The 54,658-nt window shown below is 69.7% G+C and carries 57 protein-coding genes (2 of these 57 only partly in view); 27 read left to right on the forward strand and 30 right to left on the reverse strand.

The features are described 5' to 3' along the window. On the reverse strand, nt 1-147 hold the 5' portion of the coding sequence (locus tag Q0916_RS02340; protein ID WP_299233832.1) for an inorganic phosphate transporter. It extends 1,023 nt beyond the left edge of the window; 147 of the gene's 1,170 nt are visible here — the first part of the coding sequence; its start codon is at nt 145-147; the stop codon falls past the left edge of the window. Between the two features lie 88 nt (nt 148-235). Between Q0916_RS02340 and Q0916_RS02345 the strand changes: the two genes are divergently transcribed. Next, a complete protein-coding gene (locus Q0916_RS02345; RefSeq protein WP_299233834.1) occupies nt 236-859 on the forward strand; it encodes an IMPACT family protein in 624 nt (207 codons plus the stop codon). A 136-nt stretch (nt 860-995) separates the two neighbouring features. Here Q0916_RS02345 and upp read toward each other — a convergent pair whose 3' ends face one another. Continuing rightward, complete coding sequence (upp, locus tag Q0916_RS02350) at nt 996-1,667, reverse strand: uracil phosphoribosyltransferase (RefSeq protein ID WP_299233836.1); 672 nt, start codon at nt 1,665-1,667, stop codon at nt 996-998. A gap of 127 nt (nt 1,668-1,794) precedes the next feature. On the opposite strand from upp, the gene Q0916_RS02355 reads away from it, so the two are divergent. Next, nucleotides 1,795-2,499: a DUF5828 family protein gene (locus Q0916_RS02355; RefSeq protein WP_349254494.1), complete on the forward strand. Its 705-nt coding sequence runs from the start codon at nt 1,795-1,797 to the stop codon at nt 2,497-2,499. A 31-nt stretch (nt 2,500-2,530) separates the two neighbouring features. Here the strand turns inward: Q0916_RS02355 and Q0916_RS02360 are convergent, their stop codons facing one another. After that, the gene (locus tag Q0916_RS02360; protein WP_299233838.1) at nt 2,531-3,034 is read right to left on the reverse strand and encodes an amino acid-binding protein; all 504 of its coding nucleotides are present in this window, start codon (nt 3,032-3,034) and stop codon (nt 2,531-2,533) included. Nucleotides 3,035-3,198: 164 nt separating this feature from the next. Here Q0916_RS02360 and Q0916_RS02365 point away from each other — a divergent pair, with 164 nt between their 5' ends. Beyond that, nucleotides 3,199-3,630: a PaaI family thioesterase gene (locus Q0916_RS02365; protein ID WP_299233840.1), complete on the forward strand. Its 432-nt coding sequence runs from the start codon at nt 3,199-3,201 to the stop codon at nt 3,628-3,630. Between the two features lie 13 nt (nt 3,631-3,643). Here the strand turns inward: Q0916_RS02365 and Q0916_RS02370 are convergent, their stop codons facing one another. The 5 genes from Q0916_RS02370 to Q0916_RS02390 form a co-directional block, all read right to left on the reverse strand. After that, nucleotides 3,644-5,842 carry a (Fe-S)-binding protein gene (locus Q0916_RS02370; protein ID WP_299233842.1) on the reverse strand — a complete coding sequence of 733 codons (2,199 nt, stop codon included), beginning with the start codon at nt 5,840-5,842 and terminating at the stop codon, nt 3,644-3,646. Nucleotides 5,843-5,909: 67 nt separating this feature from the next. After that, nucleotides 5,910-6,626, reverse strand: a complete 717-nt coding sequence (locus Q0916_RS02375; protein ID WP_299233843.1) for an energy-coupling factor transporter transmembrane component T family protein — start codon at nt 6,624-6,626, stop codon at nt 5,910-5,912. Further along, nucleotides 6,620-7,318 carry an energy-coupling factor ABC transporter ATP-binding protein gene (locus Q0916_RS02380; protein ID WP_299233845.1) on the reverse strand — a complete coding sequence of 233 codons (699 nt, stop codon included), beginning with the start codon at nt 7,316-7,318 and terminating at the stop codon, nt 6,620-6,622. Before Q0916_RS02380 ends, Q0916_RS02375 begins: the two co-directional genes overlap by 7 nt. Before the next feature lie 7 nt (nt 7,319-7,325). Next, entirely contained in the window at nt 7,326-7,910 is a 585-nt protein-coding gene (locus Q0916_RS02385) for a biotin transporter BioY (protein ID WP_299233848.1), read from the reverse strand. A gap of 171 nt (nt 7,911-8,081) precedes the next feature. Beyond that, nucleotides 8,082-8,714, reverse strand: coding sequence for a DUF7110 family protein (locus tag Q0916_RS02390; protein ID WP_299233851.1), 633 nt, complete (start codon nt 8,712-8,714; stop codon nt 8,082-8,084). Between the two features lie 216 nt (nt 8,715-8,930). Here Q0916_RS02390 and Q0916_RS02395 point away from each other — a divergent pair, with 216 nt between their 5' ends. The 3 genes from Q0916_RS02395 (at nt 8,931) to Q0916_RS02405 (ending at nt 12,227) form a co-directional block, all read left to right on the forward strand. Then, nucleotides 8,931-9,980, forward strand: coding sequence for an NAD(P)/FAD-dependent oxidoreductase (locus Q0916_RS02395; RefSeq protein ID WP_349254495.1), 1,050 nt, complete (start codon nt 8,931-8,933; stop codon nt 9,978-9,980). Between the two features lie 178 nt (nt 9,981-10,158). Next, a complete protein-coding gene (locus Q0916_RS02400; protein WP_299233857.1) occupies nt 10,159-11,193 on the forward strand; it encodes a phosphate signaling complex PhoU family protein in 1,035 nt (344 codons plus the stop codon). An 80-nt stretch (nt 11,194-11,273) separates the two neighbouring features. Then, the gene (locus Q0916_RS02405) at nt 11,274-12,227 is read left to right on the forward strand and encodes an ArsA family ATPase (RefSeq protein WP_299233860.1); all 954 of its coding nucleotides are present in this window, start codon (nt 11,274-11,276) and stop codon (nt 12,225-12,227) included. On the opposite strand, the gene Q0916_RS02410 is transcribed toward Q0916_RS02405, so the two are convergent. Then, nucleotides 12,224-13,555, reverse strand: a complete 1,332-nt coding sequence (locus tag Q0916_RS02410) for an MFS transporter (RefSeq protein ID WP_299233863.1) — start codon at nt 13,553-13,555, stop codon at nt 12,224-12,226. The two genes, Q0916_RS02405 and Q0916_RS02410, sit on opposite strands and share 4 nt — an antisense overlap. Nucleotides 13,556-13,644: 89 nt before the next feature. On the opposite strand from Q0916_RS02410, the gene Q0916_RS02415 reads away from it, so the two are divergent. Together Q0916_RS02415 and coaBC are read left to right on the forward strand one after the other, a co-directional pair. Next, on the forward strand, nt 13,645-14,178 hold the full coding sequence (locus Q0916_RS02415) for an SRPBCC family protein (protein ID WP_299233866.1): 534 nt from the start codon (nt 13,645-13,647) through the stop codon (nt 14,176-14,178). A 68-nt stretch (nt 14,179-14,246) separates the two neighbouring features. Then, nucleotides 14,247-15,398, forward strand: a complete 1,152-nt coding sequence (gene coaBC / locus Q0916_RS02420; RefSeq protein ID WP_299233869.1) for a bifunctional phosphopantothenoylcysteine decarboxylase/phosphopantothenate--cysteine ligase CoaBC — start codon at nt 14,247-14,249, stop codon at nt 15,396-15,398. A gap of 29 nt (nt 15,399-15,427) precedes the next feature. Here coaBC and Q0916_RS02425 read toward each other — a convergent pair whose 3' ends face one another. Both Q0916_RS02425 and Q0916_RS02430 read right to left on the reverse strand, forming a co-directional pair. After that, a complete protein-coding gene (locus tag Q0916_RS02425) occupies nt 15,428-15,877 on the reverse strand; it encodes a DUF5807 family protein (RefSeq protein WP_299233872.1) in 450 nt (149 codons plus the stop codon). An 8-nt stretch (nt 15,878-15,885) separates the two neighbouring features. Then, nucleotides 15,886-16,275, reverse strand: a complete 390-nt coding sequence (locus Q0916_RS02430; RefSeq protein WP_299233875.1) for a 30S ribosomal protein S6e — start codon at nt 16,273-16,275, stop codon at nt 15,886-15,888. A 142-nt stretch (nt 16,276-16,417) separates the two neighbouring features. Between Q0916_RS02430 and Q0916_RS02435 the strand changes: the two genes are divergently transcribed. Further along, nucleotides 16,418-17,587: a PQQ-binding-like beta-propeller repeat protein gene (locus Q0916_RS02435; protein ID WP_299233878.1), complete on the forward strand. Its 1,170-nt coding sequence runs from the start codon at nt 16,418-16,420 to the stop codon at nt 17,585-17,587. A gap of 43 nt (nt 17,588-17,630) precedes the next feature. On the opposite strand, the gene Q0916_RS02440 is transcribed toward Q0916_RS02435, so the two are convergent. From Q0916_RS02440 to Q0916_RS02455, 4 genes are all read right to left on the reverse strand, one after another. Beyond that, the gene (locus Q0916_RS02440; RefSeq protein ID WP_299233880.1) at nt 17,631-18,170 is read right to left on the reverse strand and encodes a hypothetical protein; all 540 of its coding nucleotides are present in this window, start codon (nt 18,168-18,170) and stop codon (nt 17,631-17,633) included. Nucleotides 18,171-18,396: 226 nt separating this feature from the next. Then, complete coding sequence (locus Q0916_RS02445) at nt 18,397-19,455, reverse strand: class I SAM-dependent methyltransferase (RefSeq protein WP_299233883.1); 1,059 nt, start codon at nt 19,453-19,455, stop codon at nt 18,397-18,399. Further along, a complete protein-coding gene (locus Q0916_RS02450) occupies nt 19,448-20,635 on the reverse strand; it encodes a 60S ribosomal export protein NMD3 (protein WP_299233886.1) in 1,188 nt (395 codons plus the stop codon). The genes Q0916_RS02445 and Q0916_RS02450 overlap by 8 nt, the downstream gene beginning before the upstream one ends. A 70-nt stretch (nt 20,636-20,705) precedes the next feature. Next, nucleotides 20,706-21,296, reverse strand: a complete 591-nt coding sequence (locus tag Q0916_RS02455; protein WP_299233889.1) for a riboflavin synthase — start codon at nt 21,294-21,296, stop codon at nt 20,706-20,708. A gap of 125 nt (nt 21,297-21,421) precedes the next feature. On the opposite strand from Q0916_RS02455, the gene Q0916_RS02460 reads away from it, so the two are divergent. Both Q0916_RS02460 and Q0916_RS02465 read left to right on the forward strand, forming a co-directional pair. After that, on the forward strand, nt 21,422-21,712 hold the full coding sequence (locus Q0916_RS02460; protein WP_299233892.1) for a DUF7533 family protein: 291 nt from the start codon (nt 21,422-21,424) through the stop codon (nt 21,710-21,712). Nucleotides 21,713-21,727: 15 nt separating this feature from the next. Then, on the forward strand, nt 21,728-21,958 hold the full coding sequence (locus tag Q0916_RS02465; RefSeq protein WP_299233895.1) for a DUF7533 family protein: 231 nt from the start codon (nt 21,728-21,730) through the stop codon (nt 21,956-21,958). Between the two features lie 39 nt (nt 21,959-21,997). Here Q0916_RS02465 and Q0916_RS02470 read toward each other — a convergent pair whose 3' ends face one another. Both Q0916_RS02470 and Q0916_RS02475 read right to left on the reverse strand, forming a co-directional pair. Then, nucleotides 21,998-23,842 carry a UvrD-helicase domain-containing protein gene (locus tag Q0916_RS02470; protein ID WP_299233898.1) on the reverse strand — a complete coding sequence of 615 codons (1,845 nt, stop codon included), beginning with the start codon at nt 23,840-23,842 and terminating at the stop codon, nt 21,998-22,000. A 109-nt stretch (nt 23,843-23,951) separates the two neighbouring features. Further along, nucleotides 23,952-24,119: an HVO_0416 family zinc finger protein gene (locus Q0916_RS02475; protein WP_299233900.1), complete on the reverse strand. Its 168-nt coding sequence runs from the start codon at nt 24,117-24,119 to the stop codon at nt 23,952-23,954. A gap of 117 nt (nt 24,120-24,236) precedes the next feature. Here Q0916_RS02475 and Q0916_RS02480 point away from each other — a divergent pair, with 117 nt between their 5' ends. Both Q0916_RS02480 and Q0916_RS02485 read left to right on the forward strand, forming a co-directional pair. After that, nucleotides 24,237-24,896, forward strand: coding sequence for an alpha/beta hydrolase (locus tag Q0916_RS02480; protein WP_299233901.1), 660 nt, complete (start codon nt 24,237-24,239; stop codon nt 24,894-24,896). A 112-nt stretch (nt 24,897-25,008) separates the two neighbouring features. Continuing rightward, the gene (locus tag Q0916_RS02485; protein ID WP_299233902.1) at nt 25,009-25,398 is read left to right on the forward strand and encodes a helix-turn-helix domain-containing protein; all 390 of its coding nucleotides are present in this window, start codon (nt 25,009-25,011) and stop codon (nt 25,396-25,398) included. Between the two features lie 12 nt (nt 25,399-25,410). Here the strand turns inward: Q0916_RS02485 and Q0916_RS02490 are convergent, their stop codons facing one another. Next, the gene (locus Q0916_RS02490) at nt 25,411-26,952 is read right to left on the reverse strand and encodes a PAS domain S-box protein (protein ID WP_299233905.1); all 1,542 of its coding nucleotides are present in this window, start codon (nt 26,950-26,952) and stop codon (nt 25,411-25,413) included. A gap of 160 nt (nt 26,953-27,112) precedes the next feature. Here Q0916_RS02490 and Q0916_RS02495 point away from each other — a divergent pair, with 160 nt between their 5' ends. Both Q0916_RS02495 and katG read left to right on the forward strand, forming a co-directional pair. Continuing rightward, nucleotides 27,113-27,991, forward strand: coding sequence for a homoserine kinase (locus Q0916_RS02495; RefSeq protein ID WP_299233908.1), 879 nt, complete (start codon nt 27,113-27,115; stop codon nt 27,989-27,991). A gap of 140 nt (nt 27,992-28,131) precedes the next feature. After that, nucleotides 28,132-30,303: a catalase/peroxidase HPI gene (katG, locus tag Q0916_RS02500; protein ID WP_299233910.1), complete on the forward strand. Its 2,172-nt coding sequence runs from the start codon at nt 28,132-28,134 to the stop codon at nt 30,301-30,303. Nucleotides 30,304-30,348: 45 nt separating this feature from the next. On the opposite strand, the gene Q0916_RS02505 is transcribed toward katG, so the two are convergent. The 3 genes from Q0916_RS02505 to Q0916_RS02515 all read right to left on the reverse strand — a co-directional run bounded on the left by Q0916_RS02505 (nt 30,349) and on the right by Q0916_RS02515 (nt 34,144). Then, the gene (locus tag Q0916_RS02505) at nt 30,349-31,530 is read right to left on the reverse strand and encodes an XdhC family protein (RefSeq protein WP_299233913.1); all 1,182 of its coding nucleotides are present in this window, start codon (nt 31,528-31,530) and stop codon (nt 30,349-30,351) included. A 184-nt stretch (nt 31,531-31,714) separates the two neighbouring features. After that, nucleotides 31,715-33,130: a VWA domain-containing protein gene (locus Q0916_RS02510; RefSeq protein WP_299233916.1), complete on the reverse strand. Its 1,416-nt coding sequence runs from the start codon at nt 33,128-33,130 to the stop codon at nt 31,715-31,717. 3 nt (nt 33,131-33,133) lie between these two features. Then, on the reverse strand, nt 33,134-34,144 hold the full coding sequence (locus Q0916_RS02515) for an AAA family ATPase (protein WP_299233919.1): 1,011 nt from the start codon (nt 34,142-34,144) through the stop codon (nt 33,134-33,136). 262 nt (nt 34,145-34,406) lie between these two features. Between Q0916_RS02515 and Q0916_RS02520 the strand changes: the two genes are divergently transcribed. Both Q0916_RS02520 and Q0916_RS02525 read left to right on the forward strand, forming a co-directional pair. After that, a complete protein-coding gene (locus tag Q0916_RS02520) occupies nt 34,407-35,603 on the forward strand; it encodes a molybdopterin molybdotransferase MoeA (RefSeq protein ID WP_349254496.1) in 1,197 nt (398 codons plus the stop codon). Continuing rightward, on the forward strand, nt 35,600-36,268 hold the full coding sequence (locus Q0916_RS02525) for a nucleotidyltransferase family protein (RefSeq protein WP_299233923.1): 669 nt from the start codon (nt 35,600-35,602) through the stop codon (nt 36,266-36,268). The genes Q0916_RS02520 and Q0916_RS02525 overlap by 4 nt, the downstream gene beginning before the upstream one ends. 53 nt (nt 36,269-36,321) lie before the next feature. Here the strand turns inward: Q0916_RS02525 and pdxS are convergent, their stop codons facing one another. Then, complete coding sequence (gene pdxS / locus Q0916_RS02530; protein ID WP_299233926.1) at nt 36,322-37,227, reverse strand: pyridoxal 5'-phosphate synthase lyase subunit PdxS; 906 nt, start codon at nt 37,225-37,227, stop codon at nt 36,322-36,324. A 142-nt stretch (nt 37,228-37,369) separates the two neighbouring features. Between pdxS and Q0916_RS02535 the strand changes: the two genes are divergently transcribed. Continuing rightward, entirely contained in the window at nt 37,370-38,071 is a 702-nt protein-coding gene (locus Q0916_RS02535) for a DUF1405 domain-containing protein (protein WP_299233929.1), read from the forward strand. Nucleotides 38,072-38,099: 28 nt separating this feature from the next. On the opposite strand, the gene Q0916_RS02540 is transcribed toward Q0916_RS02535, so the two are convergent. Continuing rightward, the gene (locus Q0916_RS02540; RefSeq protein WP_299233932.1) at nt 38,100-38,693 is read right to left on the reverse strand and encodes a DUF6149 family protein; all 594 of its coding nucleotides are present in this window, start codon (nt 38,691-38,693) and stop codon (nt 38,100-38,102) included. A gap of 233 nt (nt 38,694-38,926) precedes the next feature. On the opposite strand from Q0916_RS02540, the gene Q0916_RS02545 reads away from it, so the two are divergent. The 9 genes from Q0916_RS02545 to Q0916_RS02585 all read left to right on the forward strand — a co-directional run bounded on the left by Q0916_RS02545 (nt 38,927) and on the right by Q0916_RS02585 (nt 46,598). Then, nucleotides 38,927-40,171, forward strand: coding sequence for an NAD(P)/FAD-dependent oxidoreductase (locus tag Q0916_RS02545; protein WP_299233935.1), 1,245 nt, complete (start codon nt 38,927-38,929; stop codon nt 40,169-40,171). A gap of 86 nt (nt 40,172-40,257) precedes the next feature. Further along, nucleotides 40,258-40,746 carry a hypothetical protein gene (locus Q0916_RS02550; protein ID WP_299233938.1) on the forward strand — a complete coding sequence of 163 codons (489 nt, stop codon included), beginning with the start codon at nt 40,258-40,260 and terminating at the stop codon, nt 40,744-40,746. A gap of 67 nt (nt 40,747-40,813) precedes the next feature. After that, on the forward strand, nt 40,814-41,227 hold the full coding sequence (locus tag Q0916_RS02555) for a DUF7124 domain-containing protein (RefSeq protein ID WP_299233941.1): 414 nt from the start codon (nt 40,814-40,816) through the stop codon (nt 41,225-41,227). A gap of 106 nt (nt 41,228-41,333) precedes the next feature. Then, the gene (locus tag Q0916_RS02560; RefSeq protein WP_299233943.1) at nt 41,334-42,209 is read left to right on the forward strand and encodes a hypothetical protein; all 876 of its coding nucleotides are present in this window, start codon (nt 41,334-41,336) and stop codon (nt 42,207-42,209) included. 65 nt (nt 42,210-42,274) lie between these two features. After that, nucleotides 42,275-42,802: a DUF5815 family protein gene (locus Q0916_RS02565; protein WP_299233946.1), complete on the forward strand. Its 528-nt coding sequence runs from the start codon at nt 42,275-42,277 to the stop codon at nt 42,800-42,802. Between the two features lie 138 nt (nt 42,803-42,940). Further along, the gene (locus tag Q0916_RS02570) at nt 42,941-43,171 is read left to right on the forward strand and encodes a hypothetical protein (protein ID WP_299233949.1); all 231 of its coding nucleotides are present in this window, start codon (nt 42,941-42,943) and stop codon (nt 43,169-43,171) included. A gap of 84 nt (nt 43,172-43,255) precedes the next feature. Further along, nucleotides 43,256-44,488, forward strand: coding sequence for an iron-containing alcohol dehydrogenase (locus tag Q0916_RS02575; RefSeq protein ID WP_299233952.1), 1,233 nt, complete (start codon nt 43,256-43,258; stop codon nt 44,486-44,488). Between the two features lie 115 nt (nt 44,489-44,603). Further along, nucleotides 44,604-44,798, forward strand: a complete 195-nt coding sequence (locus Q0916_RS02580) for a cold-shock protein (protein ID WP_299233955.1) — start codon at nt 44,604-44,606, stop codon at nt 44,796-44,798. Nucleotides 44,799-44,966: 168 nt separating this feature from the next. Continuing rightward, entirely contained in the window at nt 44,967-46,598 is a 1,632-nt protein-coding gene (locus tag Q0916_RS02585) for a GTPBP1 family GTP-binding protein (RefSeq protein ID WP_299233958.1), read from the forward strand. Nucleotides 46,599-46,602: 4 nt separating this feature from the next. Here Q0916_RS02585 and Q0916_RS02590 read toward each other — a convergent pair whose 3' ends face one another. From Q0916_RS02590 to glp, 7 genes are all read right to left on the reverse strand, one after another. Continuing rightward, nucleotides 46,603-47,673: a pyridoxal phosphate-dependent aminotransferase gene (locus Q0916_RS02590; RefSeq protein WP_299233961.1), complete on the reverse strand. Its 1,071-nt coding sequence runs from the start codon at nt 47,671-47,673 to the stop codon at nt 46,603-46,605. Nucleotides 47,674-47,742: 69 nt separating this feature from the next. Then, a complete protein-coding gene (locus Q0916_RS02595; protein ID WP_299233963.1) occupies nt 47,743-49,398 on the reverse strand; it encodes an ABC1 kinase family protein in 1,656 nt (551 codons plus the stop codon). Nucleotides 49,399-49,560: 162 nt separating this feature from the next. Continuing rightward, nucleotides 49,561-49,908: an Hsp20/alpha crystallin family protein gene (locus tag Q0916_RS02600; protein ID WP_299233974.1), complete on the reverse strand. Its 348-nt coding sequence runs from the start codon at nt 49,906-49,908 to the stop codon at nt 49,561-49,563. 168 nt (nt 49,909-50,076) lie between these two features. Beyond that, entirely contained in the window at nt 50,077-51,294 is a 1,218-nt protein-coding gene (locus Q0916_RS02605; protein WP_299233977.1) for an acyl-CoA dehydrogenase family protein, read from the reverse strand. Nucleotides 51,295-51,416: 122 nt separating this feature from the next. Continuing rightward, nucleotides 51,417-52,145, reverse strand: coding sequence for a hypothetical protein (locus tag Q0916_RS02610; RefSeq protein ID WP_299233980.1), 729 nt, complete (start codon nt 52,143-52,145; stop codon nt 51,417-51,419). 79 nt (nt 52,146-52,224) lie between these two features. Next, entirely contained in the window at nt 52,225-54,102 is a 1,878-nt protein-coding gene (locus Q0916_RS02615; protein WP_299233983.1) for a molybdopterin biosynthesis protein, read from the reverse strand. Then, a protein-coding gene (gene glp / locus Q0916_RS02620) for a gephyrin-like molybdotransferase Glp (RefSeq protein ID WP_299233986.1) crosses the window boundary here: on the reverse strand, nt 54,095-54,658 show its 3' portion. It continues 651 nt past the right edge of the window; only the last 564 of its 1,215 coding nucleotides appear in the window; the start codon falls outside the window, past its right edge; the stop codon is at nt 54,095-54,097. Before glp ends, Q0916_RS02615 begins: the two co-directional genes overlap by 8 nt.

The raw sequence follows: 54,658 nt of genomic DNA on the forward strand, positions 1-54,658 counted from the left end.
AAATCCGGCCCGCATGACGGAGATGGTGTTCGCCCCGACGGCGGGCGCAAACGGCGTCGATCCGGACGATCCGGCGCCGATCGCCCACGCCATGAACAGACTCGCCACCCCGGCGGCGACAAACGTCCCGACCGTGGCTGGCTCCATTGACGGTGGGGACGTCCAGCCGACGGTATAAACACCCATCGGATAGCGGCTGCGAAACGGGTAAGACGAGCGATCACGAAGCAAGTCCGTGTCGGGGCCGAACGCCGAGCACGAACCTGAACCCGAACCGTACCTGACGGTTGCCGGGCGCGCGAGTGCGGCGTTCGAGGTCCGTGGCTCGGAGTTCATCGGCCACGCGGCGGCCGTCGGGTCGACCGAGGACGCCGAGGCGTTCATCGAATCGGTTGCGGCCGAACACGCCGACGCGACGCACAACGTTCCGGCCTACCGCGTCCGCGCCGATCCGTTCCGCGAGTACGCCTCGGACGACGGCGAGCCGTCCGGAAGCGCCGGAAAGCCGGTGCTGTCGGTGCTGTCGGGCCGAGGCCTCGAGAACGTCTGTGTCGTCGTGACGCGGTACTTCGGCGGCACGGAACTCGGGGTCGGCGGGCTGGTCCGGGCGTACTCACACGCGGCGAAGGCGGCCCTCGATTCCGCGGGGACACGCGAGCGGCGGCCGCAGGAACGGTTCCGCGCCGTCGTCGGATACGACGACTCGGGGACGGTCCGCGGGATCCTCGAGAGCGAGGGGGTCGCCTTCGACGCCGAGTACGGCGAGCGCGTCGCGTTCGACGTTTCGGTGCCGCTCGCCGAGGCCGAGGCGCTTTGCGATCGCCTCCGGAGCGCGACGAGCGACCGGATCGAGTTCTGAGCCCCGTCGGTCGCGCGTCTGACGCTTCGACAGGAGACGAACCCGAGGAAGGCGGCGGGATCCAGCCGAAACAGAGGGGTGCGCTCCCGGAGTCGGAGCCTCCTGTGTCCGCCCCGAGCGTCGCGGGCGGCCGCGGTCACGTCCCGAACGCGCGGTCGCCGGCGTCCCCGACGCCGGGGACGATGTAGCCGTCCTCGTCGAGGCGCTCGTCGACGCTGACGGTCAGGAGATCGACGCTCGGGAACTCCTCGTTGACGCGTAGGATCCCCGGCGGCGCGCTCACCGCCGAGAGCATGATGAGCCGCTCCGGGCGGCCCACGCCGAACACCTCCTCGAGGACCGCGATCATCGTACTCCCCGTCGCCAACATCGGGTCCGCGACAATGACCGTGTCGTCGTCGTCGATATCGGGGAGTTTGACGTAGTCGACGGTGATCGGGAACGTCCCGTCTTCGCCCATCCCGGCGGCCTCGTCGCGGCCGGCCGAGATGACGCCCTGTCTGGCCTTCGGGAACGCCTTGACGAGCCCCTCGACAAACGGCGTCGCCGCCCGGAGGACGTTCACGATGACGACGTCGTCGAGCCCCTTGACCACCTCGCCGGTCGTCCCCGACAGCGGCGTCGTGATCGAGACGTACTCGGTGTCCATCATCCCGTCGATGATCTCGAAGCCGCAGAGCCGGCCGAGATCGACGAGGCCGTTCCGGAACGCGACCTGGTCGGTGTCGGCGGATCGGATCTCCGAGAGGGTGTGTTTCGCCAGCGCGTGGGTGATGACGTGTGCGTCCCCGCGGTCCTCGATTGGCATACGGGACACCCCGGACGCGTCCGGCTTAAACCCCGCCGATCCCGGCGCTCGCCCGCGCCGATCGCACGTTTCGAGCCGCGAGGCGGTAACGGGCAATATAAGACGGCCGCTCGCATACAGGGGTCTGATGGACGTTGAGGAAAGCGTCTCCGGGTTCAAACTCCGAGGAAGCTGGGCCGAGATCGTCGAGCACGGCGAACGGATCACGCGGGGGTTGAAAGACCTCGCCGACGACGGCGAGCGCGTCGACACAGACGACCTCGAGGAGTGGGACGAGTGGCGGCCGAAGGCCGACGAGCGGCTCCAAGAGGACGTCAGTCAAAAGACCGCCGAGAAGGCGAGCGTCAACGAGGGGGAAGGCGAGAAGGCCGGAAAGACCCCGGACGAGGACCTCAGGACCGCTGGCAAGAAGCTGAGCGAGTCCTACGGCCGCCTGGAGGCGCCGAGCGAGGCGGTCAGCGAGTGGCGGGAGTCGGCGAACTACGTCGCGCGGGCGGCCGACTCGGCGACGAGAAAGGCGCTGCGGAAGGTCGAGGGGAGCGTGTACCAGAACGTGATGACGCAGATGTCGCCGTACTACTTCGACAACGACCTCATCAGCGCGAACCTCAACCGCGCCGACGCGGACGCTGGGGAGTACGTCTTCGAGATAAACGTCAACGACGACGACCTCAAGATCCGCGTTTCGAACAAGCTCGCCGACTACGAGAACGCACTCGAGCGGTGGCACGTCGATACGCCCAAGGACACCGACGTCGCGGAGGCCGTCGAGGGCCACTCCCTGCCGGAGTCCGAGGACACCGACGGGAACTCCGATCCGAAGCGGACCTGAACGGCGGCGTCGGGGCGGGCCCGCCAACGCGTCACTCGAGTTCTATCTTCCGGACGGACGAGAGCGTCCGGATGTCGTTGATGAGCGATCCGTCGAGTCGCTCGTCGGTGACGATGTAGAGTTTCGGCTCGTCGGTGAACTCCGGGTCCTCGCTTATCGTCTGGCGGATCGAGATCCCGGCCTCGGCGATACAGCCGGTGACCGACGCGACGATGCCGGGGCGGTCGGCGTCGATCGGGTGGACGGTCAGGACGGTCAGGTCCAACACCGGCGCGAGGTCCATGAGCGACGGGATCGCGGAGATGTTCTGGAAGATGCGTCGGAGCTCGTCGTCGGCCAGGATGGCGTCGGTCGTCGCGTCGACGACGCGCCGGTCGACGCCGATCTCGCGGGCGATCCCCGTGTCCGGGATCTCGATACCGCCGGAGACGACGCGGCCCTCGTCGTTGACCGAAAACCCCCGTTCGAGCAACAGCCGGATCACCGCCTGCTGGCTCGGGCTGTCCTCGAATTTCCGCATGATCTCGTCGAACATGATCGCACAGTCGGCGGCGCTCGTGTTGTCAGTTACGACCCCGGTGGCGTCGGTGCCGGGCGGTCCGCCCGGCGGGGGGCGACCGGGGAGACGGAGGCGGAGGTGGAGGGTCGGAAGCGGGCGGAAGCGATCAGGTTTTTATCTGGCGGTCGTTGAGCGTCCGTATGGACATCGCGGAGGCGTTCGACCGAATGCCGTTCAACGACCTGTTGGGCATCGAACTACTGAGCGCCGGCGACGGGCGGGCGGTCGGGGAACTCGAACTGTCGCCGGAGCACTCGTCGGCCCCGGATCGGCTGATCGCCCACGGCGGCGTGACGTACGCGCTCGCCGACACCGTTGGCGGGGCGGCGGCCATCTCGGTGAACGGCAACGTCACGCCGACGATCGATATGCGGATCGACTACCTGGCGCCGGCGACCGGCGGCGTGCTCCGGGCGGAGGCGAACGTCGTCCGGAACGGCAACAGCGTTGCGAGCGTCGTCGTCGAGATCACCGACGGCGACGGCGAGGAGATCGCGACCGCCCGCGGCGTGTACAAATCCGGTGGCCCCGACGGCGAGTCGGCCTGGACGGACGGCGGCGGCCCGGCGTAGCGAGCGGGCGGTCTCAGTCGTCGGCCGGCGCGGCGTCGGGGTCCGATCCCGCGGTCGGCGTCGCCCCGTTCGTCTCGACGGCCTCGACGAGCAACTCGGCGACGTCGACGATCTCGATGTCGTCCTCGAACCCGCCGGTCTTGCGGCCGTCCTCGTACATCGTCATGCACATCGGGCAGGCGACGACGAACTTCTCGATGCCGTCGCCCGCGTCGGTGTCCTCGAGGGCCTCCCGGAGTCGCTCCTCGCTCGGCTTTTCCTCCTCGTCGACCTCCATCCAGAGCCCGCCGCCGCCGCCGCCACAACAGAAGCTGTTGGCCCGGTTGCGCGGCATCTCGTGGAGCGAACAGCCGGTCGCGCGGACCAACTCGCGTGGCGCTTCGTACTCGTCGTTGTACCGGCCGAGGTGACAGGGGTCGTGGTACGTGACGGTGTACTCGAGTTCGGTGCCCTGAAGCCCTAAGGCGTCGTCCTCGACGAGTTCCTCGACGGCCTGCGTCCAGTGGTACACGTCGGCGCCGTCGCCGTCGTTCCAGAACCCGTCGATCTCGAACTCCATCATCGGGTCGTCGGCGAACTCCGCGAAGTCGACCTCGGGGTACTCGTTTTTGAACGTGTTGTACGAGTGGGGGTCCGTACAGACGATCTTCTCGAAGCTGCAGTCCTCGAAGGAGTCGATGAGCGTCCCGGCCTGCTCGACGTAGAGGAACTCCTCGCCGACGCGCCGGATGTCGTTTCCGTCGTAGACCTCGTCGTCGTAGAGGATCCCGACCTCGGCGTCGGCGTGCTCGAAAAGCGTCGCAAGCGAGCGGGCGACCTTCTTGTTGCGGTCGTCGTAGCTCGGGTAGTCGCCGACGTACCAGAGGTACTCGACGTCGGTTTCGCGGGCGTCGGCGACGTCGAACGCGAGATCCTCGGTCCAGTCGCCGCGGGCCTCGGGCGAGTCGCCGAACGTGTTGCCTTTCGTCATCACGTTCTGGAAGACGTCCTGCATGCTCGATTGGACGTCGCCCTGGTCGGTGAGTTGGCGGTTCAGCCGCGTGAAGCTCTTGAGGTGTTCGATCTCGACCGGACAGGCGTCCATGCAGGCCATACACGACATGCAGGACTCCATCGTCTTCGTGTCGATGACCCCGCCGTCGGCGACGATCGGCTTCGTCTCGCCGCCCTCGCGTTCCAGCGACTGGCGGTACTGTTTGAGATCGAGGATCACGTCGCGGGGGTCGAGCGGTCGTCCCGAGGCCTTGGCCGGACAGACCGACGAACAGCGGCCGCACTTCGTGCAGGCGTCCTGATCGAGGAGTTCCTTCCAGGTGAAATCGTCGATGGACTCGGCGTTCGTCGCGTCGAGATCCGACGGGACCCCGGGGAGTCGCACGCCGGCTTTGTCGTCTCTGGTGACGACGTTCGCGAACGAGGAGATCATGTGGAACGGCTTCGCGTACGGGATCGCCGCGATGAACAGGAAGGCGAGAACGGAGTGTGACCACCACGCGAGCGGGTAGACGGCCGCGGCCGTCGAGGCGTTCATGCCGATCCCGGCGAGTCCGAGCGCGGTCGCCGTGCCGACGAAGCTCACCGGCTCGACGGTGACGATGGCGTCGCCCGTCCCGAGGATGCGAAGCCCCTCGAGGAGGAATCCGCCGACACCGAGCAACAGAAGCGACCACACGAGGAAGGCGTCCTCCCAGTTGGTGTGTTTGCCCCAGAGGCGCTCGGCGCGGACGACGTAGCGCCGCCAGATCGCAACGGCGAGGCCGATCACGAACAGCAGCCCGAGGGCGTCCGTCACCAGCTGATAGGAGAGATAGAAATCGCCGACCCAAAACGACTGCCGGTCGCCGGCGGCGATGGTGAGGACGCGGTACCACTCGTCGATAAAGAGGATCGTCGTCGCGATGAGAAGCGTCAGGAACCCCCAGAGGATGAACGCGTGCATCAGGCCGGCGACGAGGTCGCGGTTGAACTGCTTCTCGTTCGAGGCGACGATCTTCGCCGCCGAGGAGACCCGCCCGGGGAGGTCATCGAGGCGGTCGAACCAGTCGGCTTTGCCGTCGCCGTAGCGCGCGAACCGATTGTAGGTCCCGTAGGCGAACACGAAGACGGTCACCGTCGCGAGGAAGTAAAACAGGATCTTCTCGTAGTTGGAGATGAGCCAGAACGTCTTCCGCGTAGCGTCCTCAGTCGCCTGCAGCGGGACCACCGAAACCATATTTTAATGGGCGGGCTCGTATCCGTTTAAGCTTTGTCACACCGCCGCCGGGCGCACCGGCGGGGCCTCAGACGACGGCGTAGGCCGCAACGGCGAACAAAAGCGCCCCGAGGGCGATCCCCGGGGCGTCGAGCCGCGAAAAGCCGAGATCCGGCAGCGTTGGGTTCCAGCAGAAACAGCGGGCCCGCAGCGCCAACGCGAACCGGTCGGCCCGGTCGAACGCCCGGTTGAACGACGCGACGGCGAGGGTCCTGATCCGCTCGGAGACGGGGCGTTCGGTCCCGAGTCGCGCCCGGTAACCGTCGCGGATCCGACCGACGTCGGCCCGGAGGACCGGCAGAAACCGGAAGACGAAGGCCACGCCCATGCCCAGAAACTGGCCGGTCCGGCCCGGAACGGCCCACTGGACGGCCGCACGGGAGTCCCGGACCGGCGTCGTCCGGACGTACGCCGCCGCGACCAACGCAACGAGGACGACGCGGTAGCTCGCGAGCGCGGCCGGGACGGCGTCCGCGGCGACGAACCACACCCCGCGGGTGAGCGCGAGCCCATCGAGAAGCGGGACGGCGAGCAAGAACGGAAAGACGAACCGGAACTCCCACAGCGCCCGGTGGGGGGCGGTCCGGGCGGCGGCGAGCAGACAGAGCGCGAGCCCGGTCAGCGCCGAGAGCCCCCGCGGCGTCGTGTAGGCGAACGCCGCGGCCGCAAAGCCGCACTGCACGAGGAGCTTGCTCCGCGGGTCGAGTCGGTGGGCGACGGAGCCGCCCGGCTCGTAGCTCAACACGGCCGAACGCCGAGAGCCTCGAGACGGGGACGGGCCCGTTCGGGCGCCGCGTCGAGTTCGATTCGACCCTCCGAGAGCGCCACGATCCGGTCGGCCCGATCGAACAGCCCCCGGAGGTCGTGCGTGACGATCACGATCCCGGTGCCCTCGGCCGACAGCGCGTCGAGGCGGCCGAGGACGGCCTGACGCGCCGGGTGGTCGAGACCGCCGAAGGGCTCGTCCAAGACGAGGTGTGCCGGCTCCATCGCCAGCGCGCCGGCGATCGCGACCCGGGCCTGCTGGCCGCCGGAGAGGCGGTCGATCCGGCGGTCGCGGTGGCCGTCCATGCCGACCGCCTCAAGCGCGGCCGTCACCCGGCGGTCGATCGCCTCGCGGTCGAGACCGAGGTTCTCGGGGCCGAACGCGACGTCGGCGCCGACCGTCGCGGCGACGAAGCCGTCGCGGGGGTTCTGAAACACCATGCCGACGGCGGTTCGGGCCGCGACGGGGTCCTCCGAGACGGGGGTGCCGTCGACGGACACCGACCCCTCGTCGGGGTCGAGCAGCCCGTTGAGATGCCGGACGAGCGTCGTTTTGCCGGAGCCGTTCGCGCCGGCGACGACGAGGAACTCGCCGTCGTCGATCCGCAGAGAGACCCCCTCGAGCGCGACCGTGTCACCGCGGCGGTGGACGAGGTCCCGGACGGTTATCATCCGGCGGTCACTCGGCGCGGATGGCGTCGCTGCGGACGATCCCGATCGCCGCGGCCATCTTCGCCGCCTCGGCGGGGACGAACACGAGGGCCCCGGTGACGATCGCCGTCCGAACCGTCGTGTCGGTGTTCCACCAAAGGAACCCGACGCCGATCGCGTATATCGCGACCGTCCCGAGGGCCATGCCGGCGACGAGCCGGACGACGGAGGCCTCCGAGAGCGAGCGGAGTTCGAACCCGCCGTGTGCGACCGCGCCGACGGCGAAGGCGGCGATCGGGTACGAGAGGAGGTACCCGCCGGTCGGGCCGAGCAGGACGCCAATTCCGGCGCTGCCGCCGGAGAAGACGGGCGCGCCGAGCGCGCCGGCGAGCAGGTACAGCACCATCGCCGCCGCCCCCCAGACGGGCCCGACGAAGAGCCCGGCCAAAAAGACGCCGAGGACCTGCAGCGTCACCGGAACGGGCGAGACCGGAAACGGGAACGAGACGTACGCGAACGCGCCCATGAGCGCCGCGAACAGCGCCGCGCGGGCGATGTTGAGTGTCGTTTCGTCGCCGACGAGGTCGACCTCGGACGTGGTCGTGTTGCTCATTGCAGGGTGGTCTCCGTCAACCGTATTTACTGTGTCGGTTGACGGATCGGACGGCCGGGCAGCGGGCTACAGGCGGGTGGAAGCGGTTGAAAACGGGCAACTGCGGCTGTCCGCCGGGTCGCGGGCGCAAGCGGGATCGCGGGGGATCGACAGTCGGTCGTCAGCCGTCGGTCAGTCGTTGATGAACTTGTTGTCGCGCCAGTTCACGGTGTTCTCGGCGTCGCGTTCGCGGGGGTCATCGATGACCTCGACGCTCGCTGCGCGCTCCTCGCCGTCGACGATCCGGACGGCCTCGAGGTCGTCGTCGACGGCCGCGATCGCCGTGAGCGTGCCCTTCTCGGCGTACTTCGCGAGGGCACAGAGGACCTCGAACATCGGGTACTGCAGCGCCGTGTTCTGCAACACCGTCTCGCGGTCGCCTTTGAAACAGGCGTACTCGACGAGTTTGGAGTTCACCTCCATCTCCTCTTGGACCTGGCCGCCATCGCTGAAGTTCCCCCACTGGGGGCCGTCGTCGTCGCCGACCGACGCGCCGCTCTCTTGGTTTTCCGGCGGCGTCTCCTGCCAGCCGTCCTCTGTCTCGTACAGGCGGTTCTCGGTGATGCTCGCCTTCAGTTGCGCCGTCGGCGTGTACTTCGAGATGTTGTTCTCGGCGGCGACGGCGCTGACGATGAGCGTGTTGTTCCGTCTCGTTACGTCGACGTCGTCGATCTCGACTGGGAGATCGTACTCGTCGAAGAACTCGTGTACGTCTTTGAGTTGCAGTTCCAGCGTTGAGTGGAGTCTGTATACGCGACTGGTCATAGTATCCCTGACCCACAGCGTGGCGTGCGCCGCTGACGCGAGTGGTTCATCGCTATATACGAGTTCATCACATATATCACCTGCCCTTCGCCGTGGCAACGCTTCGCACAGTGTCGCCGTCGGTCGGATCGGAGCCGAACCGCGCCGAGTGGCGCCCGTCGGTTTCGTATCGGGGCGACACAAGCGGCCGTGAAGTTAAGCCGCTTGATCCAGTATATATGCACGATGACAGACAACTACGAGGTGACGGTCGTCGGCGGCGGTCCGGCGGGGTTGACCGCGGCGCTGTACGCGACCCGTCTCGGACACGAGACGGCGGTCATCAACCGCGGCGGCGGCCGCGCGGCGATGATGCTCGACACGCACAACGTGATCGGCGTCACGGAGGACGTCTCGGGCAACGAGTTCCTCCGGACCGCGACCGAGCAGGTCAAGGAGTACGGGGCGGACTACATGCAGGATCTCGTTACGGACATCGAGCCGACGGAGGAGGGATATCGCGTGACGGCCGGCAACACCGAGGTGACGACCGAACACCTCGTGCTCGCAACGGGCTTTTCGGACAAGCGTCCGGAGCCGCCGCTGCCGCGCACGGGGATGGGGTTACACTGGTGTCTGCACTGCGACGCCTACATGTTCGTCGACGAGCCGGTCTACGTGATGGGCGTCGGCGACTCGGCGGCCCACGTGGCGATGATCATGCTGAACTTCACCCCCGATGTCGACCTCCTGACACGGGGCGACGAGCCCGAGTGGTCCGAGGAGACGGCCGAGATGCTCGAGAACCACCCGATCGACGTCGTCCACGAGGACATCGCCGGCATGCAGAAGGACGACGACGGCTGGCTGTCGGCCTTCGAGTTCGAGGACGGGACGGTCCGGGAGTACCGCGGCGGGTTCCCGATGTACGGCGCGGAGTACAACACGGACCTCGCGGAGTCGCTCGGCGTCGAACTCAACGACGACGGCACCATCGCGGTCGACGACCACGGCCGCACGAGCGTCGACGGAGTCTACGCCGTCGGCGACGTCACGCCGGGGCACAACCAGATCCCGACCGCGATGGGCGAGGGCGCGCGCTGCGGGATCGGCAACCACTACGACCTGCGGGCGTTCCCGCGATCCGTCGAGGAGATCGAACAGCAGGGCCCGGTCACCGAGGCCGACGTGCCGGGGATCTCCGAGGGGCTGTTGCGACACGCCGTCACCCACGAGGGCCACCCCGGCGGCCCCCGAACCGAGCGGTCGGCGGCGAGCGACGACTGAGACGCTCGTCTCCGATCCGGGCAGTAACCGAGTAGAGGTTCGCGTTCCGTTTTGCCGTCGCCGGATGCCGCCGAGGGCGGCGTCCGCGCTGCCGGCGCGCTGGAACCGTATTATGTTTTATCGTTCGATTCCCATACGTATAGTGAACATTAAGGTCATTGGACGCGACCCCATCGGTATGGAGACACGCAAGGTACAACGGCTCGGCCCCTCGACGCTGGCGATGACGCTGCCCGCGGAGTGGGCGAGCGATCAAAGCGTCGAGAAGGGCGACGAGGTGTCGTTGCGGATGGGCAGCAAGGGGACGCTGACGGTCATGCCCGAGTCGGTCCAAAAGGAGGAGAGCGAGGCGGTCATTCACGCGCAGAGCCTCGATGCGGACTCCGTCGAGCGCGCGATCGTCGCGCAGTACGTCCTCGGCCGGCGGATCATCCACGTTGAGGTCGAGGCGGGCGGCACGCTCGATTCCGCCCAGATCAACGCCGTTTATAACGCCGAAACGCAGCTGATGGGCCTCGGCGTCATCGAGGAGACGCCCGAGCGGATCGCGATCAGGTGTTCGGTGGACCCGGAGGACTTCACGCTCGATAACCTCCTCGAACGCCTCGAGTCGACGGGCTCGACGATGCGAAACGAGGGCATCAAGGCGCTCGCCCACGGCAACCCGGACCTCGCACAGCGGGCGTTGAACCGCGAGCGGCAGGCGAACAAGATCTTCGTCCTCCTGTTGCGGCTGATATTCACCGCCTACCAGAACCCCAACCTGGCCCGCGCCGTCGGGCTGGACTCGGGGTTTCCGCTCATCGGCTACCGCTCGATCGCGAAGAACCTCGAACTCACCGCCGACAACGCCGAGGACATCGCCGAGATCGTCCTCGAAACGGAGGGCCACACGCTCAACGTCGACGACGCGACGATGCGTCGGATCCGGGAGTTCACCGACAGCGTCAACGAGATCACCGAACTCGGCGTCCGGGCCGCGGTCGCGAGGGACTACGATCTCGCGATCGAGACGCGAAACAGGTTCGCCGACATCGGGAACCGCGAGACGGAGATCCTCAACGACCTCGAGGAGATGGCCAACGAGGACGTGCTCCGCGTCCGGGAGGTCCTCGTCAGCCTCGGCCAGACCGCGCAGTACGCGGTCCGGAACGCCGAGATCGCGACGAACCTCGCGCTCAACGAGGACAGCAACCACGTGACGATCAGCTGAGCCCCGGCGCCGAGAGCGCCCGCGAGGCCGATCGGACCCTCGGACGAGAGCCTTTTGTCGGTTAGCGACGGAGTACGACCGTGACGCGATACGTGCTCTACGGCGGGAAGGGCGGTGTCGGAAAGACGACGTGTGCGGCCGCAACGGCGCTTTCGTACGCCGAGGACGGGCGGCCGACGCTCGTCGTCTCGACGGATCCGGCGCACTCGCTTTCGGACGCCTTCGACGTCGAGATCGGCCCGGAGCCGACGCGGGTCCTCGAGGGCGCCGAACTGTGGGCGGTCGAGGTCGATCCCGGCGAGCGGATCGGCCGGTACCGCGGGCAGGTAAGCGCCGCCTTGGAGGAACTCGAAGACCTCGGGATCACGCTCGACGACGACGACCTCGACGACGTGCTCGAGGCGGGCGTCGCCCCCGGAACGGACGAGGCGGCCGCGATGGACCTCTTCGTCGATTACATGGACGACCCCCGGTTCGATCGGATCGTCTTCGACACCGCCCCGACCGGGCACACGCTCCGGTTGCTCAAGCTGCCGGACGTGATGGAGTCGGCGATGGGCAAGCTCATCGCGGTCAGATCGCAGGTCTCGACGCTCGCCGAGTCAGTCCGGGGGTTTCTCGGGACCGGCGGCGACGAGGGCGACGACGGAGAGAGCCCGGAACTCGACCTGACGGCCCTACAGCGGCGGATGGAACGCGTCGGCGCGGCGCTTCGGGACCCCGAACGGACCGAGTTCCGGGTCGTCCTCGTCCCGGAGACGATGGCCCTCCTAGAGAGCGAACGCCTGCTCTCGGAGCTCGACGCCTACGGGATCCCGGTCGGCCGTGCCGTCATCAACAAGGTCCTCGAGGACCCCTCCCCGGACTGCGCGCGGTGTCAGGCCAGACACGAGGGCCAACGCGAGCGGATCGAGGCGGCCGGGTCGCGGCTCGGGCGGCCGGTGACGGTCGTTCCGGAGCTCCGAGACGAGGCCCGCGGGATCGACGCGCTCCGGACGGTCGCCGGACGGCTCGAGACCGAGCCCACGGGTTAGCCCGACGCGTCCGGCGTTTCCGGCGTTTCCGGCGTTTCCGGCGCTTCGGAGGCGCGTCGTCGCTCCCGGAGGTACAGCCAACACGCGCTACAGAACGCGAGGCCGGCGGCGCCGGCGGTGATCCCGAAGGCGACCCGGTACCCGAACTCCGTGTAGACGGCCGCGCCGGCGACGACATCGCCGGTCCGGTATCTGTCGACGGCGACCCCCATGAGCGTCGGGAGCACGGTCGCGCCGAAGAAGCCGGCCCCGTTGACGACGGCGGTCGCCACGCCGCTCGCCTCCGGCGGATACCGCTCTTTGATCGCCGGCAGCGCGAGGACGGTCACGCCGATAGAGGAGCCGATGAGTAGATACAACACCGCGACGACGAAAAGTGGCGGCGAGCCGAGGATCGGTATCACGGCGAGGACGGCGGTAAACACGCCGAACCCGACGACCATCGGGAGGAGCCGCCGCCCGATCCGATCGGAGACCCACCCGACGCCGGGGCCGCCGAGGAGGATGCCGACCGAGCCCAAGAGCGTGTAGTACGACGCCGTCGTCACGTCGAGGCCGTACACCGCAACGAGGTACGGGACGCCCCACAGGCCGATTATCGTCAGGATCGTCCCCATCGCCGCGAAAAACGACAGCGACAGCAGCCACTGATCGAGGTCGCCGGCGAGGGCCCGGAGGTGGCCGCCGGTCTCCGAGAGCGTGACGGACGCCTGCTCCGGAACGTCGTCGATCGGTTCGAGCCCGGCGGCCGCCGGCGACTGTCGCGCGAGGGTGAAGACGAGCCCCGCGGCGACGAACCCGACGATGCCGAGCGCGAAGACCGTCGAGCGCCAGCCGAACCGATCGACAGAGAGCGCGAGCGGCGTCGTGGCGATGATCGCCCCGACCCCGGCGATCCCGGAGGTGAGCCCCGTCATGGTCGCGAACTCGTCGACGCGGTACCAACTCGCACAAAAGCGCAGTATCGAGACGAAGATGACACCGCTGCCGAACCCGATGACGGCGCGCGACGCGCTCGCCGCGAGGTAGCTCCCGCTGGCGGTGAGTCCGATCGCCCCGAGGCTGAGGACGGTCGCGCCGACCGCGCCGACGTACCGGGGGCCGTAGCGGTCCGCGAGCACGCCGGTCGGGATCTGGATGAACGCGTAGATGACGAAAAACGAGGCGTGGAGGGTGCCGAGTTCGGCGGCGGTGATGCCGAAATCGGCCGTCAGCTCCTCGGAGAGGACGGCCGTCGAGAGCCGGTGGACGTTGACGAGCAGGAAGACGAGCGCGAGCGCGCCCCAGGCGAGCCAGCGCCGCGTCGTCGGATCGCGCAGGAGGTTCACACCGTCGGCTGTGCCGCGTTTCGCCTAAGGGTTGTGATTCGGCTCGCCGCCGGGGGAACGTTTAGGGCTGTCCCGTCCGATCCGACGGTGTGAACCGCGTCGAGGTCAGCACCGTCGTGTATCTCCCCGTCGAGGACGTCTACGAGTTCCTCCTGGAGTTCCGCGGGTACGCGAGCTACTCAAAGTACCTGCGCGGCGTCCGGCAGTTCGGCGACGGCGGGGCGGGAACCGAGTACGAACTCACCTTCGCGTGGTGGAAACTCCGGTACACGGCGCGCTCGGAGGTCACGGAGGTCGATCCCCCGAACCGGATCGAGTGGCGTCTCGTCAAGGACATCGACGCGAGCGGGCGGTGGCTCGTCGAGCCGATCGAGCCCGCCGACCGGGAGGAGACGCCCGAGGGAAGCGACCCGGGGGCGGCGAGCCGCGTCACGTTCGCCGTCGAGTACGCGCCCGGGTCCGCCGACGACGGGATCGTCGATCTGCCGCGGTTCGTCTCGCTCGGGTGGGTCGTCGAGAAGATCAAACCGAAGATACGCACGGAGGCCGAACGCGTGGTCCGCCGCGTCGTGGCCGACTTGGAGGGCGAGGAGCGCAACGTCGAGTTGCGCATCGAGACCTGATCGCGCGGGAGGCGGCTGCGGGCGGACGGCCACGGTGGTTTTTGTACCGCCGCGGCGAACGTCCGTCGATGCTCGCGGGCACAAACGTCGTCCTGGGCGTATCGGGGTCCATCGCGGCGGTCAAGACGGTCGAGTTGGCGCACGAACTCCGGCGGCAGGGGGCGACGGTGCGGGCGGTGATGAGCGACGCCGCCACGGGGATCATCCACCCCTGGGCCCTCGAGTTCGCCACCGAGAACCCCGTCGTCACCGAGATCACGGGGTCGGTCGAGCACGTCGAGCTGTGCGGGTACGACGGGTGGGCGGACGCGCTCGTGCTCGCGCCGACGACGGCCAACACCGTCGGCAAGATCGCGGGCGCGATCGACGACACGCCGGTGACGACGACGGCGACGACGGCGCTTGGGGCGGAGGTTCCGATCGTCGTCGCGCCGGCGATGCACGAGCCGATGTACAACCACCCGGGCGTGCTCGAGGCGATCGAGCGACTCGAGTCGTGGGGCATCGAGTTCGTCGAACCGCGCATCGAGGAGGGCAAAGCGAAGATCGCAACGGAGGAGGCGATCGTGCTCGACGTCGCCCGGGCCGTCGGCGATCGCCCCCTCGAGGGCAGACGCGTCGTCGTGACCAGCGGGCCGACGAGCGAGTCGATCGACCCCGTTCGGGTGCTCACCAACCGGGCGTCGGGACGGACCGGCCGCGCCGTCTCGAAGGCCTGCTACGTTCGGGGGGCCGACGTGACGCTCGTCCACGACGGCCCGTCGGTGCCGTACGCCGACGTCCTCCCGGTCGAGAGCGCCGCCGAGATGCTCGAGGCGGTCAGGTCGGTCGACGACGCCGACGCGCTCGTGTCGGCGGCCGCGATCGGCGATTACACCGTCGACACCGCACCCGAGAAGATCCGATCGGGCGGGGAGGTGACGCTGGAACTCGACCCGACGCCGAAGCTCATCGACACGGTCCGCGAGGAGCGCCCGGAGCTTCCGATCGTCGGGTTCAAACTCGAGACCGAGGGCGGCGACGAGGCGATGACCGATCGCGCCCGCGAGACGCTCGAACGGGCCGGGCTGTCGTTCGTCGTGGCGAACGACGCGAGCGTGATGGGCGAGGAGACGACGCGCGTGCTTTTGATCGACGCCGAGGGCGTGACCGTCGAGGAGGGAACGAAGACGGAGATCGGCGGTCGGATCGCCAACGCGCTTGCCGAGGAGCTCCGGTAGCGTCTCGGCGCGGTCGGAAAGGCGGCCTGTCAGGCGTCGATGACGCGCGTTTCGGAGTAGCTCGTCCCGCAGACGCAGGCCGCGTAGCCGTGAACGACGTCGCCCTCGGCGTAGATCCCGCCGACGGCCTCGTTTTGCTCCTCGACGAACGCGAAGACGAACGCGGCGCGGTGTTTTCCCCCGGAGGCGCCCGCGTCGGGACAGCGGCCGCCGGCGCAGTCGTCGTCGATCCCGCCGTCGGTGTCCATCGCCGCGCCGGCGAACTCCATCGCGTCCACGCCGGTGGCCCGCTCGAACGCCGATCGGCCCTCCTCGCCCGGCAGGACCAACACGACGCCGTCCTCGACGCGCGTGCCGAGTTCCGAGAGGTCCTCGATCGAGCCGACCCGCTCCTCGTGGAGGTAGATGAGGACGTCGTCAGGGCGCTCGCCCCGGAGGAACGCGTCGTGCAGCGCCCCCGGGGACTGTCTGTCGGTCATCCGGAGCGTTACTCCTCGTCGCCGGCGTCGAGGAGGTCCTCGACGGACGTCTCGCCGCGGCTCGCGATCTTCGCGTTGATCTGTCGGGTCTCCTCGGAGACCTCGGCGCCGCGGACGGTGATCCGCTTGCGCTCGCCGTCGACGGTCGGTTCGAACCCGACGCCGCCCGTCGAGAGGACGGCCTTCGTCTGAGAGCCCGAGACCTCGGCGTGCATCGGACGGCCGGCCCGGTCGGAGCCGCCGGTGATCTCGATCTCGTACCCCGAGAGACCGACGGCCTCGCCGTCGACCGTCTCGCCGATCGAGCGGCCGATAAAGCGGTTCGCGTCCTGTCCGTCTACCTCGAAGGAGTACGTGGCCCCGTCGTCGTCGCCGACGATGACCTGGAAGTCTGCCATACCGGTGACCACTGCGCGCGGCGGCAAAAGGGTATTGAAACGCCGCAGAACTCCTCGGAGCGACCCCGTCGGTCGGCGTCGGGGGCGTCTCCGGGGCGGCCGGCGAGCGCTTATGTTCGACAGCGTCCAACGGTGTCGCGTGATGGGTTCTGACGGCGAGTTCACGCGGCGTGGTGCGCTCGCACTCGCAGGCGCGGCCGGCGCGTCGGGCGCGATCGCCGGCTGTCTCGGAGACGGGGAGGGGGAGGAACCGCCCGACCGGACGGCGCCGCTCGACGACTCGATCGGGGGCGTGCGGATGTTCCAGTACGATCCGCCGAACACGGGCAACGCGGCCGGCCTCGTCGGCCCGTCGGCTGCCGGCGAGCGCTTCCGGTTCGACGCGGGCGCGGAGGTGCGCTCCTCGCCGGCGGTCAGCGGCGGCACCGTCTACGTTGGGGGCGGCGAGGCGCTGTACGCGCTCGACGCGAGCGACGGCGTGCCGCTTTGGACGTTCGAGACCGACGCCCCGGTGTACTCCTCACCGGCGGTCGTCGACGGCACCGTCTACGCCGGGACGCGCGGCGATCGGCTGTACGCGCTCGACGCCGAGGACGGCTCCGAGCGGTGGACCTTCGAGGCCAACGGCTGGGTCGACGCCTCGCCGACGGTCACCGGCGGCACCGTCTACGCGGGGAGTCGGGCGACCGACGGCGAGGTGTACGCGATCGACGCCGAGGACGGCTCCGAGCGGTGGACCTTCGGGACGGAGTACCGGGTCGTCACCGCGCCGGCGGTCGGCGACGCCGTCTACGTCGGCGGGTGGGAGGGGGCCGTCTACGCGCTCGATCCCGACGACGGCGCCGAACGCTGGCGGACCGGAACCGAGGGCCCCGTGCTCTCGGCGGTCGCGCTCGGCGAGTCGGTCTACGCCGGCGACAACAGCGGCCGGGTGTACGCGCTCGGTCCCGACGACGGCGCCGAACGCTGGCGGGTCGGCGTCGGCGAAACGGCGACGACCCCCGCGGTGGGCGATTCCGTCTACGTCGGGAACGGCGCGGAGGCCGGCGGACTGTACGCGCTCGACCCCGACGACGGCGCCGAACGCTGGCGTATCGAGACCGACGCGGCGGTGACGACGGCCCCCGCGGTCGCCGACGGCGTCTGTGTCGGACTCGGCGACGGCGGCGTCGTCTCGGTCGATCCCGGCGACGGCACCGAGCGGTGGCGCTTCGACGCCGACGGGGGGGTCCGCTCGACGCCGTCGATCGTCGAGGGGACGGCCTACGTCGGAAGCGACGACGGCCGCGTGTACGCCCTCGACGACGGGTGACGGCGCTCGATCGCCGCGCTTTTTCGTGTTCGACGCCCGTCGGCTACGTCTCCTCGCCCTCGAGGGCCCGCGTCGCCAGCCGGATCCGCTCGATGTCGGCGTCGATGCGGCCCCGCAGGGTCCGTCTGATCGTCGCCTCCGGGCTCCACCCGACGATCCGCGACTCGAAGGTCCCGAGGTCGAGGCCGAACCGGTCCCGGACGACGGCGTCGGCTCGCTCCCGGACGGAGCCCTCCGATGCGTCGGGGGCGGCCGAAGCGAGCCGCTCGAGGCTCTCGTTCCACTCGTCGTCGCTCTGTCCGGCGAACGCGCGGGCCGCGTCGGCGTTCTTCAGGCCCTCCGGGGCGTGCTCCGAGCAGAAGTACGCCCAGAGGTCCCCGGCGGCGATGTGGCTCACGAGTTCGGTCAGCTCTTCGATGCGGGCCTCGGGGGGCGGGCCCGGATCGGGCGGGTCGACGCCGAGCGCCCGGTAGTGCTCGGCCACCGCGTCGTGGAGGTCGCGCTCGACGCCCGCAAACGCCCCCGCGACGGTCCGGACCGCGTCGGTGTCGCCGGGATCGACGAGCGCATCGAAGAGGCTCACGCCCGGGAGTTCGGGACGCCGACGGTTATGTCATGCGGCGAGCGCTACAGCGACACCACCGCGCCGGCGATGGGCCACGCCACCATCAGGAGTACGAAGAGGACCGCCAGGATCTCTTTTTTGTTCATGTCAGCCCCTAACGCGCAGATTTATATAATCCCCACGCTCGGGACGGACGGCGAAGAGAGGCGCCCCCTGGGTCGAATCCGAAGGCGGACCTCCGGGCCTACCGGACCCGAGCGTCGACGACGCCGTGGACGACGCCGGCGCTGTGGCTCTTGACGACGCGGGGCTCGAGCGTCTCGATCGAGCGCCCGTCGGCGGCGGCCGCGCGGAGCCGCTCGATCGGCCGCGACGGAAACAGCGGCTCGGGGGTCGCCTCGTGGAGGTGGACGACGCCGCCGGGAGCGAGCGCGTCGAGGGCCGTGTCGAGGTACTCGAAGGCGTCGTAGTAGCCCGCCACGACCCGGTCGGCGGTCGCGTCGGCCCCGACCGTCCGGCAGTCGGCGCGTTCGGCGCGGACGCGGTCGGCGACGCCGTTCCGGCGGGCGTTCTCGACGAGCAGCCGGTGGGCGTCGGGGTCGATCTCGGCCGCGATCACCGACGCGCCGGCCCGCGCCATCGGCAGCGCGAAGTAGCCGATGCCGGCGAACATGTCGAAGACCCGCTCGCCGTCGTCGACGGCGCGGCCCATCCGTGCGCGCTCGGCCTTGTTGCCCGGCGAGAACATCACCGACGAGAAGTCGATCGCGTAGGTCGTTCCGTGCTCCACGTGGACGGTCTCGGTCCGGTCGGCGCCGGCGACGACCGTCACCGACGGGTCCCGGCGCGGGCCGTCGATCCCCCCGCGGGCGAGGACGGTCGCCGCGTTGCCGTGCAGTTCCAACAGCGCCTCCGCGACCGTCTCGCGGGCCGAGGGCCCGAGCGTCCCGGGGACCGACACGTCGCCGAAGTCGACGAGGACGACGTCGCCGACGACGGCCCACGACGAGGGGGCGGCCGCGATCGTCTCCGGGTTGGCTCCACGCCGCTCGAGGACCGATCCGAGGTCGTCGACCCGTCTCGGGAGCTTGACGGTCCGAACGTCCGAAACGGCGGTCGCCGTCGGCGGGGCGACGACCGGGATCGCGACGTGAGCCTCGTCGTAGGGCTCGACGCGGCGCGCGTCGTCGTAGACCCCCTCGGAGCGGAGCGATCCGATCGCCGCCTCCGCGCGCGGTTTCTCGACGATCGCGCCGAGTCCCTCCGAGGGGGACCCGGAGGGCGTCGTGTCAGCGTCAGCCATCGGCTCCGTCCGTTCCGGTGTCGCCCCCGGGATCGGGGTCGGCCTCGGGATCGAGATCGGCGTCTGGGTCGGGAAGCGCGTGGAGTCCCCCGCGGTGTTTGAGCACCGGCACCGACTCGGCATCGGGGTCGAGAAACGACGGCCGCGGGATCGTCTTCGATTCGAACGTCTCGGGGTCGAGCACCTGGACCGCGTGGGCGTCCTCGACGGCGACGAGCGTCGTCTCCGCGGCGTCGTCGCGCTCGCCGATCGTTCGCGCGTCGGGGTCGATCCCCTCCTCGAAGGACGCCTCGTAGTGCTCGCCCGTCGCGAGTCGCGTCCCCTTGAGGTTCCCGTGGGCGCTCGTCACCAACACGGGGCCGTCGCCGTCCCCGAGGTCGATCACGTCGCCCGGCGTGAACGGCGGCAGCCGCACGGTGAACGTCACGCGGTAGACCTCGTTGCCGTCCCCGTCCTCGGTGACGAGCGTCGGGGCGTTTGAGACGCTGCCGCCCAACTCGGCGACGATCCGCTTTGCGATCCCCTGGCCCATCTGGTTCGTCGAGATCTTCATGTCGACGCCGTCGCCGGTCCGGAGCGTCTCCGTGATGAAGGCGTTGCGGTCGCCCGTCGCCTCCCTGTCGGCGATGTAGGCCTCGGCGATCTCGACCGCCCGGTCGTTCTCCGCCGCCGTCGGCACGCGGTCCGTGCCGCGGACCTGGACGATGCTCTCGTAGTAGTCGCCCGCGATCCGGCCGCACCGATCGCAGGTCTCTCTGGCGATGTAAACCGGGACCGTCACCGTCTCCGAGAGGGGCGTCTCCCGGACGCGCCCGGAGAACAGACACCGCATCCGGATCGTGTTCTGGTCGACCTGTTCGGGTTCGACGCCCCACTCGACGTCCTCGGCGTCGACGTGGACGCCGAGTCGATCGGCGGTCTCCTCGATCGCGACGTCGGTGTAGTCCGACGCGCCGACGTCGACCCACCGGTTGCCCCGGTGGAGCGCGCCACAGCGGCTACAGACGCGGATCTCGATCCGTTCGGGCGCGTCGACGAGATCGAACGAATCGAAGTAACAGCCGTCGCACAGCGCGGCGTTTCGGTCGCGGGAGCCGCCGGGGAGGTCGACCTCCGGCGGTCGCTCGATCGGATCGCCGCACTCCGGACAGAACGTCCCCGAACGTGACCCCGAACTCATCGGCGGGGATAGCGCGTCGAGGCGGTTAAAAACCCCGTTCGTCGCCCGACCCTCCGGGCGGCCGGTTCGGTCACGCGTACCCGTCGGTCAGGCTCTCGACGTACTTCGCGACCACGTCGACCTCGACGTGGACGGGGTCGCCGACGGACTTCTCCGACAGCGTCGTCAACTCGTAGGTCGCCGGGATGATAGCCACGGTGAAAGACTCCTCGCGGAGGTCGGCGACGGTCAGCGAGATGCCGTCGATGGCGATCGAGCCCTTCGAGACGACGTACCGAGCGAGCGACGGCGGCAGCGAGAAGCCGAACGTCCAGTCGTCGCCCAGCCGCTCGATCGAGGTGACGTCGGCGACGCCGTCGACGTGGCCCTGGACGAAGTGGCCGTCGAAGCGGCCGTCGGCGGGCAGAGCGCGTTCGAGGTTGACGGCGTCGCCGACCGCGACGTCATCGAGGTACGTCTTCTCCAGGGTCTCCTCGGAGAGAAACAGCTCGAAGCTCTCGTCGTCGAACGCCTCGACGGTCAGGCAGGCCCCGCTTATCGCAACGCTTTGGCCGTGTTCGAGGTCCTCGCAGAACGGCGCGGCGACGCGGACGCGGCGGCCCTCCGGCGCGTCCTCGACGGCGACGACCTCGCCGGTCCCCTCGACGATCCCGGTGAACATACCGGCGCTTGGAGCGTCGGCACCGAAAGGCTGTCGTCATCGGACGCCGGCGGGGCATCGCCGTCCGAGGGTCCCGCGGCCGCGAACGGCGGCTTTTTGTCCCCCAGCGACGGACCGACCGATGGATGAACGTCCTCGACACGCTGACGCTCTTCGGGACGGTCGCGCTCGCGGCGCCGATCGGGCTGTTGGGCGCGGAGTTCCTCGTCGGCGACCGGCCGCTGGCCGGGATCGGCTTTCTGGCCGTCGCCGCCGCGCTCGTCGCCGGGGGGTATTTCAGACCCGGGATCGGGTCGGTCGTCGGCGCGCTCCTCGCGGGCGGGGACGAAAGCGCGGACGGGGGTGAGGACGACGGCGGCGACGGCGGGAACGGGAGCGAAAGCGAAAGCGGGGACGGGGAGACATATACGCGCTGACCCGAAACAGCGGGCATGGCTATCGGTGTCGTTCGGACGGTACAGTCGGTCGCGACGCTCGTCGTCGCCGGACCGATCGGGCTGGTCGGGCTGATCAACATACTCGAGGGCGAGTACGCCCTCGCCGCGTTCTTCCTCGCCGTGTCGCTCGGGCTCGTGTTGCTCAGCGAGTACGTCTACGTGCGGCTGACCGACCGGACGGTCGGACGGCTGCGGCGGCTGAGAGACGTCCGCGGCGGCGAGTGAGAGCCGGGCCCGGTCGGCCGCGGCCCGCGGTCGCGCGGCTCAGTCGGCGGTGAGCTGGCGGCCCCGCTCTTGGGCCCGCGAGAGCACCGTCTCGAGCGACTCGTCGAGCAGTTCGTCGTACAGCAGGACGTCGATCGGCAGCGTCGGCGCGCCGTCGACCAGCCCCTCAAGCAACACGAGCCGTTCGCGGGCCCGGGACATGCCGACGTAGAAGACGCGGCGCTCGTTGTCGGTCATCGTCGGCACCGGGTCGGAGCGCTTCGTGAACTCGGTGACGCCGGGGACCGCCTCGGGGTCCTCGACGGAGGCCGCCATCTGCTCGACGACCTTTTCGGTCAGGTCGGTCGCGACGAAGACGTGGTCGGCCTCGCGGCCCTTCGCCGAGTGGATCGTGCCGAGGCGGACGCGGTCCGGGTCGAAACCGCGGTAGTCGCCGTCGAAGTACGCGTCGACGGAGCGCTCCTGGAAGTTCGAGACCTTCGTCAGCATGTCGGCCGCCGAGGCCGGCCCCGGGGCGAAGGGGGCGTGGTCGTCGACGAACTCGGGGGGGACCTCGAGGTCGGTCAGGTCGTCGACGCCCTCCGCGTCCTCGAGGTCGTCGAGCGCGTCGAAGTACTGGTCGCGCTCGCCGGTGCCGAAGGCGCTGTCGGCCAGCATCTCTCCCAGCCGTCTGGCCTGGAGGCCGTCGATCGGCTCGTCCTCGGCGATCGCCTCGATCCCGCGGACGTACCCCCGGAGGCGGTCGGTCCACATCCGCTGGTCGGTCAGCGCGGTAAAGGGGATGCCCTCGCCGATGAACTCGTCCATGAACTGGAACATCTGGTATCGCGCGCGGAACAGGCACATGACGCTTCCGTCGTCGTCCTCGTCGATGGTCATCCGGACGTTCCGGACGAGATCAAGCATCGAGGGCGACCGGACGGCCTCGACGGACCCGCCCTGCTTGCGCGGTTTGAGGTCTTTCTCCTGGCGCTTGTCGATGTGGCTGATCTGCGTGTTGACGACGTTGAGGATGCGGGAGGGCAGCCGGTAGCTGTTCGGCAGGACGACCCCGTCGTCGACGTCCTCGTCCAACAGGAGGTTCGGGTCCGCCCCCTGCCAGGCGTAGACGACCTGGTCGTCGTCGCCGGCGATGAGCACCGAGTCGACGTGGGGTTTCCACTCGTCGTAGACGCCGTACTGCAGCGTCGTGATGTCCTGGAACTCGTCGATGACGAGGTGATCGACGCTCGGGACGAGCGAGCGCTGGCGGACCCGTTCGAGCATGTCGGCGAAGCCGACGACCTCCTCGTCGCCCTTATACGAGCGCCACGCCCGGATCGCCTCCGGGATGTCGAGGCGGTCGTCGTCGCTCGGCCACGTCGGGGTGTACTTGTTGCCGGTCTGGGCGTTCTCGTCGATCTCGGGGGGGAGTCTGACCTCGTCGTCGTCCCACTTGAACGGCACGTCGTACCACTCGGCGACGTCGCGTTCGGTCCGCTGGAGCCACTGGGAGGTCGCGATGACCTTGTTGCCGAGCGTCGTCGAGCGGGCCGAACGCCGGCGGGCGGACTTGTTTTCGTCCTCGAACTCGATGCCGTACGACTCACAGAAGGCCTCCTTGTCCGACTCGCCGACGACGTCGCCCCGCGAGAGGTTCAGCAGTTCGTACGCCTTGGCGTGCATCGTACAGACGTTGCTCCGGAGGGACTTCGGCGTGCAATCGAGGCGCTCGGCCAGGCGGTCGCGGACCTCGGCGGCGGCGGCCCTGGTGTACGAGACGATGAGCACGTCCCGCATGTCGACGCCGTCGTCGAGCATCTCGTCGACGCGGTCGAGCAGCGCCGTCGTCTTTCCGCTTCCCGGGCCGCCGAAAAGGCGGGTCACGTGTGTGGGGTCAGCCATTACTCACGCAATGCCGCCCACAATGATAAATGACGTGCTTAATACCACCGTCCGCATTCCGGCGTCTCGTGGGGTTCAGCGACCGAATGAGCCGGAAAACGGCGCTCGCTCAGCTCGGCCGCCAGCCGCAGACCGAACAGCGCGTCGCCTCGGGGTCGTGAAGCCCCCCGCAGTCGGGACACCGCTTTTTGTTGTGGTCCTGCTCCCAAGAGGCCGTTTCGGTCTCGTGGCCCCGGTCGTCGAGGAACTCGTCGAACACGTCGTTTGCGGTCGCCATACGGGCCTTTCTTCGGCGACGTCGGTAATAAACTCTGTGGTAATTCCTCCCATGGAAACCGGGGGCACGGCTCCCCCCGCCCGGCGGTTTTTATCCGACAGGGTCGTACCCCGGGCCATGGCCACCGAATCGGAACTGCCGCTCGTCCACGCGAGTCGGCCCGGCACGGTCGAATCGAACGCGCCCGCGGTCGTGTTGATCCACGGGCGGGGGACCAACGAACGGGACCTCCTGCCGATCGGCGCACAGCTCCCCGAGGAGCTCCACGTCCTGAGCGTCCGCGCGCCCCAGCCGATGGACGGTCCGGACAGCTACACGTGGTACGACCTAGACCTCTCGGGGGGCGGACTGCACGCCAGCCAGCCGGACGCGGAGGGCTTCAGGCGCAGCCTCGATCTCGTCCACGAGTTCGTCGAGGCGGCGACTGCCGCGTACGACCTCGACCCCGAGCGGATCGGACTGTTGGGGTTCAGCCAGGGGTCGATCACGAGCCTCTCGGCGCTGCTCGAACGGCCCGACGCCTACCGGTGGGTGGTCGCGCTCAACGGGTACCTCGCCGCGTCCCACGAGTCCGAGGCCGAAAACGCCGCCGGGAAGCCGGTGTTCGTCGGCTGCGGGTCGATGGATCAGGTCATCCCGCCGGCCCGGGCCGAAAGCGCGGCCGAGACGCTCGAGGCCGGCGGCGTCGACGTCCGCTTCGAGACCTACGACGTCGGCCACGGGACCACGCCGGCGGAGATCACCGACGTGATCGAGTGGACGCGGGAGCGGTACTGATCGCCGCCGTCGCCGCCATCGCGGACGCCGCGGCCGCCCCGGCCGCCACGGACGCCCGGCTCGATCGGTCCGATCGGATGGGTTTATCGGCCACCGGGCCGCACGGACCCGTATGGAATCCGATCCGGACCCGTCGCGGTTCCGCGACCTGATGCTCGGTGCCGAACCGGGGTTCGAGGAGGTGCTCCGGTGCGTCTTCGGCGTCCAACAGCACGAGGCGCGGCTCTACACCGAACTGCTCGACGCGCCCGACAGCACCGTCGCCGAGCTCGCCGACAGGGTTGATCGCGACCGGAGCAACGTCAACCGCGGGCTGTCGACCCTCCTCGAGAAGGACCTCGCCGAGCGCCGCCGCCGGCTCCTCGACAGCGGGGGACACGTCTACCAGTACCGCGCGACGCCGCCGGAGGCGGCCCGGGAGTTGATGCACGAGACGCTCGACGAGTGGGCCGCCTACGTCCACGAGCGGATCGACGAGTTCCCCGAGTCCCCCGAGTCCTGACGCGGCGCCGTCTCACTCGACGGCCGTCCCGACGAACTCGAAGCGGACGCCGCCGTTGCTCGACTCCCCGAGTCGGACGCTCCAGTCGTGGGCGGTCGCGATCTCCTCGACGATCGCGAGTCCGAGCCCGCTTCCTGCCTCGCTCGTCGTGTACCCCGGCTCGAAGACCGAATCGCGCTCCTCGTCCGGGATCCCGTCGCCGTCGTCTTCCACGTAGAACCCGGACTCGCCCGAGAGCGCGCCCAGACGGACCGTCACGTCCGGCCGACAGTGCTCGATCGCGTTCCGAAAGAGGTTCTCTAAGAGTCGTTCGACGCGTTCGCCGTCCCCGCTGAGCGAGACGTCCTCGGAAACGGTCATCGTCGCCGCGTCGGCGCCGATCACGCCCCAGGCCGCCCGAGCCGCCTCCCGAAGCGACACCGGGTCGGGGTCGGTCACGACCTCGCCGAGGCGGGCGAACTCGAGCATCTCCTCGATGCGCGATTCGGCCTCCGCGAGGGCGGTCGCCGCCGCCTCGAGGTCCTCGTCGTCGCCGTGCCGGTCACGGGCCAGTTCCAGCCGCCCCTTCGCGACCGACAGCGGGTTCCGGAGGTCGTGGGAGGCGCGGCTCGCAAAGCGATCGAGACGGTCGTTTTGGTGTTCGAGACGGCGGCGCTGTCGGCGCTGTTGGAACTCGTAGCCCAGCCACCGGCTCGCCAGTTCGACGAAGTTCCGCTCGCCGTCGGTGAAGGGCCGCCCGCGGGGGACGGAGGAGGCGAAACAGAGCGTCCCGAACAGCTCCCCGTCGACGACGACCTTGCCGCCGACGTAGCTGCCGAGCCCGAACCGCTCGTAGGCCTCGTCCTCGTCCCAGCCCTCCTCGACCGCGTTCGCGACGGCGAGAAAGCCGTCGTCCTCGACCGTCCGTCGGCAGTACGACTCCTCGATCGGGCAGGACTCGCCCGCCTGGAGGAGTTCGTGATCGCCGACCGCGGCGAGGACGATCTGCTGTGGGCCCGAGATGTCCGTCACGAACCCGTAGGGGAGATCGAGGTAGTCGCACCCGAGTTCGAGGACCGCCCGCCGCCGCTGTTCGAACGACATCGTCGAGTCGGCGGTGACCGCGTGGAGTTCGTGTAACACGTCGATGTTGGTCTCGAGTTCCTGCTGGAGCCGGGAGCGCTTGGAGGCGTCCGTCAGGATGCCGGTAAAGAGCCGCTCGTCCCCGACGGGCGTCTCGCGGAGGGCGATGTCCAGCGGGATCTCGTGGCCCTCGCTGTGGGTCACCGGCAGTTCGATGTTGTCCCAATCGAGGTGTCGCTGGCCGGTCTCGAGGTACGCCTCGAAGCCCTCGTGGTGCGACGACCGGAGCCGTTCGGGGATCAGCCGCGTCAGCGGAGCGCCGACGACCTCCTCACGGTCGTAGCCCAACAGATCGGTCAACGCCTCGTTCGCGTACCTGATCGCGCTCGCGGTGTCGATGACGAGGACGCCGAACGGGGCCTCTGCGAGGAGCCGCTCGTAGGGCAACTCGAGGCCGATGTCGACGCGGGACGATCCGCCCTCGGACGTCATGAGATACCGACCGTTGGGCGGTGAGCCGAAAATACCCACCGGTCCGGTCGCTTCGCGACCCCCGCGTCGGTCCGTCGGTCCGCGGGGACAACCGCGCCGATCGCGGGACGCGCTCGCTATCAAAGGTAGTTTTATCGGTGGCCGTTCGGATACTCCGGGCATGCTAACGGTGCGGGCACCCGCAACGAGTGCGAACCTGGGGAGCGGCTTCGACGTCTTCGGGGCCGCACTCGAACGGCCGGCGGACGTCGTCCGGTTGCGGAAGGCCGACCGCACCACCATCAGCGTCACCGGCGTCGGCAGCCAGTACATCCCGGAGGACCCCGAGAAGAACACCGTCGGGGCGGTCGCGGAGGCCCTCGACGCCCCGGCGCGCATCGAGATCGACAAGGGCGTTCGCCCGGCCTCGGGGCTCGGGTCGTCGGCGGCCTCCGCGGCGGCGGCGGCCGTCGGGTTGAACGAACTGTACGGCCGGGGGTTGACGCGGGAGGAACTCGTCCCGATCGCCGCCAAGGGGGAGGCCGTGGTTTCGGGGGCCGCCCACGCCGACAACGTCGCCCCGTCGATCGTCGGCGGGTTCACGATCGCCCGCTCGGACGGCGTCACGGCGATCGACGCGTCGATCCCGCTCGTCGCCTGCCTGCCGGAGATCGTCGTCTCGACGCGCGACGCCAGGGGCGTCGTCCCCGAGCGCGCCCGGATGGAGGAGATCGTCGAGGTCGTCGGGAGCGCCGCCACGCTCGCGGTCGGGATGGCGAGAAACGACCCCGAACTCGTCGGGCGGGGCATGGAGGACGACGTCGTGACGCCGGCCAGGGCGAAGCTCATAAGCGGGTACGACGCGGTCCGGACGGCCGCCTTCGATGCCGGCGCGGCGGGCGTGACGATCTCCGGCGCCGGGCCGGCGGTCCTCGCCGCGTGTTCGGGCGACGATCGCCGCGCCGTCGCCAGCGCGATGCTCGACGCCTTCGACGGCGTCGGCGTCGAGGCCCGGGCCTACCAGACCCGGATCGGCGGGGGAACGGCGGTGTTCGAGTGAGCGCTCGGGCCGGTACGTGTTGATAAATCGTGCAGATCATTTCGTCAGTAGCCAAAATTCCTTATCGGATTGGGGAACATTGATATGTCGACGCGGCGTCGTTCTGTGTATGTGCGAAACGACACGACAGCGGTGGTACGATGTCGAGTGACAACGTCTCCCCGAGTCCCAACACGCGCCGGAGCAACCGGGACTGGTGGCCGAACCGACTCAGCATCGGTTTCCTCAAACAGAACGCCCGCGACCCCGGCCCGATAGACGAGGGCTTCGACTACGCCGAGGCGTTCGAGGCGCTCGACCTCGAGGAGGTCAAGGCCGACATCGAGGAGGTCATCACGACCCCCCAGGAGTGGTGGCCGGCCGACTACGACCACTACGGGCCGTTCATGATCCGGATGGCGTGGCACAGCGCCGGCACGTACCGCGCCTACGACGGGCGCGGCGGGGCCGCCGGCGGCCGACAGCGGTTCGCCCCGATCAGCAGTTGGCCGGACAACGCCAACCTGGACAAGGCGCGGCGGCTGCTGTGGCCGGTCAAACAGAAGTACGGCCGCAGCCTCTCGTGGGGCGATCTCATCATCCTCGCGGGGAACGTCGCCGTCGAGTCGATGGGCTTTCCCACGTTCGGGTTCGCCGGCGGGCGCGAGGACGACTTCGAGCCCGACGAGGCCGTCGATTGGGGCCCCGAAAAGGAACTCGAAACCCAAGAACGGTTCGCGGAGGCCGGCGAGATCCAGGAGGGTCTCGGCGCCTCCGTGATGGGGCTCATCTATGTGAACCCGGAGGGCCCAGACGGCCAGCCGGACCCGATGGCCTCGGCGAAGAACATCCGCCAGACCTTCTCCCGGATGGCGATGGACGACGAGCAGACCGCGGCGCTCATCGCCGGCGGACACACCTTCGGAAAGGTCCACGGCGCCGACAGCACCGAGGAGGCCCACGGCCCCGACCCCGAGTCGGCCCCGATAGAGAATCTGGGCCTCGGCTGGCAGGACGGCGACGAGGCCGAACAGGAGGGCGTCACCACGAGCGGCATCGAGGGCCCCTGGACGTCCTCGCCGACCGAGTGGGACATGGGCTACGTCGACAACCTCCTTGACCACGAGTGGGAACCCGAGAAGGGCCCCGGCGGCGCCTGGCAGTGGACGCCGAAGGAGGGCGAGGGCGTCGAACCGGCGCCGGACGCCCAGAACCCCGACGAGGAGGTCACGCCGATGATGCTGACGACCGACATCGCGCTGAAGCGCGACCCCGAGTACCGCGAGATCATGGAGCGGTTCCAGGAGAGCCCGATGGAGTTCGGGATGGCCTTCGCGAAGGCCTGGTACAAGCTGACCCACCGCGACATGGGTCCCCCTGAGCGGTTCCTCGGCCCGGAGGTCCCCGAGGAGACGATGATCTGGCAGGACCCGGTCCCCGAGGCCGACTACGACCTCGTCGGCGACGAGGAGATCGAGGAGCTCAAAGCCGAGATCCTCGACACCGACCTCTCGCGGCGACAGCTCGTCAAGACGGCGTGGGCGTCGGCGTCGAGTTACCGCGACAGCGACAAGCGCGGCGGGGCGAACGGGGCCCGCATCCGCCTCGAACCCCAGCGGAGCTGGGAGGTCAACGAGCCCGCAGAGCTCGAAACCGTCCTCGAGACCTACGAGGGGATCAAGGCGGCGTTCAACGACTCGCGCGCCGACGGCGTGCGCGTCTCGCTGGCCGATCTCATCGTGCTCGGCGGGAACGCCGCGATCGAGCGGGCCGCCGCCGACGCCGGCTACGACGTCGAGGTCCCCTTCGAGCCCGGACGCACCGACGCCACCGCCGAACAGACCGACGCCGACTCCTTCGAGGCGCTCAAACCGAAATCGGACGGGTTCCGCAACCACGTCCCGGCGGGCCTCGACAAGCGGGCCGAGGAGATCCTCGTCGACGAGGCCGACCTCCTGAACCTGACGCCCGAGGAGATGACGGTCCTCGTCGGCGGGATGCGCGCCCTCGGCGCGACGTACCAGAACTCCGATCTCGGCGTCCTCACCGACCGGCCCGGGACCCTGACGAACGACTTCTTCGTGAACCTGCTGAGCATGGACACCGAGTGGCAGCAGTCGCCGGAGTCCGATCAGGTCTACGACGGCTACGATCGCGAGACGAGCGAGCACAGGTGGCGCGGGACCCGCGCGGACCTCATCTTCGGCTCTCACGACGAACTCCGCGCGATCGCGGAGGCGTACGCGGCCGAGGACGCCGAGGAGGCGTTCGTCGAGGACTTCATCGATGCCTGGAGCAAGGTGATGCGGCTCGATCGGTTCGACCTCGAGTGATCCCGGCCGGAGCGTAGCCGCCGACCGATCGCTCCGGGTCGGCGATCAGTCCCGCCCGTGCTCGGTCACGTCGACGCGGTCGTGGATGTGGCCGTCTCGCTCCGCGAGGTGCGCCGGCGTGCGCCCGTTTTCGACCGCGAGCACCTCCGCGACGATGCTGTGTGCGATCCGGTACGGCGACGCGCCGCCGAGATCCAAGCCGATCGGCGTGTACAGCCGGGCGAGATCGGACTCCTCGAGCGTTTTGTCCTCCGCGTCGAACGCCTCGCGCATCTCCTCGAAGCGCTCGTTCGGGCCCATGAGACCGACGTATGGGGCCGGCGAGTCGAGTAGCGCCTCGACGGTCAGCCGGTCGTCGACGAAGTTGTGGGTCATCACGACCGCGTACGTCCGTTCGTCGATCTCGAGGTCCGTCCCGATCGATCCCGGCGAGGTGGTCACCGTCCGGTGGGCGGCGGGAAAGCGCGACCGGAGGTCGATCGCGCCGCGGAACCCGACGACGGTGACCCGAAAGCCGTTGCGCTCGCCGAGTTCCGCAACCGGGCCGACGTCGTGGCCGGTTCCGAACACGAGGAGTTCCGAGGGCGCGGCGATCCCGTCGACGAAGAACTCGAGAGCGTCGCCCTCGCTTTCGCTCTCACCCCCGCGTTCGGCCGAGAGCGTCCCGGCGCGGCCGCGTTTTGCGAGGTCTGCGGCCGGCTCCGAGAGCGCGTCGTCGGGCCACGCCTCGGCGTCGGTACCGTCCGGGGCGCCGAGACGTTTCTCGCTCGGGCGGTAGTACGCGCGGTCGCCCCGTTCGATCCCGTCGCCGCCCTCGAGGGCGGTGAGGACGGCGATGTCGGTGCCGGCCGCGAACGCCTCGACGGCCGGCCGGTAGGTCTCGTCGAGCGGTTCGAGGAGGACCTCGATGACCCCGTTGCAGCCGACGCCGAGCCCCCAGACGTCCGTCTCGTCGTCGTTCGTCAGGTCGTAGGTGACGAGCTCCGGGCGGCCGCTCTCGCGGACGGCGGCGGCGGCCGCGAGCAGTTCGTCCTCGAGACAGCCGGCGGTGATCGACCCGACGCCGACGCCGGAGCCGTCGATGAGCATCTTCGCGCCGGGTCTCCGGTAGGCGTTGCCCTCGACGCCGACGACCGTGGCGAGCACGTCGGAGCCCTCGGCGTCGATCCGCTCGCGGATCCGCTGTACGACTTCCGTTTCGGGGGCGCTCCACGTGTGGTCTGACATGGTTAGGGTCGCGGGACGGTCGTGGTCGGTTCAACCGGGCCGAGCGGGCTTTGCAGTTCCGGTTTCGGACCCCGGGTGAGCCGGGACCGACGGAGGGGCCGTCGGGCCGGATCGGAGCCGACCCCACGACAAGCGCCGGCGGGCGCCGCGTCGGCGTCGAAGCGACGAGCGCGTGCGATCTCGGTCATCGCGTCGGGCCTCCGTCGGTCGCCGCGTCGCTCCGTCGACCCTCGCGCTCGCGTCCGGTGTCGAGCCCGATCCGCCCGGAGAGCCCGCGTTGACGCAGCTGCCGCGCGGGCTCGGCGAGATCCGACGCGCCGGCGAACCCGAACAGCGCGTCGAGGTAGGGCGCGACCGTCGCCATGCCGCGCGAGGTCGGCTCGAACTCCGGCGAGACGGCGAGGGGGTTCAGCCAGACGACCCCGCGCGCGCGGTCGGCGAGCCACGCGATCCCGTCGGCCAGACGCGCCGGGTCCCCGACGTCGAGCCCGTCGCTGACGACGACGACGGCGGTCCGGCGATCCGCCGCGTGCGGTGCGGTCCGGCGGAGCGTCCCGATGGCGCGTCCGATCTCGGTGCCGCCGCCCCACTCGACCTCGGCGGCCCGGAGAGCGGCCGCGGGGTCGCCGCCGGCGCGGGTGAACGTTCCCGTCACCTCGCGGAGTTCGGTGTCGAAAAAGAACACTCGGGCGCTCCAGGCGCGGCTCACGAACCGCTCGGCGAACGCGAGAAGCGCCCCCCTGTCGATCGTGTCGAGCACGGAGCCGCTGATGTCGATCAACAGACAGCACTGGAGTTCGCTCCGGACCGCCGCCGTGTGCGGCAGCGAAAGCGGCGCGCCGCCCGTCTGGAGGCTCTCGCGCAGCGCGCTCCGGGCGTCGACGCTCGAGCCGCGCTCGGAGCGCCGCCGCCGGCGTCCGGGCCGCGTCGAGAGCGCGTCGACGAACCGATCGATCGCGTCCAACGCGTCGTCGTCGGGGCGGCCGATCGCGTCGCCGATCGGCTCGCGGCGTCCGGTCGCGCCGTACCGGCGGCGCTCCGAGTGCCCGGCGTCGGTCGATCCGTCGCCGGTCGCGCGTCGCCGTTCGATCGAGAGACTCGCCGGGTCGCCCTCGTCGTCGGCCGCCGGCGGGTCGGGCTCGGGCGGCGGCTCGGGGCCGTCGGGGACGTTCGCCGCGGGGGCGCGCTCGTCGGGATCGGACCCAGCCGGGACCCCGTCGTCGGTCGCGAGGTCCTCGAAGCCGCGCCGGAGGCGGCGCCAAAACGCCGGGAAGGCCGCCTCGAACGCGGCCGCGTCGGTCGGCTCAGAGAGCAGACTCGCACGCAGCGCGGCCGAGACGCGGGCCCTCTCGTTGAGCCCGACCGTGGCCAGCGCCCGCGCGGCCGCGAGCGTCCCCGAGGCCGGCACAGAGACGCCGTCGTCCCGCAGGGTCCGGACGAACCGGACCAACTCGGTGAGGAGGTGCTCGCGCGCCGCCGCGAAGTCGGGAACGCCGTTCGCGGCGGCGAACGCTCCGTCTCCGGGATCGCCGGGCTCGTCAGAGTCGCGGTCGCCGGAGCCGTCAGAGCCACCCGGATACGGTGGGTCGTCTCGCGACACGGGTCACTCCGGAGGGGCCGCCTCGGCCGCCGCGGCGCGGAGGCGTTCGAGCAGTTCCGTGTCGATACGCGTCACGTCCTCGGCCTCCTTCAGCAGACAGCCGAGGGTCCGGTCGATCTCGTCCGGCGACAGGGGGTCCTCGGCGCCGGCGCGGAGTCTCGCCACCGCGCGCGCCCAATCGAGCGTCTCGGCGACGCCGGGCTGTTTGAGCAGCGGCTCGTCGCGGAGCCGCTCGACGACCGCACAGACCTCGGCCGCAACGGCGGCGTCGAGTTCCGGGACCTTCCGGCGGACGATCTCGTACTCGGTCCCGAACGAGGGGGCGTCGACGTGGAGGTACAGACACCGCCGTTTGAGCGCGTCCCCGAGGCCGCGCGTCCGGTTCGACGTGAGGACCACGACCGGCGGGTCGGCCGCTCTGACGGTGCCGAACTCCGGGATCGACACCTGAAAGTCCGAGAGGAGTTCGAGCAGGAAGGCCTCGAAGGCCTCGTCCGCGCGGTCGATCTCGTCGATAAGGAGGACGGGCGGGCGGTCGCCGCCGGCGCGGAGCGCGCGCAACAGCGGGCGTTCGAGGAGGTACTCCTCGCCGAAGACCGACCCGGACGCGGCCTCGGGGTCGGGGCCGGGGGCGCGGTCCGGATCAGTGTCGGGGTCGGCGTCGAGACCGGCCTCGGAGGCGTCCGTCGACCCGCCGGCGACGGAGCCCTCGTCGGCCTGAACCGCCAGGAGCTGTTTCGTGTAGTTCCACTCGTACAGCGCGTTCTCGGCCGTCAGTCCCTCGTAGCACTGGAGCCTGATGAGTTCCGTGTCGAGCCCGCTCGCGAGCGTTTTCGCGAGCTCCGTCTTGCCGCTTCCGGGCGGCCCCTCGACGAGCAGCGGACGGCCGAGTCCGAGCGCGAGGCCGACCGTCGTCACCGTCCGGTCGTCGGCGACGTAGTCGGCCCGTTCGAAGCGCTCCCGGAGGTCGGCCTCGGTCAGCGAACCGAACGGGGTAGCCCCGCCGTCGGTCATCGGCCGGCACCCGCGGGCGATCCGACCCGGCCCGGCGGGCGGCACCGCAACGGTTTATGTGTCATCGTTGCCGACATACGGCTGTCACATCGAATGTACGTCGTAGCACCATGATAAACGTTGATACGAGTCGAGGAGCCCGGAACGAACGACGCGCGGAGGCCGATAGCCCGTGAGGGACGGCTCCGACGGCCGCGGGGGCGGGGCGGACGGCGACCACGGCAACGGCCACAGCGACGGTCACGGCGACGACCGCGAGGGGATGCTGTCGCTGACGGAGGCCCGAGAGCGGGTTCGGCGGCTCCGCGAGCGGTGGCTCGGACGGTTGGGAACCGAGGCGGTCCCGCTCGGTGAGATCGCCGGGCGGGCGGCCGCCGAGGCGGTGTGTGCCCCCGAGGACCGGCCGGCTCGGGGTCACGCGACGATGGACGGGTACGCCTTCGACGCCACCGAGGGGTATCCGTACGATCTCGTCGATGCCGAGATCTTCCCCGAGAGCGACACGCCGGAGATCGATCCGGGCGAGGCGGTCCGGATCTTCACCGGCGCGCCGCTGCCGCCCTCGGCGAACGCGGTTCTCAAACAGGAGGCGGCGACGATCGAGGACGGGTCACTCTCCGGGGCGGCGATCGAGCCCGGAACGTACGTGTACGAGCGCGGGAGCAACGTCGCCGCGGGCGAACGGCTCGTCGAGGCCGGCGAGGTCCTCGGCCCGAAGGACGCCCTGTTGCTCGGCGACCTCGGGATCGAGTCGGTGCGCGTCCGGGAGCGGCTGTCGGTCGGGCTGCTCGCCACCGGGACCGAGATCCACGAGGGCAGACAGCGCGACCTCGATTCCCCGATGCTCGAGGGCCTCGTCCGCGCGTGGGGCCACGAACCGACGTACGAGCGGACGGTGCCGGACGAGTACGATCGCGTCCGCGATCGGATCGGCACCCTCGCCGAGGAACACGACGTCGTGATGACGACGGGCGGGACGAGCGTCGGGCGGAAAGACTACGTCGTTCGGGCCCTCGCCGAGCTCGGCGAGGTGCTGTTTCACCGCGTCCGGTTGCGCCCCGGAAAGCCGATCGCGGTGGCCGAACTCGACGACCACGACGCGGTCGCCTTCGGGATCCCCGGAAAGCCGGTGGGGGCACACGCCGTGACGGCGCTCGTCGCCGGGCCGTTTTTCACCGGGCGGACGGCGCGCCCGACCGTCGGGGCGACGATCGCCCGCGACGTCGGGATCGCCGCGTCGGGGTTCGTCTACGCCGTTCCGGTGACGCTGACGGGCGGGGAGGCGATGCCGCTCGGACACGCCGACTCCCCGCTGTCGGTGTACGCGGAGACGTTCGACCCGAGCGTCGTCTCCTCGAGCACCCGGGCGACGCGGGCCGACGGGCTCGTCCTCACCGAGACCGAACTGACCGCGGGCGATCCGGTCGAGGTCGTCCCGTACGACGTCCTCGAACGGTGAGCGACGATCCGTCCGACCACGGGTTGGCGGTCGTCGAACCGCCGTTCGAGGCCGACGGCGCGGACGGCGCGGACGGAATTGCCGGGGTCGTCCTCGCGGCGGGGACGAGCGAGCGATTCGGCGCGGAGAACAAGCTGCTCGCCACCGTCGAGGGCGAGGCGATCGTTCGGCGCTCGGTCCGGACGCTTCTCGCCGCCGGGCTCGATCCGATCGTCGTCGTCGTGGGCCACGAGGCCGACGCCGTCGGGGCGGCCGTCTCGGATCTCCCGGTATCGACCGTCGAAAACGACGCGTACGAGTCCGGGCAGGCGTCGTCCGTCCGGGCCGGGATCGACGCGCTCGAGGGAAACGGCCGGCCCGAGGCCGAAGCCGAGGCTGCGGTCGTCGCGCTCGGCGACATGCCGTTCGTCGATCCCGGGACCGTCGAATCGCTCGTGTCGGCGTACCGAAGCGGGGTCGCCGACGCCCTCGCCGCGGCGACGGACGGCGTCAGGGGAAACCCGGTGCTCTTCGACCGTCGGTTCTTCGAGGAGCTGACGGCGATCGACGGCGACACCGGCGGTCGGAGCGTCCTACTCGAAGGACCCTCCGCCGCGCTCGTCGACGTCGAGGATCGGGGGGTCAGGCGGGACGTCGACGTGCGATCCGATCTCGACGCGGCCTGATCGGGGTCGTCTGATAGGAAAGTTGGGGGGTTCCGAAACGGGGGAGTCGGGGCTCAGACGCCGCGGCCCTGGAGTTTCTCCTCTTCGGGCATCGTCTCGTTGGCCTGGCCGGACATCCCCTTGCCGGGGGACTTGGCGATCTCCTTGAGGGTGTCGGGGTCGTCGTAGTTGTTGACGGCCTCGACGATCGCCTCGCCCATGGCCGGGGGGTTCTCCGCGCCGAAGATCCCCGACCCGACGAAGATGCCGTCGCAGCCGAGTTGCATCATGAGCGCGGCGTCGGCGGGCGTCGCGATGCCGCCGGCCGCGAAGTTGACGACCGGGAGTCGGCCCATCTCGGCGGTCTCGTGGACCAACGCGCGGGGCGCGCCGTGCTCGCGGGCCCACTCGTCGCGCTCCTCGTGGTCCATCCCGTCGAGTTTGCGGATCGCGCGCTGGATGTTGCGCTGGTGGGTGACGGCCTGGTTGACGTCGCCGGTGCCGGCCTCGCCTTTCGTTCGGATCATCGCCGCGCCCTCGTCGATCCGGCGGAGGGCCTCGGGGAGGTTTCGGGCCCCGCAGACGAACGGCGAGGTGAACTCGCGTTTGTCGATGTGGTAGCGCTCGTCCGCCGTGGTCAGGACCTCGCTCTCGTCGATCATGTCCGCGCCGGTCGCCTCGAGTATCTGGGCCTCGGCGGTGTGGCCGATCCGGCTTTTCCCCATCACCGGGATCGAGACCTCGTCGATGATCTCCTCGAGCATCTCGGGGTCGGCCATCCGGGCGACGCCGCCGCGTTTCCGGATGTCCGCCGGGACCGCCTCCAGGGACATGACGGCGACCGCGCCGGCGTCCTCGGCGATCCGCGCCTGCTCGCGGGTAACGACGTCCATGATGACGCCGCCTTTCTGCATCTTCGCGAAGCCGCGCTTGACGAGGTCGGTCCCGCGCTTGAGTTCCTCGATGTCCGTCTCACTCATACACATCTGTTGGGGCCGGACACACTTAACCGGTGTCGTTCCCCACCCGTTTACCCCGTTTCGCCCCGGGGCAAAACGACGCGTTCAGGGCGTCGTTTCGCCGATCGGTGGGTGTTTTATTCTCCCGGCGGAAGGCCGTCGTATGGACGTCGACGGTCTCTTCGAGTCGGACGTGCCGCGCGGATCGCTCCCCCGGTACGTCGCTCCGCTGCCGGAGTCACTCGAGAACCTCGCGCTCAACCTCGTGTGGCCCATCGTCGCGATCAACCTCCTCGGGACGGCGTTCGGGTTCTACTACTACGGCTGGCAGCTGTCGGCGACGCCGGTGGAGATGTGGGTCTTCGTTCCGGACAGCCCGGTCGCGACGCTTTTTATCGCCCTCGCGCTCGCGAGTTGGAAGCTCGGGCGGCCCCAGCAGTGGCTCATCGCGCTGGCGTTCTTCGGAAACGTCGTACTCGGCGGCTGGACGGTCTGGGTCCACCTCGCCTTCTACGAGCAGTTCGGGTACCTCGGCGAGCCCATGCGGCAGTTCCTGATCTGGAGCCACGCCGCGATGGTCCTGCAGGCGTTCGTCCTCCATCGGATCGGCTCGTTCCGTCCGGGGGCCGTCGGGGTTGCGACGCTTTGGTACGGCGTCGATACGGTGGTCGATTACTTCGTTCCGATCCGCGGCGACCTCCATCACACGGTGTTGCCGACCGCGCGGGACGAACCGGCGTTTCTCGGCGCCGACGCGCTCGGGGTGGCCGCGGCCGGGGCGGTGGCGCTTCTCGTCGCGTCGGTGTATCTGTCGCTTCTGACCCGGATCGAACTGCGGGAGAACGCACACTCGGGGGCGTCCTAACCCCGATTGTACCGGAGAGTCGCCGGTCTCACTCGGCCTCAACGTCGTCGACGCCCGGTGCGTCGGCGGGGTCGACAGAGTCCGGTTCGTCGGTGTCGCCGCCCGCGACCGTCCGGCCGTCGGGGGTCTCGACGTAGACGTCGTCGGCGAAGCCCTCGATGGCGTTCTCGTACTCCGGGGCGTCGAGTTGCTCCGGCGTCGCCGGCGCGGAGGCGAGCCCGCCGGGGGGCGCGAACGAACCGAGGGGGTCGTCGATGGTGATGTCGTGTTCGACGAAGAAGGCCTCGTAGCGCCGGTAGTGCGCCTCCAGTTCGTCGCCGGGGATCTCCATCATCTCCGTCCACCCGCGGGTGAAGAAATCGAAGTTCGCCTGGATGTGCGTGATCTCTCTGGCCTCGGCCTCGGTGTACCCGCCCTCGAGCGCGGCGAGGTAGCTGTCCATCGTCGCCTCGAAGAGCGAATCGAGGTGATCGCGGCGCGGTTCGCGGTTCGACTCGGCGGTCTTCCGGAGGAAGATCCTCGTGTGCATCTTCACGAGTGCGTAGGTCGCAACGCTGCGGACGCCCGGCGTCGTCAGTGCCTTCTTCGAGGCCCAGTGGCGCGGGTTCTGGACGATTTTCATGCGAGTCGATACGGCCTCGACCGTCTTCAAGCCCCCGTCTCCCGGGCCGAACGAAGCGCGGCTTCGCGTCCGGACGGAACGGATACCGCGGCCGCCCGGTCTCGGTACGCGGGCGGTTTTGCCGGGAGCAGGCGACCGTTCGTCCGGAAAACCGCCGCGCGTGCGGCCCCCTGACACGGGCGGCGGCGGCGGAGATGACAATCCACATTAACCCGGACATCCAACCGCTTTCTATGAGTGCGTCGCACGTAATCATCGGTGACGGCATCGCCGGAGCCTCGGCCGCCGAGACGGTTCGGGAAGCCGATCCGGAGGCCGACGTCACCGTCGTTACCGAGGAAGGGGAGGCCCTGTACAACCGCATTCTCATCAAGGAGTTCGCCAAGGGGAAGCTCCCGGAGGCGCCGGTGTCGATCCACGATCCGGCGTGGTACGACGAGCGCGACATCGAGTTGCGCCTCGATACGGTCGTGACCGGCGTCGACACGGACGCCCACGAGGTGTACACGCACGGCGGGGACACGCTGTCGTACGACAAACTCCTCTTGGCGACCGGCGGGACGCCGGTGCAACTGCCGGTCGACAACAGCGACGCCGAGGGCGTCCATCACTTCTGGACGTTCGAGGACGCCCGCGCGATCAAGCAAAGCGCCTCCGGTGCCGACACCGGCGTCGTCGTCGGCGCGGGGCTTCTCGGGATCGATCTCGCGGCCATCTGCGGCGCACAGGACGTCGACGCACACTACCTGATGCGCGGCAACTCGTGGTGGCGCTACGCGCTTTCGGAGGAGGGCGCCGGGATCATCCACGACGCCTTGGAGGACATCGGCGTGACGCCCGTCTTCGACTCCGGCGTCGATCGCTTCGAGACCGACGAGGAGGGCCACGTCACCGCCGCGATCGATCCCAACGGCGAGCGGTTCGCGGCCGACTTCGCCGGCGTCGCGATCGGGCTGAGCTTCAACACCGAGTTCATCCGGGACACCGACATCGAACTGGACGACGGGATCGTCACCGACGAGTACATGCGGACGAACGTCGAGGACGTCTACGCCGCGGGCGACATCACGCAGTTCCACGACGTGATCCTCGGCGAGCGCGCCCAAAACGGCGCGTGGGGATCGGCCAAAGAGCAGGGTTCGATCGCCGGGCAGAACATGGTCGCAGACGCCCCCGAGGCCGAGTTCGAGTGGGTCTCCTCGTACTCGATCACGCACTTCGAGTTCCCGTTTCTCTCCTTCGGACACCCGACGCTCGGGGACGACTCGGTCGAGCGGAAGTACGACGGCGAGACGTGGCGCCGCGTCGCGCTCAAGGACGGCCGCGTCATCGGTGGCGTGCTCATCGGCGACCTCTCGGCGCAGTCGGTGCTGAAGAAACTCGCGCGCAAGGGGATCGACGTCTCGGATCGGACCGACCTTCTCCTCGAGGAGGGCGTCGGTATCGAGGCCTTCGAGGACCCGGCGACGGCCGACTGACGACGGCGGCACCGATCCGCACCGTCGGTCAAACCGGCGGTTGACGTTCGGACGCTTTTATACCCCCGCCCGGCGACGGGTCGCGTATGTGGACACGCTCCGCCGCATCGGCCATCGGGACCTCGCGGATCTGGTCGCTTTCGGCCGGACTGTACGCGTTCGCGTGCGCGACCGCCATCGCGCTCGTCCTTTCGGACGTGCTGTCGCTGGCGGCGGCGGCGCTCGGCCTGCCGAGGACCCTCTGGGCGGTTGCGGTAGCCGCCCCGGCGTTCGCCATCGGCGCCGTCGTCTGGTGGCGGGCGGTCGAACGGCGGGGATCGTACACGTACCTCGGCGGCGGCGCCTTCGGCCTGCTTACGGCCCTGCTCACCGCGGCCGCGTGGACGGTCCAGTTCGTTCGCGTCTGGGGACTCAAGGCGGCCGAGGTCCCGATGATCAGGGTGCTCGTGGGGTTCGTCGTCGGGCTCACGGCCGTCGCCGGCGTCGTCGCCGGGTTGCCGTTGATGTACGTTCGGCGTCGGGCCCGGAACGCCCCGGACGGTCGGCTCGGAGGCGAGCCGAGCGCCCGTCGGTGATCGGGGCGGGCGGCGCCGAAGCCGAGCAACCGACAGGACTTTCTCTCGGTGTCCCCCTTTTCGTCGTATGGATGGCGGCGGCTCAACGGACATGACGCTCGCGTTCGAGTTGGAGGCGCTCAAGGAGCTGGCGGACCCCGAGGCCGTGTTTTCGGACGCCCGTTCCTGGAGCGAGTACGTGGGCGTCATCTCCGAGAAGCCCACGTACGTCGTGACGAACTTCACGCGAAAGAACCGGATCAGACAGGACTTCTTTTCGGGCCCGCGGGGTCGCGCCGAGAGCCTCGAGAACGTCATGGATCAGTTCCAGACGGACCGACACGTCTTCGTCGGCCTCACCGACGGGGACGCGGACCTCGCCGACTCCGTCGGCTGGGAGTTTCTCCCCTTAGAACAGGCGGCGGCGGCGGCCGAGTGGGGCCTCGCGGAGGACGACGAGCCCGAAGACGAGGCGCCCGAGCGCCGCGACGACTGGCCCTGAGAGCCCTCGCTCGGCGGGCGATCCCGGGCCGACCGGGCCGCCGTCGGTGATCGTGGCGGCGAGCGATTCGGCTACGCTTAATAGGCCGGCGGACGCGGGTCCGGACATGGGTATCGACATCGGTCAAGCGCTCCGGGAAGGAGCCTCCCGCACGGCCGCGAGACACGGCCTCGCGTTGGCCGCCGTCTTCGCTGGCATCGCCCTCCTCACGACGGTACTGTTTCAGACGCTGTCCGTGGCCGCCGTCGACACGGTGCTGGCGACGCTTCAGAGCGCCTCACCGGGCGATCTGGGGCTGACCCAAACCGAGTACGAACAGGCCGTGAGCGAGGCCGAAACGTCGCTCGGGAACATCCGGGACGCGTCGCCGCTCGCGCTCGGGGTGTCGGTCGGGCCGGCCGCGGCCGGGCTGGTGGCGCTCGCGCTCGTCGGCGAGGCGGTCTCGATCGTCGCCGTCCGGGTCTTCGCCGCCGAGAGCCCGGGGGCGGTGCGGAGAGACGACCTAACGGAGAACATCCTGCTCGCGACGCTGAACGGCTTTGTCGGCGGGATCATCGTCTGGGGGCTCATCGCTTTCGGCGCGGTGTTTTTGCTGTTGCCGGGGATCGCCCTCGCCGTCCTGTTTTACTTCATGCGACAGGAGATCGCGATCAACGACAAGAACTTCGTCCAGGCGATGGCCGACTCGTGGCGGATCACGAAGGGAAACCGCATCAGGGTGTTCGTCGTCGGGGCCGTGCTGGTGATCGTCTCGCGGCTGGAGGAGGTCTCCTCGGCGGCCGTTGGCGTCGTGTCGACGACGGGCGGGGCGATCGCGGCGTCGGTCGTCGGCGGACTCCTGGCCGCGTTCGGAGCCGCGGTGGCGACCCGGGCGTACGTCCAACTCGGCGCCGGGGACGAGGGGGCCGAACGGGCCGAACCCGACGAGGAGCCGACGGACCCCTACGACGCCGCGCTGGGACCGGACGACCTCAGCCGGTGACGCCCTCCGGTCCGGAGCGCCGCCGCGAGCGCCGCGTTTAATCCGATCGAACGCCGAACATGGGTATGACCGAGCCGCGCGTTCCCGGTGGGTCGGACCGACTCGAACTCCCGTGCGGCGAGACGGTTCGGCCCGGCGATCTCGACATGGGCTTGCGGGAGTACGAGTGTGCCTGCGGCGACCGCCACGCCGTCGTGGTCGACGTCCACCCGGTCTCTCGGTTCGTCCCGGAGTCGGTCGTCGAGACCCTCCGGGCGGCCATCGAGACCGACGACGAGTTCGCCGAGTTCGGGACCGCCCACGTCATGGGGATGGTCGCCGAGGAGTTCCCGGAGGCCATCGCGGTCGCGGACGTCTCGGAGGACGGCCGGATCGGGTACGCGATCGTGTGGGTGAGCGAGTTCGACGCCCGCCGGCTGCACGCCGTGGTCGTTGAGCTCCTCGTCGAGTTGATGGAACACGCCGCGAGCCACGGCGACGACGGCACGGCGGCGGAGTTCGAAGAGCAGATGCTGTCGTTCGACATCGAGGCGTTCGTCGACGCGTACCGCCGCGAGCGCGATTTCGACTCGGAGTTCGACGCGCCGGCGTGAGCGGGGTCACAGCGCGTCACACGGAGGCGGCGGCCGCGTCGGACGGCCCGATGGGGCGCTTGCCGTCGGTTTCGATCGGACGCGCGTCCGACAGCTGTCTGACGGGTGCTTAAGATGTGAGCGCCCGTGTATGCGTGTATGCGCATACGCCGGGGCGAGTTCGAGCGGATCCACAGCGTGCTCTCGGAGGCCGACGCCGACGAGCCGCTGACCGCCCGGGAGATCCTGGAGCTACTCGAAGAGCACGGCGAGGAGTTCGACAGCGCCCACCGGGTCGCAACGGTGCTCGGCCGGCAGGCCGAGGCCGGGGCGGTCGAGGTCATCAGAGACCAGCCCTACCGGTACCGCCTCGAGGCCGACCAGAACTGAGAGGCGGCTCCTCGGGTGCGTCGGCCCGACTCGGCTCGGAACCGATGTAAACTGTTTTGACCGTGACCGCCGTTGTGCAAGCCGATGTCACACCAGACACCGACGGACGGGACTCGCGTCGTCGTATCGCCCGGACGAACCGTACTCGGCGTCGGCGCGGTCGGGACGGTCGGCACGTACGCGAGCAGGCACGGAATCAAGGCCCTGGTCGTCGCCAGCGAGGAGATCTACGACATCCACGGCGAGCGCGTCGTCGGCGTCTTAGAGGAGGCGGGGATCGAAACGGCGGTGTTCGACGGCGTGCGTCCCGATCCGACCGTCGAGAACGTCGAGGCTGGCTTCGAGGTGTGGAACGAGGAGGGCTGTGACGTCATCGTCACGCTCGGCGGCGGGTCCTCGATCGACACGGGCAAATCGATCGGGATCCTCGCGGCCAACGAGGGGTCGATCCGGAGCTTCGGCGTCGACAGGGCCGGCTACGAGGGTGTCCCGAACCCGATCCCGCCGCTCATCGCGATCAACACGACGGCCGGGACCGGCAGCGAGACGACGCGGACGGCGGTGTTATCGGACGAGTCGACGTCGACGAAGTTCATCATCGTCTCGGAGAACATCGTGCCCGACGTCGCGATCGAGGACCCCGAGTTGACCGTGTCGCTCCCGAAGAGCCACACGGCCTTTACCGGGATCGACGCGTTCACCCACGCCATCGAGGCGTTCACGTCGGTCAAGTCCTACAGCGTCACCGACGAGTTCGCCCGCGACGCGATGGGCCGGATCGTCGACGCCCTGCCGGTCGCGTGGTCGAACGGCGAGGACATCGAGGCGCGGACGGAGATGATGATCGGACAGTTCAAGGCCGGCAAGGCGTTCGGGAACTCCTCGGTCGCGTTGGTCCACGGGATGGCGCGGCCCCTCGGCGCGCAGTTGCACATCCCCCACGGCCTCGCCAACGGCCTCATCCTCCCGTACGTCGTCGGATTCAACCAGATGGCCGCGCCCGGGAAGTACGCCGAGGTCGCCCGGCTCCTCGGCGTCGCCGACGAGAGCGAGGCCGACAGGATCGCCGCGCGGAAGGCCAAAGCGGGTATCGAGGAGCTCTGTGCGGACATCTCCCTGACCGGGTACCTCGATGAGTTCGGCGAGGTGCCCTCCCGGGAGGAGTACCTCGGGGTCGTCCCGGAGATGACGCAGGACGCCTTCGACTCGGGGTCGCCGGACAACAACCCCCGGAAGCCGACGCGCGAGGAACTCGAGGAGCTGTTCGTGCAGGTGTACGACGACGCGTTGGCCCCGGACAGCCGGCGGCGATCCTGAACGGCTCGAGGCGATGGACCGCCGCAACAGGCGGAAAACAGCCGTTAGATGCCGTTTACCGCGTGCGATCCGCTTCGAAGCCCTTATGCCCGGTGGGAGGCTGTGTTAATGCGTAATGGCAGACGGCAAGGTTGACTTCTTCAACGACACAGGCGGTTACGGTTTCATCGAGACGGACGATTCTGACGAGGACGTGTTCTTTCACATGGAGGACGTCGGCGGAGAGGATCTGACCGAAGGGACCGAGATCGAGTTCGAAATCGAGGACGCCCCCAAGGGCCCCCGCGCGAAGAACGTCGTTCGGCTGTAAGCCGGCGTTCTTCGGGCACTCGGACGGTACACTTTCAGTATTTCTCGCTTCGGAGCGGCCGCGCCACCCCCGGCGTGAGGCCGCTTCGGACGACAGGCCACCGACAGGCGGCGTCTACCGCCGGTCGCGGGGAAGGTTTTTTGCGGTGTGTGTGCTACGCACGCTCGTATGAGCGCCGACCGGGGTCCGCTTCGGCGGGCCCTCGAACGCGGTGAACGGGAGGGCGGCAGCATCGAATTCAAAGAGCGGCTGACCAGGGAGACCCACCTCACCGAGGGGCGCCTGGAGTCGCTCGTTGCGCAACTGCGCCATCGGATCCTCTCGGGCGACGGCGAGGCGACCTACGTCGTCGGGGTCACCGACGACGGCGGGATCGCCGGCATCTCGCCGGCGGCGTTCTCGGAGTCGATGGACGTCCTCTCTCTCGTGGCCGACGAGGCCGGCGCGCACATCGACGACGTCGAGACCTGGGGCGTCGGGGCGGGCGAGACGGACGCCGACGAGGGCCTTGTCGGCGTCGCGACGCTGAACGAGGGGTCGGTGCTGGAGGCAGACGACGACCACATCGTCGTCGGCACGGCGGGTCACGTCGATCACGGGAAGTCGACGCTCGTCGGCTCGCTCGTCACCGGATCGCCCGACGACGGGCAGGGCGGCACCCGGAGCTTTCTCGACGTCCGACCCCACGAGATGGAGCGGGGGCTCTCGGCGGACCTCTCGTACGGCGTGTACGGCTTCGACGACGAGGGCGCGGTCCGGATGGACAACCCCCACCGGAAGTCGGACCGCGCGCGGATCGTCGAGGAGGCCGACCGGCTCGTCTCCTTCGTCGACACGGTGGGTCACGAGCCGTGGCTCCGGACGACGATCCGGGGGATCGTCGGGCAGAAACTCGATTACGGGCTGTTGGTCGTCGCCGCCGACGACGGCCCGACGAAGACGACTCGCGAACACCTCGGGATCCTGCTGGCGACCGAGCTACCGACCATCGTCGCGGTCACGAAGGCCGACGCGGTGACCGACGAGCGGGTCGAGGAGGTCGAACGCGAGGTCGAGGAGCTGTTGCGGAACGTCGACCGGACGCCGCTGTCCGTCGAGCGCTACGGCGTCGAGGCCGCAATCGAGGAGATCAACGAACAGGTCGTTCCGGTGGTGACGACGAGCGCCGTGACGATGTCGGGGCTGTCGGTCCTCGACGAGCTCTTCGAGCGCCTCCCGAAGACGGGGACCGAGCCGGGCGAGTTCTCGATGTACGTCGATCGGACGTACAACGTCACCGGCGTCGGCACGGTCGCCTCGGGGACGATCCGCTCGGGGCGGATCGAGGCCGGCGACGAGTTGCTCGCCGGGCCGCTCGCAGACGGGACGTTCCGCCCGGTCGAGGCCCGGTCGATCGAGATGCACTACCACCGCGTCGAGGAGGCGTCGGCCGGCCGCATCGTCGGCATCGCGCTCAAGGGGATCGACGAGCCGGAGCTCGAACGGGGGATGGTGCTTCTGCCCCGGAGCGCGGAGCCGGCGGCCGTCCGGGAGTTCGAGGCCGACGTGATGGTGCTGAACCACCCGACGCGGATCGACGACGGGTACGAGCCGGTCGTCCACCTCGAGACGGTGAGCGAAACCGCATCGATCCACCCCGAGGGCGGACAGCTGCTGCCCGGGGACACGGGGACCGCCCGGATCCGGTTCAAGTTCCGCCCCTACGCCGTCGAGGAGGGCCAACGCTTCGTGTTCCGGGAGGGCAGCTCGAAGGGCGTCGGCACGGTGACGGGCGTCACCGAGACCGAAACGACCGAGTGAGGGCTCAGCCGTGCCGCTCGAGGAACGCGCCCAGCCGCGAGAGGCCCTCGTCGAGTTCGGCCGACGGGAGGCCGAACCCGATCCGGACGAAGTCGGGGCGGCCGAACGCCTCGCCGGGCGCGAGAACGACCGACTCCTCCGCGACGAGGCTCCGACAGAACGACTCACCGCCCGCGAACCCCTCGGGCACGCGGAGGAAGGCGTTGACGCCGCAGTCGGGGTCGGACCACGCGAGGTCGTGGGCTTCGAGGAAGGTCTCGAGGACGGCGCGGTTCTCGGCAGCGTGCGCGCGGCTCTCTTCGAGTAGCTCCGCGCGGCGATCGGGGTCGAGGGCCTGGGCGGCGACGTGTTGGCCGACGACCGGCGGCGAGACGGTCGTGTAGTCCTTCCAGTTTTCCGCGGCCGAAACGACCGCCGTCGGGCCGCAGAGCCACCCAAAGTGGAGTCCGGCGAGCCCGAACGCCTTCGAGACGCCGCCGCTCGAGACGCCGTAGCGCCCGAAGCTCGCAACCGGATCGATCGGGTCCGCCGAGAGCGGCCGGCAGGCCTCGTCACAGAGGAGGTAGGTTCCGTTTTCCGCACACCGGTCGTAGATCGCTCGCACCGTCGCCTCGTCGTGGTACCGGCCGGTTGGGTTGTTCGGGTTGGCGAGGATCACGGCGTCGGTGTCGGGGCGGAGCGCGTCGCCGACCGCCTCGGGGTTGAGCGTCCAGTCCGGCGGGTCGAGCCGCACGCGGGTCGTCTCGGCGAGGCTCTCGGGGAGCCCCGTCAGCGACCCGTCGGTCGGCGTCACGACGACGGCGTGAGACTCGACGAGCGCCAACAACGCGATCAGGTTCGCTTCCTGGGTGCCGCAGGTACACAGCGTCTGGTCCGCGCTGCGGCCGTGTCTGTCGCCGACCGCGGCTCTGAGTTCGGGGTCGCCGGCCGTCGGAACGACGTGCCCGAGCTCGCCGGGGTCGAGGTCGAACCGGGACGCCGAAAGCGGTCGGACGCCACTTTCGGCGAGCATGACGTCGGCGTCCGCTTCGACCTCGGCGAACCAACGCTCCAACTCGAGGGGGGCGATCCGCATACCGCCCGGAGGAGCGCCCGAAGAATAGGTGTTGTCGTCGCACCCCGCGTCGGCCGCGGCCTCTCGGGCTCAGTCCTCGCGCTCTCTGAGCCGCTGGCGCGTGAACTTCGGTTCGCCCTGGAGACCCCGTTTGCGCTTCCGGAACGAACGCCACAGCAGCAACGCCAGCGGGACGGCGAACCCGAGCGCAACGGCGGTGGCCTCGATCGTCGCAAAGGCGTACAGCACCGACGCCGAGATGGCCACGGTCGCGAGCAGCGCGCCGAGAACGATCCGCCTCGCGAGGCGATCGAAGGTCGCCTCCCCGGGGTCGAACTCCACGGTGAGCGTCACGTCGCCCCGCTCGAGGTCGTCGAGCGTCGACTCCAGTTTCGGCGGCACGCGGACCAGCGACTCGCCGAGGTCCCGGAACTCGGCGGCCCGGTCGGCGACGTAGTCCCTCGCGCCCTCCTCGATGTACCCCTCGTCGCGGAGGTACCCGGTCGCGACGGAGATGAAATCGAACTCGGGGTCGAGCGTGACGCAGACCCCCTCGACGACCGTTGCGACGCGCAGCACCAACGCCAGGTTCGGCGGCAGCCGCAGCGGGAACTCGTAGATCGTGTCCTCGACCTGCTGGATGATCTGGTTGACGCGGTACTGCTCGATGTCCTCGCCGCGGGCGTCGGCGATCGCGAGCTCCATGATGTTCGACATCACCTCGCGGTCGGCGTCGGGGCTGAGCGTCCCCATTTCGATGAGCGTATCGAGGATCGCGTCGGTGTCCTGGGCCGCAACGGCCATGTAGAACTCGATGATCTTCTCCTGGATGAACGGGTCGACGTAGCCGGACATCCCGAAGTCATAGAAGACGAGCGTCCCGTCGTCCGCGACCGCGAGGTTCCCGGGGTGTGGATCGGCGTGAAAGACGCCGTCCTGAACGATCATCTTGAGGTACGTCTGTTGGAGCGTCTCCGCGAGCTCCGTCCGGTCGATGCCCAGCCCGTCGAGGTCGTCTATCTCGGAGATCTTCGTCCCCTCGACGTACTCCATCGTCAACACCCGATCGCTCGAGAGCTCCGGGATCGCCTCGGGGACGCGGACCCGATCGTTGTCGGCGAAGTTCTCGCGGATCTCGACGAGCATCCGGCGTTCGCGCTCGTAGTCCATCTCCTCGCGGATCGTCTTCTCGAACTCGTCGGCGATCGTCTCGAGGGAAAACGAGCGCGCGTCGCCGACGAACCGCATCAACAGCGGCAGCGACCACCGGACAACCCGGAGGTCGGCCTCGACGAGCGGGCCGATGCCCGGGCGTCTGATCTTGACCGCGACCTTGCGGCCGTCGGTTCGGGCGATGTACACCTGTCCGAGGCTCGCGCCGCTTATCGCCTCGCTGTCGAAGGTCTCGAACGCCTCGTCAACCGGGCCGACGTCGGCCTCGATGACGGCTTTCGCGGCCGCCCACTCGGCCGGCGGGACGTCGTCCTGGAGCCGTTCGAACTCCTCGATGTACTCGGGGGGCAACACGTCGGGCCGCGTCGAGAGCAGCTGTCCGAGCTTGATGAACGTCGGACCGAGGCTCAACAGCGAATCGAGGAGCGATCGGGCCCGCTCGCGGCGGGTCTCGGCCGAGACCTGCCGCCCGGACCCGAAGAGCAGAAACCGGTTTTTGTCACGGGTCCAGGCGAGAAGCAACGGGAGGAGCCGGTAGGCGACGACGACGAACCGGCGGTACGCCCGGAGCATTACCGACCCCCTCCGGCGGCGGGCGGCGACGGGCGGCGAACCCGAAGCCGCCGCGTCGGGGAGGGCGACCGCGCGGGGCCGGGGGCGAAAGCGGGGGGCGAAAGCGGCCGTGTCCGGGGGCAACGGACACAACGGCGGGTCATCGGCGCGGACGGACTCCCGTCACGAGATCGAGATCCGTTCGCCGCCGTCGTCGGTCGATTTCGGCAGCGTGAGCCTGAGCACGCCCCGTTCGAGGGTGCCCTCCGCCCCGGCGCCGGTCGCGTCTGGCGGCAGCGGGAGGTCGGCGTCGAGAAACAGCGCCCGCTCCTCGGAGAGATACTCGTACTCCCGCGGGACGGCCTTCTCCCTGCGGGCCTCGATCCGGAGTCGACCGCCGTCGAGCGTCGCGTCGACGGTCTCGGGGCTCACCCCCGGGAGATCGATGACGAGGACGTAGGAGTCCTCGTCCTCCAAGAGATCGGCGAAGACGGTTTCTGGAAGCTCGCCAAGCGCTTCGCGGAGTTGCATACGGGAGGCTTGGAGTGCTCGCGCGTTAAAAGACTCGGTGGCGGCGAGACGACTCCCCGGCGTCCGTCACCGTCCGGTCGGCGCGCCGAGGCGCGCGTCAGGGTCGTTCGTCGGTTCGAACCGTCCGATCCGGGGTCGAAAGTACACGCCTCGCCGCGGCGGAGCGCGTCACTTTCCGTAGCGCGTCAGCGCCTCGAGTTCGGCCGCGTCGACGTCCTCGAACGTCTCGCGGGCGATCGTCCGGAGGTGGACCTCGTCGGCCCCGTCGACGAGCCGGAACTGCCGGACGCTCTCGTAGAAATCGGAGATCGGCAGGTCCTTGGCGATCCCGTTGCCGCCGCAGAACTGCAACGCGGTGTCGATCGCGTCCTGCGTCGCGTTCGCGGTGAAGACCTTCGCCATCGAGACGGCGATCCGGGCCTCGCTGCCGGCGGCGATCTCGTCGGCGGCCTGCCTGATGAGCGCGCGGGCCGCCGCGAGTTCGGTCTCGCGCTCGGCGATCTCCTGTCGGGGGGCCTGCTTGTCGGCGAGTCGCTCGCCGAAGGCCTCCCGCTCGGACATGTACGCCGCCGCGATGTCGAGCGAGCGCTGGGCCATCCCGGAGTACCGCATGCAGTGGGTCAGCCGGGCCGGGCCGAGCCGTTCTTGGACGTGCTTGAAGCCCTTGCCGGCCTCGCCGAGGAGGTGTTCTTCGGGGACGCGGACCCCGTTGTACTTGATCTCGGCGTGGCCGTGGGTGTCCATCGCCGGACCGGTGTGGGGGATGTTGCGGACGATCTCGACGCCGTCGGCGTCGGCGGGGACGAGAAACACCGAACAGCCCTCGTAGGGGTGGGCCTCCTGGTCGGTGCGGGCGAACACCAGGAGGATGTCGGCGTTGACGCCGTTCGTGGTCCACCACTTGTGGCCGTCGATGACCCACTCGTCGCCGTCCTTCTCGGCGGTGGTCTTGAGCATCTTCGGGTCCGACCCGCCGCCCTGCATCGGCTCGGTCATCGAAAAGCCCGAGGAGATCTCGCCCTCGACGAGCGGCCGGAGGTACTCCTCTTTCTGTAGCTCCGAGCCGTGCAACTCGAGGAGGTGCATGTTGCCCTCGTCGGGCGCGGCGACGCGCATCGCCTCGGCCCCGAGGATGCTGCGGCCGGCCTCCTCGAACGTCGGCAGCACGTCGCGGAAGTCATAGCCCATGCCGCCGTACTCATCGTCGATCTGCGGCGCGTACACGCCGTACTCGCGGGCCGTCTCGCGGAGCTCATCGAGCGTGTGCTCGGAGGGGGACATCCCGCCGGCGAGTTCGCGCTCCTTCGGGAGGACGACCTCCTCCATCAGTTCGTTCGCACGCTCGGCGAGGGCCTTCGCTTCCGCGGAGTCGTTAAAAGATACCATACACCGCTTAGAGGCCAGGTGCTCATAAATATGTGGCATCGGTCTCACAATGTTAGGCGTTCGCCGGATCGACACAGGAGTCGGTAACCGAGCCCCTCGCCGGGGAGCGGGCGCAAGCGCCGTCAGCGCTCGATCGTCCGGAGGTCGGCCTCGAGGGCGGCGACGTGATCGTTGTACGCCGCGACGAACCCGCCGAACCGCGGGGCGTACTCGCGGACGTCGCTCGCCGAGGGCGGGCCGTACTGCGAGAGGAGGTACGCGCCGTCGGAGCCGCCGACGCGGAGGTACGAGACGGCGTTTCGGTCGCGTTTTAGCTCCCACCGCGTCGAGTCGACCCGCGCCGTGAACGTCCCGTAGTCGGTCCCCTCGAAGCGGTGGAGTTCGCCCGCGATCCGCTCACAGCAGTCGGTGAGCCGCTCGACGATCCGGTCGCGCTCGGCGACGAGTGCCTCGGTCGGTTCGACCGCCGGAAGCGAGGGATCGACCCCGTCGAGCAGCCCCTCGGTCCGCGCGACGTAGTCGTTGTACGCCGCGACGAAGGCAGGGTAGTCGACGAGGGCGCTCGCGAGGGCGTCCGGTTCGGCCGGCCGCTGGGTCGAAACGACGTACGTCTCCCCGCCGCCGCGGGGCTCGTGTTTCAGAAACGCCAGCCCGCCGGCCTCGTATTTCACGGTCCACTCGCCGCGGTCGGTTGCGAACGACCGCCGGCCGTACTCGCCGCCCTCGACGCGGGCGAGGTGGTACGCGATCCGCCCGGCGTGCTCGCGGATCCCGGCGATGACCTCCGCGCGGCGCTCGGCGATCGCCTCGGTGTCGTCGAGGTCGGTGTCCAACTCCGAAAGCGTCGTCACGGTACCTTCGAGGCGCCCGGGCGGCATAACGGGCACGGAGACGGAGACGGACGCGAACGTGGACCGATCGTCCGGGCGCTCACCGGCGGTAGCCGGCCAGCGACTCGAAGACGTCCTCGCCGGTCTCGATCGCCGTCCTCAGTTCCTCGACTGCCGGTTTCGCCGCCCTGTCGGGGTCCGCAACGACGGTGACGCGCTCGGTGCCGCAGCCGACGAAGCCGGTCCCGAGGGCGGCGGCGCTGGCCCGGAGGCCGAGCCCGGCGTCGGCGTCGCCCGAGCGGACGGCCCTCGCGGGCGACTCGTGGGCCCGGAGCGCGATCTCGAACCCGGAGATCGCCTCGGTGAGTTCGCGTCGATCGAGGCCGCGCTCGGCCGCGAGGTCCTCTACGGACGCCTCGAAGGTCGATCTGAGCCCGGCGTCTGTTGTCCGGTTGCGGAAAACGACGTCGTCGTCGACGAGGTCGGCGAGGCCGCCGATGTTGCGGGGATTGCCCGCGGGGACGACGAGGCCCCACTCGCGGTCGTAGGCGCCGATCTCGACGGTCTCGTCGGGGACCTGATCGCCCGTCACCACGCCGACGTCCGTCGCGCCGTCGCGGAGTCGGCGGCGACCCTGGCGGCTCCCGACGGCGAGATACCGTGGGCGATCGATCCGGTCCAACAGCCGCGAGAGAGCCGGGTCGTCCTCGCCGGCTCCGAACAGCCGCGGCGGGCGGACCTCCGGCGAGAACAGTTGTACCTCGACGGACTCGCCCGCCGCGAGGTACTCCACGTCCGGCGGGACGGCGACGATCCCGTCGGCCTCGACGAGACTCGTCGTTGCGCCGCTGCCCTTGTCGACCGGGTAGACGAGCGTCTCGCCCTCGGCGTCGGCGACAAGCCCGACCGGCATGTAGCGGAGCCGCCCCTCGCTGTAGCGCTCACGGGCCGTCATCCGGCCGGTCACGGTCTCGGTCTCGGGGGCGACGAGCCCCGCGGCACGGCGGATCGCGGGGGCGACGAACGCCCGGAAGATCGTCAGCGCCGAGACGGGATAGCCGGGTAGACCGACGTAGGCGCTTCCGCCCAGCCGGCCGACGAGCATGGGCTTGCCGGGTTTGACCGCAACGCCGTGCAACAGGAGTTCGCCCGTCTCCTCGACGACGCGGTAGATCACGTCGACCGCCGACGCCGAGGTCGATCCCGACGAAAGCACGAGATCGCACTCCTCGGCGGCCGTTCGCAGCGCGTTCTCCATGGCGTCGTAGTCGTCGCCCGCGTGGGGGTACAGCTCGGCCACGCCGCCGGCCTCCTCGACGGCGCTGGCGACCGTGTAGCTGTTCACGTCGTAGATCTGGCCGGCACCGCTGTCGAGGGGCTCGCCCGGCCGGACCAACTCGTCGCCCGTCGAGACGATCCCGACGGTCGGCTTCGCCCGGACCGGAACGCTGTCGACGCCGATCGCGGACAGCAGGCCGATCTCCCGCGGCGTGAGGGTGGTGCCCGGGCCGAGGGCCCGCTCGCCGGCGGCGATGTCCGCGCCGGCGAACATCACCCGATCGCCGGGCGCAACGGCGGTTCGGACGAGGACGTCCTCGCCGTCGCGGTCGGTCCGTTCGACCATGACGACCGCGTCCGCGCCCGGCGGCAGGACCGCGCCCGTCGAGATCTCCGCGCACTCGCCCGGCCGGACCTCGACGTCGGGGGCCGTCCCAGCGTGTACCTCGCCGACGCGCTCGAGTCGGGCGGGGTCGGCCTCGTCGGCCCCGAAGGTGTCGGCGGCGGTGAGCGCGTAGCCGTCGACGCTCGCCCGGTCGAACCCCGGGACGTCGAGGTCGGCGTCGATCCGCTCTGCGAGCACGCGCCCGCGGGCCGTCCGGAGCGGCACCGTCTCCTCGCCGGGCGCGAGATCGAGCGACCGGATCGCCTCGCGGGCCCGCTCGGGGGACGCGAGGTCCCGGAACTGCTTTCTATCCATTGTACTCCCAGTTTTCGACGGCGACGGTCTCGCCGGCCTCGATCCCCTCGCTCGGTTCGGGGACGACGACCCAGCCGTCCGCGAGGGCGACACTCGAGAGCACGCCCGAGCCGCTGACCCGCGTCGGCGTCGCCTCGGGGGGGCCATCGCCTCCGCCGCCTTCGAGCGTGACGCGGGCGAAGGTCCGGACGCCGGGTTCACTTTCGATCTTCCGGGCGAGCGTCGCCGAGCGCGTCGGAACCGGTTCGGTCGGCGTCCCGCGGAGGTGATCGATCAGCGGCCGGAGGAACTGGACGGCGTTGACGATCGCCGCGACCGGATACCCCGGCAGCATGACGACGGTGACGCCCTCGATGCGGCCCAACGCGACCGGGTGGCCGGGCTTCAGCGCAACGCCGTGGACGAACACCTCGCCCAGCTCGGAGACGACCTCGGGGACGAGATCGCGCTCGCCGACGGAGGACCCGCCGGTCGTGACGACGACGTCCCGGGTGAGATCGCGCTGGATCGCCGCCCGGAGGGCCTCGTGGGCGTCGGTGACGATCCCCCGCCGGGT

The sequence above is a fragment of the Natronomonas sp. genome (genome assembly GCF_028274965.1).
In the GTDB taxonomy this organism is placed as follows: Archaea; Halobacteriota; Halobacteria; order Halobacteriales; family Haloarculaceae; genus Natronomonas.

What these genes read in the sequence shown, in the direction of transcription:
- upp (WP_299233836.1), bottom strand. Translation starts at nt 1,667, where the DNA reads ATGCCAATCGAGGACCGCGGGGACGCACACGTCATCACCCACGCGCTG.
- Q0916_RS02355 (WP_349254494.1), top strand. Translation starts at nt 1,795, where the DNA reads ATGGACGTTGAGGAAAGCGTCTCCGGGTTCAAACTCCGAGGAAGCTGG.
- Q0916_RS02360 (WP_299233838.1), bottom strand. Translation starts at nt 3,034, where the DNA reads ATGTTCGACGAGATCATGCGGAAATTCGAGGACAGCCCGAGCCAGCAG.
- Q0916_RS02365 (WP_299233840.1), top strand. Translation starts at nt 3,199, where the DNA reads ATGGACATCGCGGAGGCGTTCGACCGAATGCCGTTCAACGACCTGTTG.
- Q0916_RS02370 (WP_299233842.1), bottom strand. Translation starts at nt 5,842, where the DNA reads ATGGTTTCGGTGGTCCCGCTGCAGGCGACTGAGGACGCTACGCGGAAG.
- Q0916_RS02380 (WP_299233845.1), bottom strand. Translation starts at nt 7,318, where the DNA reads ATGATAACCGTCCGGGACCTCGTCCACCGCCGCGGTGACACGGTCGCG.
- Q0916_RS02385 (WP_299233848.1), bottom strand. Translation starts at nt 7,910, where the DNA reads ATGAGCAACACGACCACGTCCGAGGTCGACCTCGTCGGCGACGAAACG.
- Q0916_RS02390 (WP_299233851.1), bottom strand. Translation starts at nt 8,714, where the DNA reads ATGACCAGTCGCGTATACAGACTCCACTCAACGCTGGAACTGCAACTC.
- Q0916_RS02400 (WP_299233857.1), top strand. Translation starts at nt 10,159, where the DNA reads ATGGAGACACGCAAGGTACAACGGCTCGGCCCCTCGACGCTGGCGATG.
- coaBC (WP_299233869.1), top strand. Translation starts at nt 14,247, where the DNA reads ATGCTCGCGGGCACAAACGTCGTCCTGGGCGTATCGGGGTCCATCGCG.
- Q0916_RS02425 (WP_299233872.1), bottom strand. Translation starts at nt 15,877, where the DNA reads ATGACCGACAGACAGTCCCCGGGGGCGCTGCACGACGCGTTCCTCCGG.
- Q0916_RS02430 (WP_299233875.1), bottom strand. Translation starts at nt 16,275, where the DNA reads ATGGCAGACTTCCAGGTCATCGTCGGCGACGACGACGGGGCCACGTAC.
- Q0916_RS02435 (WP_299233878.1), top strand. Translation starts at nt 16,418, where the DNA reads ATGGGTTCTGACGGCGAGTTCACGCGGCGTGGTGCGCTCGCACTCGCA.
- Q0916_RS02445 (WP_299233883.1), bottom strand. Translation starts at nt 19,455, where the DNA reads ATGGCTGACGCTGACACGACGCCCTCCGGGTCCCCCTCGGAGGGACTC.
- Q0916_RS02450 (WP_299233886.1), bottom strand. Translation starts at nt 20,635, where the DNA reads ATGAGTTCGGGGTCACGTTCGGGGACGTTCTGTCCGGAGTGCGGCGAT.
- Q0916_RS02455 (WP_299233889.1), bottom strand. Translation starts at nt 21,296, where the DNA reads ATGTTCACCGGGATCGTCGAGGGGACCGGCGAGGTCGTCGCCGTCGAG.
- Q0916_RS02460 (WP_299233892.1), top strand. Translation starts at nt 21,422, where the DNA reads ATGAACGTCCTCGACACGCTGACGCTCTTCGGGACGGTCGCGCTCGCG.
- Q0916_RS02465 (WP_299233895.1), top strand. Translation starts at nt 21,728, where the DNA reads ATGGCTATCGGTGTCGTTCGGACGGTACAGTCGGTCGCGACGCTCGTC.
- Q0916_RS02470 (WP_299233898.1), bottom strand. Translation starts at nt 23,842, where the DNA reads ATGGCTGACCCCACACACGTGACCCGCCTTTTCGGCGGCCCGGGAAGC.
- Q0916_RS02475 (WP_299233900.1), bottom strand. Translation starts at nt 24,119, where the DNA reads ATGGCGACCGCAAACGACGTGTTCGACGAGTTCCTCGACGACCGGGGC.
- Q0916_RS02480 (WP_299233901.1), top strand. Translation starts at nt 24,237, where the DNA reads ATGGCCACCGAATCGGAACTGCCGCTCGTCCACGCGAGTCGGCCCGGC.
- Q0916_RS02485 (WP_299233902.1), top strand. Translation starts at nt 25,009, where the DNA reads ATGGAATCCGATCCGGACCCGTCGCGGTTCCGCGACCTGATGCTCGGT.
- Q0916_RS02490 (WP_299233905.1), bottom strand. Translation starts at nt 26,952, where the DNA reads ATGACGTCCGAGGGCGGATCGTCCCGCGTCGACATCGGCCTCGAGTTG.
- Q0916_RS02495 (WP_299233908.1), top strand. Translation starts at nt 27,113, where the DNA reads ATGCTAACGGTGCGGGCACCCGCAACGAGTGCGAACCTGGGGAGCGGC.
- katG (WP_299233910.1), top strand. Translation starts at nt 28,132, where the DNA reads ATGTCGAGTGACAACGTCTCCCCGAGTCCCAACACGCGCCGGAGCAAC.
- Q0916_RS02505 (WP_299233913.1), bottom strand. Translation starts at nt 31,530, where the DNA reads ATGTCAGACCACACGTGGAGCGCCCCCGAAACGGAAGTCGTACAGCGG.
- Q0916_RS02515 (WP_299233919.1), bottom strand. Translation starts at nt 34,144, where the DNA reads ATGACCGACGGCGGGGCTACCCCGTTCGGTTCGCTGACCGAGGCCGAC.
- Q0916_RS02520 (WP_349254496.1), top strand. Translation starts at nt 34,407, where the DNA reads ATGCTGTCGCTGACGGAGGCCCGAGAGCGGGTTCGGCGGCTCCGCGAG.
- pdxS (WP_299233926.1), bottom strand. Translation starts at nt 37,227, where the DNA reads ATGAGTGAGACGGACATCGAGGAACTCAAGCGCGGGACCGACCTCGTC.
- Q0916_RS02535 (WP_299233929.1), top strand. Translation starts at nt 37,370, where the DNA reads ATGGACGTCGACGGTCTCTTCGAGTCGGACGTGCCGCGCGGATCGCTC.
- Q0916_RS02540 (WP_299233932.1), bottom strand. Translation starts at nt 38,693, where the DNA reads ATGAAAATCGTCCAGAACCCGCGCCACTGGGCCTCGAAGAAGGCACTG.
- Q0916_RS02545 (WP_299233935.1), top strand. Translation starts at nt 38,927, where the DNA reads ATGAGTGCGTCGCACGTAATCATCGGTGACGGCATCGCCGGAGCCTCG.
- Q0916_RS02550 (WP_299233938.1), top strand. Translation starts at nt 40,258, where the DNA reads ATGTGGACACGCTCCGCCGCATCGGCCATCGGGACCTCGCGGATCTGG.
- Q0916_RS02555 (WP_299233941.1), top strand. Translation starts at nt 40,814, where the DNA reads ATGGATGGCGGCGGCTCAACGGACATGACGCTCGCGTTCGAGTTGGAG.
- Q0916_RS02560 (WP_299233943.1), top strand. Translation starts at nt 41,334, where the DNA reads ATGGGTATCGACATCGGTCAAGCGCTCCGGGAAGGAGCCTCCCGCACG.
- Q0916_RS02565 (WP_299233946.1), top strand. Translation starts at nt 42,275, where the DNA reads ATGACCGAGCCGCGCGTTCCCGGTGGGTCGGACCGACTCGAACTCCCG.
- Q0916_RS02570 (WP_299233949.1), top strand. Translation starts at nt 42,941, where the DNA reads ATGCGCATACGCCGGGGCGAGTTCGAGCGGATCCACAGCGTGCTCTCG.
- Q0916_RS02575 (WP_299233952.1), top strand. Translation starts at nt 43,256, where the DNA reads ATGTCACACCAGACACCGACGGACGGGACTCGCGTCGTCGTATCGCCC.
- Q0916_RS02580 (WP_299233955.1), top strand. Translation starts at nt 44,604, where the DNA reads ATGGCAGACGGCAAGGTTGACTTCTTCAACGACACAGGCGGTTACGGT.
- Q0916_RS02585 (WP_299233958.1), top strand. Translation starts at nt 44,967, where the DNA reads ATGAGCGCCGACCGGGGTCCGCTTCGGCGGGCCCTCGAACGCGGTGAA.
- Q0916_RS02590 (WP_299233961.1), bottom strand. Translation starts at nt 47,673, where the DNA reads ATGCGGATCGCCCCCCTCGAGTTGGAGCGTTGGTTCGCCGAGGTCGAA.
- Q0916_RS02595 (WP_299233963.1), bottom strand. Translation starts at nt 49,398, where the DNA reads ATGCTCCGGGCGTACCGCCGGTTCGTCGTCGTCGCCTACCGGCTCCTC.
- Q0916_RS02600 (WP_299233974.1), bottom strand. Translation starts at nt 49,908, where the DNA reads ATGCAACTCCGCGAAGCGCTTGGCGAGCTTCCAGAAACCGTCTTCGCC.
- Q0916_RS02605 (WP_299233977.1), bottom strand. Translation starts at nt 51,294, where the DNA reads ATGGTATCTTTTAACGACTCCGCGGAAGCGAAGGCCCTCGCCGAGCGT.
- Q0916_RS02615 (WP_299233983.1), bottom strand. Translation starts at nt 54,102, where the DNA reads ATGGATAGAAAGCAGTTCCGGGACCTCGCGTCCCCCGAGCGGGCCCGC.